At 73.5% G+C, this 54,998-nt stretch carries 53 protein-coding genes and 1 tRNA gene (2 of these 54 cut by a window edge); 29 read left to right on the top strand and 25 right to left on the bottom strand.

Features of this window, described 5'->3' with window-relative positions:
* On the bottom strand, nt 1-527 hold the 5' portion of the coding sequence (locus tag ACIGO8_RS19300) for an LLM class F420-dependent oxidoreductase (protein ID WP_399731704.1). The gene continues 523 nt to the left of window position 1, outside the view; the window shows 527 of its 1,050 coding nt (coding positions 1-527); the start codon lies at nt 525-527; its stop codon lies off the left edge, out of view.
* A gap of 256 nt (nt 528-783) precedes the next feature.
* Here ACIGO8_RS19300 and ACIGO8_RS19295 point away from each other — a divergent pair, with 256 nt between their 5' ends.
* A complete protein-coding gene (locus tag ACIGO8_RS19295; RefSeq protein WP_399731702.1) occupies nt 784-1,761 on the top strand; it encodes an aldo/keto reductase in 978 nt (325 codons plus the stop codon).
* Nucleotides 1,758-4,037, top strand: coding sequence for a helix-hairpin-helix domain-containing protein (locus ACIGO8_RS19290; protein ID WP_399731699.1), 2,280 nt, complete (start codon nt 1,758-1,760; stop codon nt 4,035-4,037). Before ACIGO8_RS19295 ends, ACIGO8_RS19290 begins: the two co-directional genes overlap by 4 nt.
* A 222-nt stretch (nt 4,038-4,259) precedes the next feature.
* Here ACIGO8_RS19290 and ACIGO8_RS19285 read toward each other — a convergent pair whose 3' ends face one another.
* Nucleotides 4,260-4,889: a hypothetical protein gene (locus ACIGO8_RS19285; protein WP_399731696.1), complete on the bottom strand. Its 630-nt coding sequence runs from the start codon at nt 4,887-4,889 to the stop codon at nt 4,260-4,262.
* A gap of 47 nt (nt 4,890-4,936) precedes the next feature.
* Here ACIGO8_RS19285 and ACIGO8_RS19280 point away from each other — a divergent pair, with 47 nt between their 5' ends.
* Nucleotides 4,937-5,125 (top strand): DUF5703 family protein, encoded by a 189-nt coding sequence (locus ACIGO8_RS19280; RefSeq protein WP_384153523.1) that lies wholly within the window; start codon nt 4,937-4,939, stop codon nt 5,123-5,125.
* Between the two features lie 63 nt (nt 5,126-5,188).
* On the opposite strand, the gene ACIGO8_RS19275 is transcribed toward ACIGO8_RS19280, so the two are convergent.
* From ACIGO8_RS19275 to ACIGO8_RS19265, 3 genes are all read right to left on the bottom strand, one after another.
* A complete protein-coding gene (locus ACIGO8_RS19275) occupies nt 5,189-6,022 on the bottom strand; it encodes a chaplin (protein WP_399731694.1) in 834 nt (277 codons plus the stop codon).
* 119 nt (nt 6,023-6,141) lie between these two features.
* Nucleotides 6,142-6,375, bottom strand: a complete 234-nt coding sequence (gene chpH, locus ACIGO8_RS19270) for a chaplin ChpH (protein WP_399731691.1) — start codon at nt 6,373-6,375, stop codon at nt 6,142-6,144.
* 147 nt (nt 6,376-6,522) lie between these two features.
* Complete coding sequence (locus ACIGO8_RS19265) at nt 6,523-7,848, bottom strand: M20/M25/M40 family metallo-hydrolase (protein ID WP_399731688.1); 1,326 nt, start codon at nt 7,846-7,848, stop codon at nt 6,523-6,525.
* A 208-nt stretch (nt 7,849-8,056) separates the two neighbouring features.
* Here ACIGO8_RS19265 and ACIGO8_RS19260 point away from each other — a divergent pair.
* The 5 genes from ACIGO8_RS19260 to ACIGO8_RS19240 all read left to right on the top strand — a co-directional run bounded on the left by ACIGO8_RS19260 (nt 8,057) and on the right by ACIGO8_RS19240 (nt 13,765).
* A tRNA-Leu gene (locus tag ACIGO8_RS19260) sits at nt 8,057-8,144 on the top strand.
* Between the two features lie 126 nt (nt 8,145-8,270).
* Nucleotides 8,271-10,790 (top strand): hypothetical protein, encoded by a 2,520-nt coding sequence (locus ACIGO8_RS19255; protein ID WP_399731686.1) that lies wholly within the window; start codon nt 8,271-8,273, stop codon nt 10,788-10,790.
* Nucleotides 10,787-11,794: a phosphotransferase family protein gene (locus tag ACIGO8_RS19250; RefSeq protein ID WP_399731683.1), complete on the top strand. Its 1,008-nt coding sequence runs from the start codon at nt 10,787-10,789 to the stop codon at nt 11,792-11,794. Before ACIGO8_RS19255 ends, ACIGO8_RS19250 begins: the two co-directional genes overlap by 4 nt.
* Nucleotides 11,782-12,789 carry an aminoglycoside phosphotransferase family protein gene (locus ACIGO8_RS19245; protein ID WP_399731680.1) on the top strand — a complete coding sequence of 336 codons (1,008 nt, stop codon included), beginning with the start codon at nt 11,782-11,784 and terminating at the stop codon, nt 12,787-12,789. Before ACIGO8_RS19250 ends, ACIGO8_RS19245 begins: the two co-directional genes overlap by 13 nt.
* A 55-nt stretch (nt 12,790-12,844) precedes the next feature.
* Nucleotides 12,845-13,765, top strand: a complete 921-nt coding sequence (locus ACIGO8_RS19240) for an RluA family pseudouridine synthase (protein WP_399731678.1) — start codon at nt 12,845-12,847, stop codon at nt 13,763-13,765.
* Here ACIGO8_RS19240 and ACIGO8_RS19235 read toward each other — a convergent pair.
* From ACIGO8_RS19235 to ACIGO8_RS19220, 4 genes are all read right to left on the bottom strand, one after another.
* On the bottom strand, nt 13,749-14,378 hold the full coding sequence (locus ACIGO8_RS19235; protein WP_399731675.1) for an MBL fold metallo-hydrolase: 630 nt from the start codon (nt 14,376-14,378) through the stop codon (nt 13,749-13,751). The genes ACIGO8_RS19240 and ACIGO8_RS19235 overlap by 17 nt on opposite strands.
* On the bottom strand, nt 14,378-15,463 hold the full coding sequence (locus tag ACIGO8_RS19230; protein WP_399731672.1) for an S-(hydroxymethyl)mycothiol dehydrogenase: 1,086 nt from the start codon (nt 15,461-15,463) through the stop codon (nt 14,378-14,380). Before ACIGO8_RS19230 ends, ACIGO8_RS19235 begins: the two co-directional genes overlap by 1 nt.
* A 168-nt stretch (nt 15,464-15,631) precedes the next feature.
* Nucleotides 15,632-17,098 carry an amino acid permease gene (locus ACIGO8_RS19225; RefSeq protein WP_399731669.1) on the bottom strand — a complete coding sequence of 489 codons (1,467 nt, stop codon included), beginning with the start codon at nt 17,096-17,098 and terminating at the stop codon, nt 15,632-15,634.
* A 178-nt stretch (nt 17,099-17,276) separates the two neighbouring features.
* Nucleotides 17,277-17,978 carry a FadR/GntR family transcriptional regulator gene (locus ACIGO8_RS19220; protein WP_399731667.1) on the bottom strand — a complete coding sequence of 234 codons (702 nt, stop codon included), beginning with the start codon at nt 17,976-17,978 and terminating at the stop codon, nt 17,277-17,279.
* 147 nt (nt 17,979-18,125) lie between these two features.
* On the opposite strand from ACIGO8_RS19220, the gene ACIGO8_RS19215 reads away from it, so the two are divergent.
* Nucleotides 18,126-18,638, top strand: a complete 513-nt coding sequence (locus tag ACIGO8_RS19215; RefSeq protein ID WP_399731664.1) for a gluconokinase — start codon at nt 18,126-18,128, stop codon at nt 18,636-18,638.
* 188 nt (nt 18,639-18,826) lie between these two features.
* On the top strand, nt 18,827-20,224 hold the full coding sequence (locus ACIGO8_RS19210; protein WP_399731662.1) for a gluconate:H+ symporter: 1,398 nt from the start codon (nt 18,827-18,829) through the stop codon (nt 20,222-20,224).
* A gap of 72 nt (nt 20,225-20,296) precedes the next feature.
* On the opposite strand, the gene ACIGO8_RS19205 is transcribed toward ACIGO8_RS19210, so the two are convergent.
* On the bottom strand, nt 20,297-21,961 hold the full coding sequence (locus ACIGO8_RS19205) for an FAD-binding dehydrogenase (RefSeq protein WP_399731659.1): 1,665 nt from the start codon (nt 21,959-21,961) through the stop codon (nt 20,297-20,299).
* 95 nt (nt 21,962-22,056) lie between these two features.
* On the opposite strand from ACIGO8_RS19205, the gene ACIGO8_RS19200 reads away from it, so the two are divergent.
* The 6 genes from ACIGO8_RS19200 to ACIGO8_RS19175 all read left to right on the top strand — a co-directional run bounded on the left by ACIGO8_RS19200 (nt 22,057) and on the right by ACIGO8_RS19175 (nt 25,982).
* Nucleotides 22,057-22,701 (top strand): TetR/AcrR family transcriptional regulator, encoded by a 645-nt coding sequence (locus ACIGO8_RS19200; RefSeq protein ID WP_399731657.1) that lies wholly within the window; start codon nt 22,057-22,059, stop codon nt 22,699-22,701.
* Between the two features lie 33 nt (nt 22,702-22,734).
* Nucleotides 22,735-23,508, top strand: a complete 774-nt coding sequence (locus tag ACIGO8_RS19195) for a glucose 1-dehydrogenase (RefSeq protein ID WP_399731654.1) — start codon at nt 22,735-22,737, stop codon at nt 23,506-23,508.
* 28 nt (nt 23,509-23,536) lie between these two features.
* Entirely contained in the window at nt 23,537-24,052 is a 516-nt protein-coding gene (locus ACIGO8_RS19190) for an NUDIX hydrolase (RefSeq protein WP_399731651.1), read from the top strand.
* A 226-nt stretch (nt 24,053-24,278) separates the two neighbouring features.
* Complete coding sequence (locus ACIGO8_RS19185) at nt 24,279-24,674, top strand: YidH family protein (protein ID WP_399731648.1); 396 nt, start codon at nt 24,279-24,281, stop codon at nt 24,672-24,674.
* Nucleotides 24,671-24,982, top strand: a complete 312-nt coding sequence (locus tag ACIGO8_RS19180; protein ID WP_399731645.1) for a DUF202 domain-containing protein — start codon at nt 24,671-24,673, stop codon at nt 24,980-24,982. The genes ACIGO8_RS19185 and ACIGO8_RS19180 overlap by 4 nt, the downstream gene beginning before the upstream one ends.
* Before the next feature lie 79 nt (nt 24,983-25,061).
* Nucleotides 25,062-25,982, top strand: a complete 921-nt coding sequence (locus tag ACIGO8_RS19175) for an MBL fold metallo-hydrolase (protein ID WP_399731642.1) — start codon at nt 25,062-25,064, stop codon at nt 25,980-25,982.
* A gap of 140 nt (nt 25,983-26,122) precedes the next feature.
* On the opposite strand, the gene ACIGO8_RS19170 is transcribed toward ACIGO8_RS19175, so the two are convergent.
* Nucleotides 26,123-27,388 (bottom strand): enolase C-terminal domain-like protein, encoded by a 1,266-nt coding sequence (locus tag ACIGO8_RS19170; protein ID WP_399731639.1) that lies wholly within the window; start codon nt 27,386-27,388, stop codon nt 26,123-26,125.
* A 130-nt stretch (nt 27,389-27,518) separates the two neighbouring features.
* On the opposite strand from ACIGO8_RS19170, the gene ACIGO8_RS19165 reads away from it, so the two are divergent.
* A complete protein-coding gene (locus ACIGO8_RS19165) occupies nt 27,519-28,541 on the top strand; it encodes a phosphotransferase (protein WP_399731636.1) in 1,023 nt (340 codons plus the stop codon).
* Nucleotides 28,542-28,546: 5 nt separating this feature from the next.
* On the top strand, nt 28,547-29,761 hold the full coding sequence (locus tag ACIGO8_RS19160; RefSeq protein ID WP_399731633.1) for an acyl-CoA dehydrogenase family protein: 1,215 nt from the start codon (nt 28,547-28,549) through the stop codon (nt 29,759-29,761).
* 43 nt (nt 29,762-29,804) lie between these two features.
* Here the strand turns inward: ACIGO8_RS19160 and ACIGO8_RS19155 are convergent, their stop codons facing one another.
* The 4 genes from ACIGO8_RS19155 to ACIGO8_RS19140 form a co-directional block, all read right to left on the bottom strand.
* On the bottom strand, nt 29,805-29,990 hold the full coding sequence (locus ACIGO8_RS19155) for a hypothetical protein (RefSeq protein WP_399731630.1): 186 nt from the start codon (nt 29,988-29,990) through the stop codon (nt 29,805-29,807).
* Nucleotides 29,991-30,115: 125 nt separating this feature from the next.
* Nucleotides 30,116-30,709: a TetR/AcrR family transcriptional regulator gene (locus tag ACIGO8_RS19150; RefSeq protein WP_399731627.1), complete on the bottom strand. Its 594-nt coding sequence runs from the start codon at nt 30,707-30,709 to the stop codon at nt 30,116-30,118.
* Nucleotides 30,710-30,801: 92 nt separating this feature from the next.
* The gene (locus tag ACIGO8_RS19145) at nt 30,802-32,478 is read right to left on the bottom strand and encodes a class I adenylate-forming enzyme family protein (protein WP_399731625.1); all 1,677 of its coding nucleotides are present in this window, start codon (nt 32,476-32,478) and stop codon (nt 30,802-30,804) included.
* Nucleotides 32,475-33,248: an SDR family oxidoreductase gene (locus ACIGO8_RS19140; RefSeq protein ID WP_399731622.1), complete on the bottom strand. Its 774-nt coding sequence runs from the start codon at nt 33,246-33,248 to the stop codon at nt 32,475-32,477. The genes ACIGO8_RS19145 and ACIGO8_RS19140 overlap by 4 nt, the downstream gene beginning before the upstream one ends.
* A 150-nt stretch (nt 33,249-33,398) precedes the next feature.
* On the opposite strand from ACIGO8_RS19140, the gene ACIGO8_RS19135 reads away from it, so the two are divergent.
* The 5 genes from ACIGO8_RS19135 (at nt 33,399) to ACIGO8_RS19115 (ending at nt 38,695) form a co-directional block, all read left to right on the top strand.
* Nucleotides 33,399-34,664, top strand: a complete 1,266-nt coding sequence (locus ACIGO8_RS19135) for an exo-beta-N-acetylmuramidase NamZ domain-containing protein (RefSeq protein WP_399731619.1) — start codon at nt 33,399-33,401, stop codon at nt 34,662-34,664.
* Nucleotides 34,665-34,816: 152 nt separating this feature from the next.
* Nucleotides 34,817-36,073, top strand: a complete 1,257-nt coding sequence (locus ACIGO8_RS19130; RefSeq protein WP_399731616.1) for a serine-threonine protein kinase — start codon at nt 34,817-34,819, stop codon at nt 36,071-36,073.
* A 126-nt stretch (nt 36,074-36,199) separates the two neighbouring features.
* A complete protein-coding gene (locus tag ACIGO8_RS19125) occupies nt 36,200-36,811 on the top strand; it encodes a hypothetical protein (RefSeq protein WP_399731614.1) in 612 nt (203 codons plus the stop codon).
* Nucleotides 36,811-37,518, top strand: coding sequence for a 3-keto-5-aminohexanoate cleavage protein (locus ACIGO8_RS19120; protein ID WP_399731611.1), 708 nt, complete (start codon nt 36,811-36,813; stop codon nt 37,516-37,518). The genes ACIGO8_RS19125 and ACIGO8_RS19120 overlap by 1 nt, the downstream gene beginning before the upstream one ends.
* 103 nt (nt 37,519-37,621) lie before the next feature.
* The gene (locus ACIGO8_RS19115) at nt 37,622-38,695 is read left to right on the top strand and encodes an RNA ligase (ATP) (RefSeq protein WP_399731608.1); all 1,074 of its coding nucleotides are present in this window, start codon (nt 37,622-37,624) and stop codon (nt 38,693-38,695) included.
* A gap of 156 nt (nt 38,696-38,851) precedes the next feature.
* On the opposite strand, the gene soxR is transcribed toward ACIGO8_RS19115, so the two are convergent.
* Nucleotides 38,852-39,316 carry a redox-sensitive transcriptional activator SoxR gene (soxR, locus tag ACIGO8_RS19110; RefSeq protein ID WP_399731605.1) on the bottom strand — a complete coding sequence of 155 codons (465 nt, stop codon included), beginning with the start codon at nt 39,314-39,316 and terminating at the stop codon, nt 38,852-38,854.
* 117 nt (nt 39,317-39,433) lie between these two features.
* Between soxR and ACIGO8_RS19105 the strand changes: the two genes are divergently transcribed.
* Nucleotides 39,434-39,895 (top strand): MaoC family dehydratase, encoded by a 462-nt coding sequence (locus ACIGO8_RS19105; RefSeq protein WP_399731602.1) that lies wholly within the window; start codon nt 39,434-39,436, stop codon nt 39,893-39,895.
* Here ACIGO8_RS19105 and ACIGO8_RS19100 read toward each other — a convergent pair.
* The 3 genes from ACIGO8_RS19100 to ACIGO8_RS19090 form a co-directional block, all read right to left on the bottom strand.
* Complete coding sequence (locus ACIGO8_RS19100; protein WP_399731599.1) at nt 39,886-40,512, bottom strand: TetR/AcrR family transcriptional regulator; 627 nt, start codon at nt 40,510-40,512, stop codon at nt 39,886-39,888. The genes ACIGO8_RS19105 and ACIGO8_RS19100 overlap by 10 nt on opposite strands.
* Before the next feature lie 79 nt (nt 40,513-40,591).
* The gene (locus ACIGO8_RS19095) at nt 40,592-40,822 is read right to left on the bottom strand and encodes a YiaA/YiaB family inner membrane protein (protein WP_399731596.1); all 231 of its coding nucleotides are present in this window, start codon (nt 40,820-40,822) and stop codon (nt 40,592-40,594) included.
* A gap of 70 nt (nt 40,823-40,892) precedes the next feature.
* Complete coding sequence (locus tag ACIGO8_RS19090) at nt 40,893-42,044, bottom strand: acyl-CoA dehydrogenase family protein (RefSeq protein WP_399731593.1); 1,152 nt, start codon at nt 42,042-42,044, stop codon at nt 40,893-40,895.
* A 90-nt stretch (nt 42,045-42,134) separates the two neighbouring features.
* On the opposite strand from ACIGO8_RS19090, the gene ACIGO8_RS19085 reads away from it, so the two are divergent.
* From ACIGO8_RS19085 to ACIGO8_RS19070, 4 genes are all read left to right on the top strand, one after another.
* Entirely contained in the window at nt 42,135-42,821 is a 687-nt protein-coding gene (locus ACIGO8_RS19085) for a TetR/AcrR family transcriptional regulator (protein ID WP_399732412.1), read from the top strand.
* Nucleotides 42,788-44,128, top strand: coding sequence for a HEAT repeat domain-containing protein (locus ACIGO8_RS19080; RefSeq protein WP_399731589.1), 1,341 nt, complete (start codon nt 42,788-42,790; stop codon nt 44,126-44,128). The genes ACIGO8_RS19085 and ACIGO8_RS19080 overlap by 34 nt, the downstream gene beginning before the upstream one ends.
* Nucleotides 44,129-44,146: 18 nt before the next feature.
* Complete coding sequence (locus ACIGO8_RS19075) at nt 44,147-44,842, top strand: ArsR/SmtB family transcription factor (protein ID WP_399731586.1); 696 nt, start codon at nt 44,147-44,149, stop codon at nt 44,840-44,842.
* Nucleotides 44,843-44,922: 80 nt separating this feature from the next.
* Nucleotides 44,923-45,837, top strand: a complete 915-nt coding sequence (locus tag ACIGO8_RS19070) for a DMT family transporter (protein WP_399731583.1) — start codon at nt 44,923-44,925, stop codon at nt 45,835-45,837.
* A gap of 50 nt (nt 45,838-45,887) precedes the next feature.
* Here the strand turns inward: ACIGO8_RS19070 and ACIGO8_RS19065 are convergent, their stop codons facing one another.
* Nucleotides 45,888-46,967 carry a Zn-dependent alcohol dehydrogenase gene (locus tag ACIGO8_RS19065; RefSeq protein WP_399731580.1) on the bottom strand — a complete coding sequence of 360 codons (1,080 nt, stop codon included), beginning with the start codon at nt 46,965-46,967 and terminating at the stop codon, nt 45,888-45,890.
* Between the two features lie 137 nt (nt 46,968-47,104).
* Nucleotides 47,105-48,496 carry an aldehyde dehydrogenase family protein gene (locus ACIGO8_RS19060; protein ID WP_399731577.1) on the bottom strand — a complete coding sequence of 464 codons (1,392 nt, stop codon included), beginning with the start codon at nt 48,494-48,496 and terminating at the stop codon, nt 47,105-47,107.
* Between the two features lie 563 nt (nt 48,497-49,059).
* Between ACIGO8_RS19060 and ACIGO8_RS19055 the strand changes: the two genes are divergently transcribed.
* Entirely contained in the window at nt 49,060-49,479 is a 420-nt protein-coding gene (locus tag ACIGO8_RS19055) for a hypothetical protein (protein ID WP_399731575.1), read from the top strand.
* Nucleotides 49,480-49,500: 21 nt separating this feature from the next.
* Here ACIGO8_RS19055 and ACIGO8_RS19050 read toward each other — a convergent pair whose 3' ends face one another.
* The 4 genes from ACIGO8_RS19050 to ACIGO8_RS19035 all read right to left on the bottom strand — a co-directional run.
* Nucleotides 49,501-50,184 carry a class F sortase gene (locus tag ACIGO8_RS19050; protein WP_399731572.1) on the bottom strand — a complete coding sequence of 228 codons (684 nt, stop codon included), beginning with the start codon at nt 50,182-50,184 and terminating at the stop codon, nt 49,501-49,503.
* Nucleotides 50,185-50,341: 157 nt separating this feature from the next.
* Nucleotides 50,342-51,028: a hypothetical protein gene (locus tag ACIGO8_RS19045; protein WP_399731569.1), complete on the bottom strand. Its 687-nt coding sequence runs from the start codon at nt 51,026-51,028 to the stop codon at nt 50,342-50,344.
* A gap of 190 nt (nt 51,029-51,218) precedes the next feature.
* Entirely contained in the window at nt 51,219-52,676 is a 1,458-nt protein-coding gene (locus ACIGO8_RS19040; protein ID WP_399731567.1) for a CitMHS family transporter, read from the bottom strand.
* 121 nt (nt 52,677-52,797) lie between these two features.
* Nucleotides 52,798-54,998: the 3' portion of a molybdopterin-dependent oxidoreductase gene (locus tag ACIGO8_RS19035; protein ID WP_399731564.1), read on the bottom strand. 112 nt of this gene lie beyond the right edge of the window; the window shows 2,201 of its 2,313 coding nt (coding positions 113-2,313); its start codon lies off the right edge, out of view — the gene reads right to left on this strand; it ends in the stop codon at nt 52,798-52,800.

Below are 54,998 nucleotides of genomic sequence, written 5' to 3'. Positions count from 1 at the left end.
TGCTCCAGGTTCTTGGGGCCGATGGCGGCGATGTAGAGCGGGATGTGCGGGCGGGTCGGGTGGACCGTGAGCTTGATCGGCTTGCCCGGGCCGTCCGGCAGCGGCAGCGTCCAGTGCTCGCCCTGGAAGGTGAGGCGCTCGCGGGACATGGCCTTGCGGACGATCTCGACGTACTCGCGGGTGCGGGCCAGCGGCTTGTCGAACTTGACGCCGTACCAGCCCTCGGAGACCTGCGGTCCCGAGACGCCGAGGCCGAGCCGGAAGCGGCCGCCGGAGAGCGAGTCGAGGGTGGCGGCGGTCATCGCCGTCATCGCGGGCTGGCGGGCCGGGATCTGCATGATGGCCGAGCCGACGTCGATCCGCTCGGTCTTGGCGGCGACCCAGGAGAGCACGGTCGGGGCGTCGGAGCCGTACGCCTCCGCCGCCCAGCAGACGTCGTAGCCGAGGCGGTCCGCCTCCTGCGCCACGGCGAGGTTGTCGCCGTCCATGCCCGCGCCCCAGTAGCCGAGGTTGATGCCGAGCCGCATGCCACGTACCCCTTACCCATCGGTAACGTCCCTGTGGTCGGGACTCTAGCGCGCGGTCCCGCGATTCGTCAGGAGCCGACGGGCAGCGCGGTCGCGGGAGCGGCCGGCGGAGCGCCGCGCCCGGCCGGCGGAGCGGCGGGAGCGCGGTCGTCGGAGCGGCCGGGAGGCCCGGCCGGGTGCGGGGCGGGCGCCGGCCTGTGGACAGGTTGTCCACAGGCTCTCTCCGCGTGGTGCCGTGGCCAGTAATCTCGCGCCCATGGAGCAGAGGCATCTCGGACGTACCGGCCTGCGCGTGTCCCGGCTCGGGCTCGGCACCCTCACCTGGGGCCGGGACACCGACGAGCACGACGCCGCCGAGCAGTTGAAGGCGTTCTGGGACGCCGGCGGCACACTCGTGGACACCGCGGACGTGTACGGAGGCGGCGAGGCGGAGTATCTGCTCGGGCGGCTCATGGACCGCCTGGTGCCGCGGCAGGACCTGGTGCTCTCGACCAAGGCGGGCAGCGTGCCCGACCCGGACCGGCGCACGGACGGCTCGCGCGGGCACCTGCTCGCCGCGCTCGACGACTCGCTCGCCCGCCTCGGCACGGACCACGTCGACCTCTGGCAGCTGCACGCCTTCGACCCGTACACGCCGTTGGAGGAGTCACTGCAGGCCCTCGACATCGCGGTCAGCAGCGGCCGGGCCCGCTACGTCGGCGTGTCGAACTTCTGCGGCTGGCAGCTGGCCAAGGCCGGCACCTGGCAGCTCGGCGGCGAGCGGACCCGGCTCGCCGGGACGCAGATGGAGTACTCGCTGCTCCAGCGGGGCGTCGAGCGGGAGGTGCTGCCGGCCGCGCTGGACCTCGGCATAGGACTGCTGCCCTCCTCGCCGCTCGGCCGCGGTGTCCTCACAGGCAAGTACCGGCACGGCACGCCGACGGACTCACGCGGCGGCTCGGAGGCGCTGGCGCCCTTCGTGGAGCCGTATCTGGACGAGACGGCGAGCCGGATCGTGGACGCGGTCAGCACGGCGGCGGACGGTCTCGCCACCACTCCGCTCCAGGTCGCCCTCGCGTGGGTGCGCGACCGCCCCGGCGTGACCGCCCCGATCATCGGCGCGCGCAACGCGCAGCAGCTCACGGCCGCGTTGTCAGTGGAGACCCTTAGTCTTCCTGACGAGATCTGCCGGGCCCTCGACGACGTGTCGGCGCCCGTCCACCGCTATCCGGATCACGACTGGAGCACCTTGTGACCGAGCCTTCCGGCCACCCCGCGACCCCGGCCACCCCGGCCGACGCCTCCGCCTCGGCGGGCGAGGACGCCGGGGCACCCACGGACGGCACCCCGGTCGGCGACGAGACCTCCGGAGACCACCGCCCGTCCGCAGAGGCCGAGGAGCCGGCCGAGGCCCCCGAGGCCCCGGCGGACGAGGCCGTGGCCCCGGCGGACGACGACGCGGCCGCCGCTTCCGACGGCGACGGTGACGGCGACGCGGCCGCCGGCACCGGCGGGTCCGAGACCGAGGGCGCGTCCGAGGACGAGGGCGGGTCCGAGGGCGAGGGTGCGGCGGGCGAGATGTCCGAGGCGCAGGCCGAGCTGGCCGCGCAGCGGGAGCTGCGGGATCGGATCGAGCGGCGGAAGGCCGAGCGCGGCGGACCCGTCTCCGCGGGCGGGAAGCTGAGCGGGACGGCCGCCGAACTGCTCGCGGCGGTACGCGCCGTGGAGAGCGGCGCCAAGCCGGTCACGGTCGCGGTCCCGCGCGAGGAGCCGCCCGCGCCGCGGCGACCGGCCCCGGAGACGACCGTGCGCCCACCGGCGCCCGCCGCACCCGTGGTGACGGCGGAGACGACGGCGTCCGTGCGGCAGGTCCTCGCCCGTGGCGGAGCCCCCGAGGCGCTCGCCGGGCAGGTGGCGGCCGTGCTCGGCGAGGGCGCCGCACGCGCCCTGGAGGACGACCCGTGGCAGCTGCTCGCGGTGCCCGGCGTGCGCGCCGAGCAGGGGGACGGCTTCGCGCGGGCACTGCTCGGCGCGCAGTGCGGACCCGCCGACCCGCGCCGGGCGGTCGCCCTGACCGCCTGGCTCCTGGAGCAGGCGGCGCTGAAGGGACACACGGCCCTGGAGGTCGGAGCCGTACGGGACGGGCTCGCCAAGCTGTCGGTGCCCGAGCCGGACAAGGCCGTCGACCTGGCGATCTCGGAAGCCGCCGTCCTCGTCTTCCAGGAGGACGAGGACGAGGCGGAAGAGCCCGAGGACGGGGACGAGGGCTCAGGCGACGGCGACACGGCGGCCGGGCCCCAGGCGCGGCAGCGTCCCGAGGTGCCGGTGATGCTGGGCCTCGAGCGGTACGCGCTCGCGGAGGAGAGCCTCGCCGACGGGCTCGCGCGCCTGATCCGTACCGTCGAGGCGGCCGAGTGGGACGGTCCCGAGCTCGCCCGCGCGGCCGGGACGCACGGCGTCGTCCTGCACACCGGCGGCGAGGCCGCCCGGGCCGAGCCGGCCGCGCTGGCCGAGGCCGCCCGCGCGCGGGGCCTGCGGGTCGCGCTCGCGGCGCACACCGCCCGCGACGGCGCGCTGCCGGTGGCCCGGCTGCTGTCCGGCGCGGCGGGACCGGGCCGGGACGCCGAGGGCGCCCTCGCCCTGGACCTGCTCGTGGTCCTGGACGCGCCGCAGCTCGACGTGGAGAGCGCCGCCGCCCTGGTCGAGGCGCTGCCCGACGGCTGCCGTCTGGTGCTCAGCGGCGACCCGTACGTGCTCGGCTCGGCCGGCCCCGGCCAGGTCTTCGCCGACCTGCTCGCGGCCCGGGTCGCTCCGCAGATCGCCTCCCGCACGCCCGACCCGGGCCCTATCGGCGAGCTGGTCTCGGGCATCGGCGCCGGCGAGCTGAACCAGGTGGAGGCTCCCGGCAAGGAGATCGTGATCGTCCCCGTCCGGGACGCCGGCGAGGCGGTGCACCGTACGGTGCAGCTCGTGGCCGACTCGATCCCGCGCGCGTTCGGTGTGCCGGCCGGGCACACCCAGGTGATCACGGTCGGCCACGGCGGCTCGGCCGGCACCCGCGCGCTCAACGCGGCCCTCAAGGAGCGCCTCAACCCGGGCCCGGGCCGCTTCGGCGGCTACGACCCGGGCGACCGCGTGGCCCACTCCCCCGCCCCTGGCCGTACGGTCACCGGCACGGTCGTCTCGGCCGACGGCGAAGGCCTGCACCTGGACTGCGGCGGCGAGCGGGTCGTCGTGGCGAAGGAGCGGGTCGAGTCCGCGCTGCGGCACGGCTGGGCGCTGACCGCGCACCAGGCGGCCGGGGCGCGCTGGCCGGCCGCGGTCGTGGTGCTGCCCGGGGACGCGGCCGGCGGTCTGAGCCGGGCGTGGGTGTACACGGCGTTCGGGCGGGCGGAGCGCCATCTCTCGGTCGTCCACGGCGTGGACCAGGCCCTGCCGCGCACCGTGGCCGAGGGCCGGGACAAGCCGCGCACGACTCGGCTGCGACCGCTCCTGGAGGCCCTGTTCTCCCAGGAGGAGGACGAGGCCTAGGCTCAAGGGCTCGGTCTGAGCCTCGTCCCCGGCCGGGTCCGGAAACCGGCGCCGGCTGCCCGATGGCCAGGCGGCACTTCCCGGACCCGGCAAGGACCCGGCCCAGCTTCGTACGCCTCCGTACGCGCACGAAGGGGCGCCTTTCCCGGTGTCACGTGGGAAGGGCGCCCCTGAGGCCCGGCGCGGCGCCGGACCTGGATCCTCGCGGGGCCGTCCGGCCCTTCAGGCCCGGCGGACCTGCTCCTCCAGCTCCTCCTCGGCCTCGTCGTCGAAGACGGCGCTGATGTCGAAGCGGCAGACGATCCGCTCCGGGTCGGCGTGGTCGAAGGGCGCGGGCAGCCACTCACCTGGTTCCGGCAGCTCGTCGGCGGCCTCGACCCAGAGCGTGGAGTCGCCCTCCTCCAGGCCGAATTCCTTGTGACGGGAAGCGATTTCGTCAGGTTCGTACTCGCCGAAGAGGACACCGAGTGCCGCGTGGGTCGTCCCGGCCTCGTCGTCGCGCTCCAGATCCGTGACGCGCCGGGCCTGGGCGATGAGTCGCTGCGGCTCCACCACGGCGTAGTCCCGGCGGATCAGCACGCTCACGGCGTGCGGCTCCTCCGGCCCCGCGTACGGTGGCAGGGAGTCGTCGGCGCCCGGGATCTCGAAGGGCGTGACCTCGTCGTACCGGTCGTAGAGGGCCTCGTCGTACGCCTCCGCCGCCGCGGCCAGCGCGTTGAAGGCCTCGTAGACGGCCGGGTCGTCGTCCCCGGTGCGGCGTTCGACCGCCGCGAGGTGACGGTCCAGTGCGGCTTTGACCGCCTCGGCGGCGGCACGTACCTCGGCAGCGGTGGGCTGCGCAGCATCAGACATAGGACAGACGCTATCCGTACCGGGGCCTTGGCCGCACAATAGATGCGATGCCGGAATACGAATTTGTCGACGTGTACGTGCCGCGAGGCGTCTCCCGCAAGGAGGCGACGCGGCTTCTGACCGACCATGCCGAGTACGGACACTGGGAGTTGGACCGACTGAGCCTGCGCCGGGACGGCAGCCGCAGGGTGCGGCTGCGCCGGCGCATCATCCGTCAGATCCGCGCCACCTGGTGAGACGAGGAAGGGGCCCCGCGCGTGCGGGGCCCCTTCGGTTTCCGGGCACGCAGTGCCGCGCGGTCAGGCGCTGCGGCGGGCCCGGCGGTAGATCACGGAGCCGGCGAGCAGCATGCCGGCGCCGACGGGAACGGCGATCCCGAGCGCGCCCGCGCCGGTGCTCGCGAGTTCCTCGCCGGGCCGGTTCTGCGTGACGGTGTGCGTACCGGGCGTGTTCGGGCCGTGCGGGGCACCGGGCGGCGTGCCCGGGTTCCCGCCGTCGTTGCCCGGGCCGCCGGGGTGGCCGGGCGTGCCGGGGTTACCGGGGTTGCCCGGAGTCCCAGGGTTTCCGGGATTCCCCGGATTGCCAGGGTTCCCTGGATTACCGGGATTGCCCGGGTTGCCCGGGTTTCCGGGGTTCCCCGGCTCTCCCGGGTGGCCCGGGTGCGTCGGCTCGACGCCGTTCGCGCAGTCGTTGTTGCCGACGGCGTTGCCGAGGCCGATGCCCGTGACGTTGTTGCCGCAGACGTTGACCGGCGCGTCGATCGGCACCTGCACGTTGTTGCCGGAGCCGACGCCCGGCGAGTCGGAGGTGTGGCCGCCGGCCGAGGAGCCGGAGCCGCCGTGGCCGCCCTCGTCGCCGTAACCGCCGGAACCGCCCTTGTTGACGCACGAGGTGCCCGACACCGGGTTCATCAGGCCGATGACGTTCACGGTGTTGCCGCAGACGTTGACCGGTGCGTGGACCGGGACCTGGACGTTGTTGCCGGACGCGACGCCCGGCGAGTGGGACGCCGTACCGCCGGCGCCCGCGTCGGCGTACGCGTAGCCGCCGCCGAGGGCGATGACGCCGCCCGCCGCGGCCACGGTGACGAGGCCCTTACGGGTGATACGGGTGATGCGTGTGACCTGTCGCATTGCTGTTGACCTGCTTCCCTGCCTGCTCGGCTCGCGAGAAATGACCACCGGCCCCGGAGTGCATGGCACGCACTCCGGGGCCGGCCTTGGCTCAGACCCTCAGGGGTCGAGGCACAACGTCAGGCGTTGACGCAGGTGTTGCCGAAGGCGGGGTTCAGCAGGCCGATCACGGAGACCGTGTTGCCGCAGGCGTTCACGGGGATGTGGATCGGCACCTGGACGACGTTGCCCGAGAGCACGCCGGGCGAGCCGATGGCGGCACCCTGGGCACCCGAGTCGGCAACGGCCATGCCCGCACCCGCGAGAACGAGACCGCCGGTGGCAGCCGCAGCAGCGACGACCTTCTTGATCATTATTCCTCCTTGTTGGCAATGCGGCCCCAGCCGCGGACCGCACCACCTGTAACGAGGAGGAACCTGGGGGGCTACGAGACCTTTAGCGCATTCACTCTTTCCGGTCATTCAGGGACGGGCGGTCGAATCCGGCGGCGCCCAGGAGACTCAGCAGGCGTCGATGAACCGGTCGAGGACCCGCACACCGAACTTCAGGCCGTCCACCGGCACCCGCTCGTCGACGCCGTGGAACATGCCGGCGAAGTCCAGCTCCGGCGGCAGCTGGAGCGGCGCGAAGCCGAAGCAGCGGATGCCGAGGTCGTCGAAGGACTTGGCGTCGGTGCCGCCGGAGAGCATGTACGGCACGGCCCGGGCGATCGGGTCCTCGGCGCGCAGGGCCAGCTGCATCGCGTCGACCAGGGCGCCGTCGAAGCTGGTCTCCAGGGCCTTGTCGCCGTGCACGTCCTCGCGCTTCACGCGCGGGCCGAGGATGCGGTCGAGGTCGGCCAGGAACTCCTCCTCGTAACCGGGCAGGAAGCGGCCGTCGACGTGCGCGGTGGCCTGACCGGGAATGACGTTCACCTTGTAGCCGGCGCCGAGCATGGTCGGGGCGGCGGAGTTGCGCAGGGTGGCGCCGACCATCTTGGCGATGCCGCCGAGCTTGGCGAGCGTGGCCTCCATGTCCTCCGGGTCGAGCGGCGTGCCCAGCGCGTCCGAGAGTTCGTCGAGGAAGGACCGTACGGTCTTGGTGACGCGCACCGGCCACTGGTGGCGGCCGAGCCGGCCGACCGCCTCGCACAGCTCGGTGATGGCGTTGTCGTCGTTGGTCATCGAGCCGTGCCCGGCCGTACCCTCGACGGTCAGCCGCATCCAGTGCATGCCCTTCTGGGCCGTCTCGACCAGATAGAGCCGCAGGTTCTCGTTGACGGTGAAGGAGAAGCCGCCGACCTCGCCGATCGCCTCCGTGACGCCCTCGAAGAGGTCGCGGTGGTGGTCGACGAGGTGCCGGGCGCCGTAGGTGCCGCCGGCCTCCTCGTCGGCGAGGAAGGCGAGGACGATGTCGCGCGGCGGCTTGCGGCCGCTGCGCAGCCGGTCGCGGACGACCGCGAGGGTCATCGCGTCCATGTCCTTCATGTCGACGGCGCCGCGGCCCCAGACGCACCCGTCGGCGACCTCGCCGGAGAAGGGGTGGTGGGTCCAGTCCTCGGCGTTGGCCGGCACCACGTCGGTGTGGCCGTGGATGAGCAGGGCGGGCCGCGACGGGTCCTCGCCCTCGATCCGGGCGACGGTGGAGGCCCGCCCCTTGTGCGACTCGATGATCTTCGGCTCGAGCCCGACCTCCGCGAGCTTCTCCGCCACGTACTCCGCCGCGGCCCGCTCGCCCGGGCCGGAGTGGTCGCCGTAGTTGCTGGTGTCGATGCGGATGAGGTCACGACACAGGTCGACGACCTCGTCCTCGCCCGTGACGCCCCGGCCGGTGTTCGACTCGCTCACGCTGCTTCCTCCCACTACGTGCCCCACATGTCTGCTGCTGATCTCCCCCATCCTCCCGCGCGCCCCGCCCGCCGCCCAAGGGCGTCCGTCGACCGACACGCTGCTGTCACATGCCGAGACCGGGAAGGGGGTGGTGATCGACCACCTCGAATGTTTGCTATGGTTTTCCTCGTCGGAACGGCCCAGCGGCCAGGAAGACAGACACCTTGTCCGGGTGGCGGAATGGCAGACGCGCTAGCTTGAGGTGCTAGTGCCCTTTATCGGGCGTGGGGGTTCAAGTCCCCCCTCGGACACCAGCGAAAGACCCCACTTCACGTGGGGTCTTTCCGTATGTCCGGGTGCCGGCGGGGAAGCCTTTCAGCGGTTCGAGGATCCGGCTAGCCTGCCCCTCGCACGTGGACGGCGACGTGGGGGAGGTCACCATGCCCATCAGGCCGCAGTACCGACGGGTTTCGGCTCTGCAGCGGCAGTTCTTCAACCGGGAGGGAATCCTCGAGGCCTACGACGAGGAGCTGGAGGCCGTCGGGGACCGCCCGCGGATCCTGAACGTCGTAGGAGTCGGCGGTATCGGCAAGTCCCGGCTGCTCCAGGAGTTACGCAACCGCACGCCCGACACGTACCGGACGGCGCGCCTGGACCTTCAGCTGCCGACCATGCGGCAGCAGGAGGACGCGCTCGCGGTGCTCCGCGTGGAGTTCGGCGCCCAGGGCGTGCAGTTCGACCGCTTCGACATCGCCTACGCGGTGTTGTGGCAACGGGTCCATCCCCAGCTGCAGCTGAACCCGAAGACGACGCCGTTCGCCGAGGAGAGCGAGATCCTCTCCAAGATCCTCGACGACGCGATGGGGCTGCCGGTCTTCGGCACCGCGGCCGGCCTAGTCCGGCTGACGGGGCGCGCGATCAAGAACCGCAAGCGGCGGCAGCGGATCGAGGCCGATCCCACGCTGCACGAGCTCGACAGCCTGAGCAACGCCGATCTCGGGCACGCGGTGTCGTACCTGTTCGCGGAGGAGCTGCGGGCGTCGGCGGCGGAGCGGCCGTACGTCGTGTACGTGGACGCGTACGAGGCCCTGGTGCCGACGCCGCTGCCCGGTGGGCGGGCCTACGGCTCGGACGCGTGGCTGCGCGACCTGCTCGGCCAGCTGCACGGCGGGCTCACGGTGCTCGCCAGCCGCGAGGCGCTGCGCTGGGCGGCGTACGACCCGGAATGGGCGTCGGTGATCCGGCGCTCGGACATCGACGGGCTGCCCATGGCGGCGCGGCTCGACCTGCTCGCCCAGGCCGGGATCACGGAGATCCCGCGGCAGCGTTCGATCGCCGAGGCCAGCGCGGGAGTGCCGTTCTATCTGCACCTGGCGGTCGACACCCATCTGCAGAACGCGTCCCGGCCCGGCCACACCGGGACCTCGGAGGAGATCGTCCAGCGGTTCCTGCAGCACGTCGCGCCCGACGAGGTGCGGATCCTGGAGCTGCTGAGCGTGGCGCGGACCTTCGACTTCGGCGTCTTCCAGGCGGTCGGCCGGACCTTCGACCTGCCGGCCAACCTGCTGACCTGGGAGTCGCTCACGGCCTACTCGTTCGCCTATCCGCTGCCCGAGGGCTGGTTCCGGCTGCACCAGCTGATGATCGGGGCGCTGCAGCGGCACCTCTCCCCCGCCGTCAAGCGGCACGTCCACGCCGCCCTGCGGACGCACTGGGAGGAGCTGGCCGACCGGATGGAGCGCGGACCGGCGAGGAGTACCGGCCTGGCGCGGCTCTCGCCGCTGCGCGAGGCGGTGTACCACGGGCTGCACGCCGCGGACATCACGCCGGAGCAGATCCACCGGCACGCGGACCGGGCGGTCGTGCTGCACGGCCGGCAGTCGGTCGACGGCATCGTGAAGGACCTGCGGGACCATCTCGCGGCGGCCGGCGCGGACGGGGACGAGCCCACCGGAGAAGGCCGGGACGGGGCGGCCGACCTGCGCGACGCCGCGGACTGCCTGGAGGCGGAGGCGCGGCTCGACCAGGGCGACGCGGCGGGCGCGATCGAGCTCACGCCGTGCCTCGACCGGCCGGTGCGCTCGCCGGTCTCCGCCCGGCTGGCGCTCGCGGGCGCCAATGCCCGGCGCATCGCGGGAGAGAGCACCCTGGCGGCCTCGATCTTCGAGCGGGTCTGGGAGGAGCACGACGGGGCGGCACGGGCGGCGGCCGGTTTCTGCGTGGCGGACATCCGCATGTGGCAGGGCGACTTCCGCAGCGCCTTCGCGCTCGCGGAGGAGGTGTACGGGATCTGCGCGCCGGACGACGCGGTGATCCGCGGCGATCTCAAGCGGCTGATGCACCTCGGGCACCGGTTCCTGATGGACTTCGACAGCGCGGCGCGGCTCCTCGCCGAGGCGGAGGCCGAGTACCGGACGGCGCAGGCGGTCATCGGCCTGGCGAACGTCCGGACCAACCAGGCCGAGCTGTACGCGTTCACGGACCCGGCGGCCGCCGTGGAGGCGGCGGCCTCGGCTCTGGAGGTGCAGCGCGACATCGGCGCGCAGCACGAGATCGGCAAGGCCTTCACGGCCATGGCCATGGCGCAGACCCGGCTCGGGCAGTACGAACGGGCCACCTCCTCGTATCTCAGCGCCAACGCGGCCCTGGACCGGGCGGGCTACCGGTCGGGGCGGGCGCGGGCCGACATGTTCCGGGCCTTCCTTCTGTACCGGCAGGGCGAGCGGGCAGAGGCGAGTGGGCTGCTGCTGCACGCGGCCCGCGAGTTCGAGGCGTGCGAGGTCTATCCGTCGCTGATCCTGGCGATCCGGAACGCGGCCGAGCGCCTCGGCCTCGGCGGCGAGGAGCTGACGGCCCTCGCGGACCGGGCGCGCCCCACCGTCCGGCCGCTCGGTTCGCCGGCCGAGCTGCAGGACCGGATGGACGCGGTCCTGTCGATGTTCCTCGAGGAGAACGCATGAACTGGCTGGCTCTGTACGAGCGGGCGCTGGGATCCGGCGAGTCGGCGGCCGGCTACTACAACCGCAACGTGGGAGTGCTCACCGGTGAGGGGAGGGTCAACGTCCGCATCCCGCTGGAGGCGGCGGACACCATGGATGTGCGGGTGTGGCGCGAGGAGGAGGTGCTGTCCTGCGTCGCCGCGTACGTCGGCCGGGCACCCGGACTGCGCCACGTGTCGGCCGATCCCCGCTTCCAGGTGCACCACTTCGTCGAAGGGCGGGTGCTGGACGGCTTCTCGCCCCGGGGCAGCGCCGTTCCGGCGCATGTGATCGGCGACGTGGTGACGCTGATGGAGCAGCTGGCACGCATTCCGCGGGAGAAGACCCCGCCGCTGCCCGCCGACTGGCCGGAGTCCGGTGACGGCGCGGGGTTCGGCCGGCGTCTCGCGGCGCTGACGCAGCTGGTGTACGACACCCACCGGTGCGAGTACGCGGCGGTGTTCGAGGCCTTCGGGATTCCGGCCGAGCCGCTCGCGGTCGTGGAGCCGCGCTGGGACACGCTCGTGTCGCGTCCCTTCGTGGTGCTGCATTCGGACCTGCACCGCAAGAACATGATCGTCGCGGACGGGGTGACCTGGTTCCTCGACTGGGAACTGGCCCTGTGGGGCGATCCGGTCTACGAACTCGCCATCCACTTCAACAAGATGGACTATCCGGAGGAGCAGCGGGCCGAGGTGCTGCGGCGGTGGCGGGAGCGCCTTCCGGCCGCTTGCACGGCGGGCCCCGCGGCGGACCTCGAGCTGTATCTCGCCCATGAGCGGATCAAGTCGGCGATCGTCGACACGGTCCGCTACTCCAAGCAGCTCGCCGGCGCCGGTCCCGCGGAGCGTGACCATCTGATGGACCGGCTCGCTCGCAAGCTCAACGTGGCCCGGGCCGTTTGGGGTGAATCGCCGGAGATGACCCGGGATCGGGTCGCACGGATTCTGGCGCCGTGGGTAGAGAGAGAGTCATGGACGCCCTAGCTCTGTACGAGAAGGCCCGCGCGCACGAGGGATCCCTGGCCGGCTTCTACCACCACAACGTCCGGGTCGACACGGACGCGGGCCCTGTGCTCGTGCGCACGCCCGGGCCCGGTGCCGAGCCCATGGACCTCACGCTCTGGGCGGAGACGGCCGTCCTCGAGGCGATCCGGCCGTACGTCTCCAGCGCGCCGCGGCTGCTGCACGCGCACGCCGATCCACCGTTCCAGATACATGAGTTCGTCGAGGGCCGCCTGGTCGACGACCTCGCGCCGGGCATCGGGACTCGGGTGCCGGCGGCGGTCGTCGGCGCCGTGGAGCGGCTGTTCGGCGAGATGCTGAGCGTCCCGGACACCGCCCTTCCCGCCGTGCCCTCCCACTGGCCGGCGAACGGGGACACGGCGGCGTTCGCGCTGCGGCTGCTCGACGGAGTACGCGAGATCCGCGGGCGGGCGGACGCGGCGCTGGAGGGGCTGTACCAGGAGCTGGGAGTGCCGGCCGACCCGTGCCGGCAGCTGGCCGAGCGGGCGGCGGAGCTCTCCGCGCGGCCCTTCCGGCTGCTGCACGCGGACATCCACCGCAAGAACATGATCCTGACCGAGGCGGCGGAGGTCGTCTTCCTCGACTGGGAGCTCGCCCTGTGGGGCGATCCGGTGTACGACCTGGCCGATCACCTCCACAAGACCGCGTACTCCATGGCGGACCGCGACCGGGTCCTGGCGGGCTGGCAGCGGGTGGCGCCGCAGGACTGCCGGGTGGGCTGGTGGGAGGGCGTCGAGTACTACTCCGCCTATGAGCGGATGAAGTCCGCGGTGGTGGACACCGTCCGCTGGGGACGCCGTATCGCCCGGGCTTCGACGGGCACCGAGCGCACGCGGCTGGCGGACGAGCTCCGGGACAAGCTCCTGCGCGGCGCCCCGCACTGGGGTGGCGGGGCACCGCCCGCCGTCGAGGAGATCGAGCGCGCCGCGGTCCGGTGGCTGGGTTCCGAGGGGTAGGGGCTGGGCGGGGGCGGAGGCCGGAGCGGGCGGGTCGGCTCGTTACGGTGGTGAGGTGAGACGCAGAACCAAGGCCCCCGTATCTCCGCTGCCGCAGCGGGACGGGATCGATGCCGTGCGGGTGCGGTTGCCCGAGGGGGTGGGCGGGACCGTGCGGGAGTATCTGGTGGGGCGGTACGGCGGGGCCGTCGGGGTGGGGCGGGTCGAGGAGATGGTGCGGGAGGGGCGGTTCGTCGGGGCGGATGGGCGGGCCCTGGAGTGGGACGAGCCGTACGAGGCGGGGCGGGATCTGTGGTTCCACCGGGACTTTCCGGTGGAGGAGCGGGTGCCGTTCGAGGTGCGGGTGGTGTACCGGGACGAGCGGGTGGTGGTGGCGGACAAGCCGCACTTCCTGGCGACGATGCCGCGGGGCCGGCATGTGACGGAGACGGCGCTCGCGCGGTTGCGGCGGGAGCTGGAGCTGCCCACGTTGCAGCCGGCGCACCGGCTGGACCGGCTGACGGCGGGGCTGGTGCTGTTCGTGGTGCGGCCGGAGGACCGGGGCGCGTATCAGACGCTGTTCCGGGACCGGCGGGTGAGCAAGGCGTACGAGGCGGTGGCGCCGTACGACCCGGGCGTGGCGCTGCCGGTGACGGTGCGGAGCCGGATCGAGAAGGAGCGGGGCGTGCTGGCGGCCCGGGAGGTGCCGGGCGAGCCGAACGCCGAGAGCCGGGTCGAGCTGCTCGCCCACGCGGGCGGGCTCGCCCGGTACCGGCTGGTGCCGGTGACCGGGCGGACCCATCAGCTGCGGGTGCACATGAACGCGCTCGGGCTGCCGATCCTGAACGATCCGCTCTACCCGGCGGTCCGGGAGGACGGGCCGGAGGACTACGGGCGGCCGCTGCAACTGCTCGCGCGGTCGCTGGAGTTCACCGACCCGCTCACGGGCGAGCCGCGCAGCTTCCTGAGCCGGCGGCCGCTCACCGGCCTCGGCTGATCCACTCCTGAAGGTGCGGGGCCTCCGCGCCGATCGTGGTGGTCGGGCCGTGGCCGGTGCGGACGACGGTGTCCGGCGGGAGGGTGAGGAGCCTGTCCCGGATGGAGTCGATGATGGTCGGGAAGTCGGAGTAGGACCGGCCCGTCGCGCCGGGGCCGCCCTGGAAGAGGGTGTCGCCGGTGAAGACGGTGCCGAGGTCGGGCGCGTACAGGCTGACCGCGCCGGGTGCGTGGCCGGGCGTGTGCAGGACGCGCAGGTCGGTGCCCGCGATGGTGAGGACCTGGCCGTCGGCGAGGTCCCCGTCGGGCGTGTGGTCGGGGTGGGTGAGCTTCCACAGCGGCTGGTCGGCGGGGTGGAGCAGGATCCGGGCGCCGGTGGCGGCGGCGAGGGCCGGGGCCGCGTCGATGTGGTCGTCGTGGGCGTGGGTGCAGACGATGGCGCGCAGGGTGCGGCCGTCGAGCGCGGCGAGGATCGCGTCGGCGTCGTGGGCGGCGTCGATGACCAGGGCCTCGCTGTCGTCGCCGACGATCCAGACGTTGTTGTCGACGTCCCAGGTGCCGCCGTCGAGGCTGAAGGTGCCGGAGGTGACGAGGTGGTCGATGCGGGCGGCCATCAGAGGATCACCACCGAGCGCAGGACGTCGCCCTCGTGCATGCGGGCGAAGGCCTTCTCGACGTCGCCGAGGCCGATGGTCTCGGTGACGAAGGCGCCGAGGTCGATCCGGCCCTGCTGGTGCAGGTCGATGAGCATGGGGAAGTCCCGGGAGGGCAGGCAGTCGCCGTACCAGGAGGACTTGAGCGCTCCGCCGCGGCCGAAGACGTCGAGGAGCGGGAGTTCGAGCTTCATCTCGGGTGTGGGCACGCCGACGAGGACGACGGTGCCGGCCAGGTCGCGGGCGTAGAAGGCCTGCCGGTAGGTCTCGGGGTGGCCGACGGCCTCGATGACGACGTCGGCGCCGTGGCCGCCGGTGAGTTCCCGGATCGCCTCGACGGGGTCGGTGGTGCGGGAGTTGACGGTGTGGGTGGCGCCCATGGCGCGTGCCTTGTCGAGCTTGCGGTCGTCGATGTCGACGGCGATGATCCGGGCGGCTCCGGCGAGGCGGGAGCCGACGATTGCCGCGTCGCCGACGCCGCCGCAGCCGATGACGGCGACGGAGTCGCCGCGGCCGACGTTGCCGGTGTTGATGGCGGCGCCGATGCCGGCCATCACGCCGCAGCCGAGCAGGCCCGCGATCTCGGGGGCGACGGCCGGGTCGACCTTGGTGCACTGGCCGGCGGCGACGAGGGTCTTCTCGGCGAAGGCGCCGATGCCGAGGGCCGGCGAGAGCTCCGTACCGTCGGTCAGCGTCATCTTCTGCCGGGCGTTGTGGGTGGCGAAGCAGTACCAGGGGCGGCCGCGCAGGCAGGCCCGGCACTGGCCGCAGACGGCGCGCCAGTTGAGGACGACGAAGTCGCCGGGCGTCACGTCGGTGACGCCCGGGCCGACGGACTCGACGATGCCGGCGGCCTCGTGACCGAGGAGGAAGGGGAAGTCGTCGTTGATCCCGCCCTGTTTGTAGTGGAGGTCGGTGTGGCACACCCCGCAGGCCTGGATCTTCACCACGGCCTCGCCGGGGCCGGGATCGGGGATCACGATCGTCTCGACCCGTACGGGCTCGTTCCTGCCGGGGGCGACGACCCCCTGGACCTGCTGCGGCATCGCGAACTTCCCTTCTCCGACAGCATCTGCGCTGTATCTGCGCCGTGTTCCTGCTGTAAGGATCTTGCGTACCACTCTCTCCTGACAAAACGCGAGACCCCCGCGGATCGTGCCCGCGGGGGTCTCGCTCTTCCCGTGGGGGGAAGTCAGGGGAGCCGGTCCTGGAGGTCAGTCCCGGGCGGCGTCGGCGGTGGCGCGGACCCGGCCGCGGACCAGGAACCAGCCGCCGACCAGGGCGGCCGCGATCAGCGGCAGGCAGGCGACCGTGGTGCGGCCGACGCCGCCGTCCAGCCACATGAGGACCAGGACGGAGCCGAGGAACAGCAGGGTCACGATCTGGGTGTACGGAGCCCAGGGCAGGCGGTAGGCGGGCCGGACGAGCTTGCCCTCCTTGGCGCGGCGGACGAAGAGCAGCGAGCAGACCATGATCATCGCCCAGGTGCCGATGATGCCGATGGAGGCGAAGTTCAGGACCAGCTCGAAGGCCTCGCCCGGCATCAGGTAGTTGAGGACGACACCGGCGACGCCGAAGCCCGCGGTGAGCAGGATGCCGCCGTAGGGCACGCCGCCCTTGTTCATGACGCCGGTGAACTTGGGCGCGGAGCCGGCCAGGGACATCGAGCGCAGGATGCGGCCGGTGGAGTAGAGGCCCGAGTTGAGGCTGGAGAGGGCGGCGGTGAGCACGACGAGGTTCATCACGCCGGCGGCGCCGGGGATGCCCAGCTTGTCGAAGACGGTGACGAAGGGGCTCTGGTCGCCGGAGTACGCCGTGTACGGGAGGATCAGCGCGAGCAGGATCACGGAGCCGACGTAGAAGAGGCCGACGCGCCACATGATCGAGTTGATCGCCTTGGGCATGATCTTCTCGGGGTTCTCGGTCTCGCCGGCGGCGACACCGCACAGCTCGACGGAGGCGTAGGCGAAGACGACGCCCTGGACGAGCAGGAGCATCGGCATGACGCCGTTCGGGAAGATGCCGCCGTTTTCGGTGATGTTGGCGAGGCCGGGCGTGTGGCCGCCGACGTCGTGCGAGGTCACGACCAGGAAGATGCCGACGAGCATGAAGGCGACCAGGGCGGCGACCTTGATGATCGCGAACCAGAACTCCATCTCGCCGAAGTACTTCACCGAGATGAGGTTGGCGGCGAGCACGACCGCGAGGGCGATCAGGGCGAGGATCCACTGCGGGATGTCGCTGAACATCGACCAGAAGTGGGCGTAGGTGGCCGCGGCGGTGATGTCGGCGACGGCGGTGGTCGACCAGTTGAGGAAGTAGAGCCAGCCGGCCGTGTAGGCGCCCTTCTCGCCCATGAACTCACGGGCGTAGGAGACGAAGGCGCCCGAGGAGGGGCGGTAGAGCACAAGCTCGCCGAGGGCCCTCACCACGAAGAAGGCGAAGACGCCGCAGACCGCGTACGCGATGAAGAGCGAAGGACCGGCGTTGGCCATGCGGCCGCCGGCGCCGAGGAACAGGCCGGTGCCGATGGCGCCGCCGATGGCGATCATGTTGATGTGGCGGGACTTGAGGTCCTTGCGGTATCCGGCGTCGCCGGCGTCGATGTGGGGGGACGCCGTGGCGCCGGAGGCCGCCGGGTTGGCGGACAGCGGGTCGGCCGCAGTGATGCGGTCACTCATGGAGTTGTTCGCCTTCGTGAGGGGGAGGGTCTGTGCGGTACCCGGCCGCGCCCTTGTGAGGCTTCCCGGCACGGCCAGCGCACATCCTCACGGCAACACCCGGCCGCTGACTGTGACGGGTGTCACTGAACGCCCGTATTTGAGCTAGTTCAGAGGTTACGCACGGGTGTACTCCGCATTACGGAGCGAGGACGTCCAGTTCCTTGAGCGCGCCGACCGCGATCTGCCGGGTCAGCTCCTCGGCGCGGGCCGCGTCGCGCTCCCGTACGGCCTCGGCGACCTGGACGTGCAGGGTGACGGCGGCCGGATCCGGGTCCTCGAACATCACCTGGTGCTCGGTGCGGCCGGTGAGCACCTCGGCGACGACGTCACCGAGCCGGGCGAACATCTCGTTCCCGGAGGCGTTGAGCACGACCCGGTGGAAGGCGATGTCGTGGACCAGGTACTCCTCGAGCCGGCGGCCGCGCGAGGTGGCGACCATGCCGAGGGCCTGCTCGGTCAGCTCGCGGCACTGCTCGGGCGTGGCGTGGAGGGCGGCGAGGCCGGCGGCGACCGGTTCGACGGCGGAGCGCAGCACGGTGAGCGAGCGGAGCTGGCGCGGGCGGTCGGCGCCCGCGAGGCGCCAGCGGATGACCTGGGGGTCGTACACGTTCCAGCGCTCGGTCGGCAGCACGATGACGCCGACCCGGCGGCGGGACTCGACCAGGTGCATGGACTCGAGGACGCGGACCACCTCGCGGACGACGGTCCGGGACACGTCGAAGCGTTCGGCGAGCTCGTCGGTGCGCAGCACGCCGCCGGGCGGGTACTCCCCCGCGGTGATCGCGAGACCCAGGGTGGTCAGGACGTGCGGATGGAGCCCCTGGGCCGGTGTCGTCATGGTGGCCAGCCTAGGCGTGATCACACGAATGATCACCTCGGGAAGAAAAAGTACGACTTATTTGTCACAGGGTCTTGAATACGTCGTACCCAATAGGTTTCATGAGCGCGACGGATCGATGTCGAAGAAGACAGCGAGGCACCACCCATGAGCACCACCTCCCACGTCGTCGTCGTGATGGGAGTCGCCGGGACCGGCAAGACGACCATCGGCCCGCTGGTGGCCCAGGCCCTCGGCGTCCCGTACGCGGAGGGCGACGACTTCCACCCGGCGACGAACGTGGCCAAGATGTCGGCCGGCGTGCCGCTCGACGACACGGACCGCGAGCCGTGGCTCGACGCCATCGGACGGTGGGCGCACGGCCGGGCCGGGCTCGGCGGCGTGGTGAGCAGCTCGGCGCTGAAGCGGAGCTACCGGGACCGGCTGCGGGCGGCCGCGCCCGGCGTGGTCTTCCTCCATCTGACCGGCGACCGGGAGCTCATCGAAGGGCGCATGGCCGCGCGGCAGGGCCACTTCATGCCGGCCGCGCTCCTCGACTCGCAGTTCGCCACCCTGCAGCCGCTGCAGGAGGACGAGGCCGGCGTCGCCGTCGACGTCTCCGGCACTCCCGAGGAGATCACCACCCGCGCCGTCGCCGCGCTCCGCCGGCTCGACGACTAGGACCCGATCCGGGCCGGGGTCGGCTCCCACCGGAGCCGTCCCCGACCAGAGCCGTCCCTGCCCAGGACCCGTTCCGGACCGGCACCGCCCCCGGCGCACCCGCGAACGGCCCCGCTCCACCGGAGAACCCGCACCGCGAACCCCCCGCACCCCCCGTCCCCATCCCTCTGACCCCCAAGGGACCCACCGTGACCAGTCTCAGCGTCGAGATCCTGGCAGCGGACGCCGCCGAGCCCATCACCTCGGCCGGCAACGCCCAGCTCGGCATCGCCGTCCTCGCCGGCATCGCCGTCATCGTCCTGCTCATCACCACGTTCAAGCTGCACGCGTTCCTGGCGCTGACCATCGGCTCGCTGGCGCTCGGCGCCTTCGCCGGCGCGCCGCTCGCGGACGCGATCAAGTCCTTCACCACCGGACTCGGCAGCACCGTCGCCGGAGTGGGCGTGCTCATCGCGCTCGGCGCGATCCTGGGCAAGCTGCTGGCCGACTCCGGCGGCGCCGACCAGATCGTCGACACGATCCTCGCCAGGGCGGGCGGCCGGGCCATGCCGTGGGCGATGGTCCTCATCGCGTCCGTGATCGGCCTGCCGCTGTTCTTCGAGGTCGGCATCGTCCTGCTGATCCCGGTGGTGCTGCTCGTCGCCAAGCGCGGCAACTACTCCCTGATGCGGATCGGCATCCCGGCCCTCGCCGGCCTGTCGGTGATGCACGGTCTCATCCCGCCGCACCCCGGCCCGCTCGTCGCGATCGACGCGGTCGGCGCCAACCTGGGCGTCACCCTCGCCCTCGGCCTGCTGGTCGCGATCCCGACCGTGATCATCGCCGGTCCGCTCTTCTCCCGTTACGCCGCGCGCTGGGTCGACATCCCGGCCCCGGAGCGGATGATCCCCACCCGCCCTTCGGAGGAGCTGGAGAAGCGCCCCGGCTTCGGCGTCACCGTGGCCACCGTGCTGCTGCCCGTCGCCTTGATGCTGGTGAAGGCGCTGGTCGACATCGTGGTCGACGACCCGGACAACGGCGTGCAGAAGGTCACCGACGTCATCGGCTCTCCGCTGATCGCCCTGCTCACGGCCGTCATAGTCGCGATGTTCACGCTGGGCCGGGCGGCCGGCTTCACCAAGGAGCGGCTGTCCTCCACCGTCGAGAAGTCGCTCGCGCCGATCGCGGGCGTGCTGCTGATCGTCGGCGCGGGCGGCGGCTTCAAGCAGACCCTGATCGACATCGGCGTCGGCCAGATGATCCTCGACTTCTCCAAGGACTGGTCGATCCCGGCGCTGCTCCTCGCCTGGCTGATCGCGGTCGCGATCCGGCTCGCGACCGGCTCGGCGACGGTGGCCACGATCTCGGCGGCCGGCCTGGTGGCCCCGCTGGCGGAGGGCATGTCGACCAGTGAGGTGTCGCTGCTCGTCCTCGCGATCGGCGCCGGTTCGCTCTTCTTCAGCCATGTCAACGACGCCGGTTTCTGGCTGGTGAAGGAGTACTTCGGCATGAGCGTCGGCCAGACCGTCAAGACCTGGTCGGTGATGGAGACGATCATCTCGGTGGTCGGCATCGGGTTCGTGCTGCTGCTGTCGCTGGTGTTGTAGCGCGCACGCGAGATTCCGCCCGAGATCCCGCGGGCCGGTCGTCCCCTTGGACGACCGGCCCGCGTCGTCGTGTCAGCCGACGGCCTGCGCCGCCGCCCGGCCCGCCGCCCGGCCGGAGAAGAGGCAGCCGCCGAGGAAGGTGCCTTCGAGCGAGCGGTAGCCGTGGACGCCGCCGCCGCCGAAACCGGCCGCCTCGCCCGCCGCGTAGACGCCGGGCAGCGGTGTGCCGGCGGCGGTCAGGACGCGGGAGGAGAGGTCGGTCCGGAGGCCGCCGAGCGACTTGCGGGTGAGGATGCTCAGGCGTACGGCGATCAGCGGGCCGGCCTTCGGGTCGAGGATGCGGTGCGGCGGCGCGGTGCGGATCAGCTTGTCGCCCAGATAGCGGCGGGCGCCGCGGATCGCCGTGACCTGGAGGTCCTTGGTGAAGGGGTTGGCGATCTCGCGGTCACGGGCGGTGATCTCGCGGCGCAGCGCGGCCTCGTCGATCAGGTCCTCGCCGGTGATCCGGTTCATGCCGCGGACGAGGGCGGCGAGGTCGTGCTCGACGACGAAGTCGGCTCCCTTGTCCATGAAGGCCTTCACCGGGCCGGGCACGTCGGCGCGGGCGCGGCCGATGACGTCGCGGACGGACTTGCCGGTGAGGTCCGGGTTCTGTTCGGAGCCGGAGAGCGCGAACTCCTTGCCGATGATCTTCCGGTCGAGCACGAACCAGGTGTGGTCGTGGCCGGTGCGCATGATGTGTTCGAGGGTGCCGAGGGTGTCGAAGCCGGGGAAGAGAGGTACGGGCAGCCGCCGGCCGGTCGCGTCGAGCCACAGCGAGGACGGGCCGGGCAGGATGCGGATGCCGTGGCGGGCCCAGATGGGGTTCCAGTTCTCGATGCCCTCGGTGTAGTGCCACATCCTGTCGCGGTTGACGTGGTGGGCGCCGGCGTCCTCGGCGATGCCGAGCATCAGGCCGTCGACGTGGGCGGGCACGCCGGAGAGCAGCCGGGCGGGCGGTGTGCCGAGCCGCTCGGGCCACTGCTCGCGGACCAGGTCATGGTTGCCGCCGATGCCGCCGGAGGCGATGATCACCGCCTGGGCGCGGAAGGAGAAGGTGCCGGTGACCTCGCGGCTGCTGGCGGTGCCGCGTGGGACGTCGGAGCGGGCCAGGACCTCGCCGGTGACGGTGTCGACGGCGCCGGCGGTGCTGCCGAGCCCGGTGACGCGGTGGCGGAAGCGGAAGCGGACCAGGCCGCGGGCGGCGCCGTCGCGGACCCGGCGCTCGAACGGTGCGACGAGGCCGGGTCCGGTGCCCCAGGTGATGTGGAAGCGGGGCACGGAGTTGCCGTGGCCGGTGGCGTCGTAGCCGCCGCGCTCGGCCCAGCCGACGACCGGGAAGAAGCGCACGCCGAGCCCGCGCAGCCAGGCGCGCTTCTCGCCGGCCGCGAAGTCCACGTACGCCTCCGCCCACCGGCGCGGCCAGTCGTCCTCGGGCCGGTCGAAGCCGGCGGTGCCGAGCCAGTCCTGGAGGGCCAGGGCGTGGCTGTCGCGGATGCGCATCCGGCGCTGCTCGGGCGAGTCGACGAGGAAGAGGCCGCCGAAGGACCAGTGGGCCTGGCCGCCGATGGACTGCTCGGGTTCCTGGTCGAGCAGGATCACCGAACGGCCGGCGTCGACCAGTTCGGCGGTGGCGGCGAGACCGGCCAGGCCGGCCCCGATGACGATGACGTCGGCGTCGTACGGCTCATGAGGCATGCACCGCATCTTGGATACACCGATGTATCGAGTCAACGGTCCGGCCCTCTTCGAGGCCCTCCCGTTTTCTAATGTCGAGCATTAATATGACTGGCATGGCAAGGACGTCAGGACCCGAGACCCGGGAGAAACTGATCCGCGCGGCCGAGGAGGTCTTCGCGGCCAAGGGCGTCGACGGCGCCCAGCTGCGGGACGTCGTGCGCCTGGCGGGACAGGGAAATCCCTCCGCCGTGCAGTACCACTTCGGCTCCCGCGCCGGACTGCTCGACGCCGTCATGGCCGGCCGGCAGCAGCGCACCGAGCAGGTGCTCGCCCCGCTCCTCGACGCCGCTCCCGACGGCACCTCGCCCGACGACGCCCACGCGCTGATCGGCGCGCTCGTGACGGCCGAGGCGACCGAGCTGCGCACCGAGCGCGGCCGGCGCTGCCTGCGGATCTCCGCCCAGCTCAGCCATGAGAGCGGCGTGCGCACCCGCACTCCGCACCCGACCCTGGCCGGCACCTGCTACTGGCGCCTCATCGAGCGGCTCGAGGCCTGCCTCGCCGCGAGCGGACTGCCCGGGCCGCTGCGCCTGGAGCGGCTCGACCTGGCGCTGACCGTCGTGGGCGCGGCGATGGCGGACCGGGCCCGGCAGTACCTCGACGGCGCCGAGCCGCTCACGGGCGAGGCGCTCTTCCTCGCCGACCTCGTCGAGACCACCACCGCGCTTCTCCGGGCCGCACAGCCCCGGAGCGTCTGAGACACCCCGAGACGATCCCCGAAGGGACCCCACATGAACGACGCGTACGACCTCACCGGCAAGACCGTGATCGTCACGGGCGGCGCCCGTGGCCTGGGCGCCGAGGCGGCCCGTCAGGCCGTCGCCGCCGGCGCGAACGTCGTCATCACCGACGTCCTCGAGGAGGAGGGCAAGGCGACCGCCGCCGCACTCGGCGACAAGGCCCGCTTCCTGCGGCACGACGTGACCTCCGAGGAGGAGTGGGCGGCGGCCGTCGCGTACGCCGTGGAGGAGTTCGGCGGGCTGCACGGCCTGGTGAACAACGCCGGCATCTCCACCGGCGCCTTCCTGGAGACCGAGTCCGTCGAGCACTTCCGGAAGGTCCTCGACATCAATCTGACCGGCGTCTTCATCGGCATGAAGGCCGCGATACCCGCCCTGAAGGAGGCCGGCGGCGGCTCGATCGTCAACATCTCCTCCGCCGCGGGCCTGATGGGCCTCGCCCTCACCGCCGGCTACGGCGCCTCCAAGTGGGGCGTGCGCGGCCTGACGAAGATCGGCGCGGTCGAGCTCGGCACCTCCCGGATCCGCGTCAACTCGGTCCACCCGGGCATGACGTACACGCCGATGACCGCGTCCGTCGGCATCGAGAAGGGCGAGGGCAAGTACCCGAACACGCCGATGGGCCGGGTCGGCGAGGCGCACGAGATCGCGGGCGCGGTCGTCTTCCTGCTGTCCGACGCCGCCTCGTACGTGACGGGCGCGGAGCTCGCGGTGGACGGCGGCTGGACCACCGGCCCGACGGTCAAGTACGTCATGGGGCAGTGAGACCGCCCGGGACTGCTTGGATGGCGGCATGAACGCTGCCGATGAGGTACTCGACGTCGTCGACGAGAACGACCGGGTGATCGGACAGGCTCCGCGCGGCGAGGTGTACGCGCGGGGCCTGATCCACCGCTGCACCTTCATCCAGGTGCGGGACGCCCGGAACCGGATCTTCGTCCACCGCAGGACCCCGACGAAGCTGGTCTTCCCCTCCCTCTACGACATGTTCGTCGGCGGTGTCGTCGGCGCCGGCGAGTCCTACGACGACGCGGCGCTGCGCGAGGCTCAGGAGGAGCTGGGCGTGTCCGGGCTGGCCCGGCCCAAGCAGGTGACGAAGTTCCTGTACGACTCCGAGGGCGTGGCCGGCAAGTGGTGGTCGGCGGTCTACGAGGTGCGGTGCGACCAGCCGGTGCGTCCGCAGGCCGAGGAGGTGGCCTGGCACGCCTTCCTGACGGAGGAGGAGCTGATGGCCCGGCTCTCCGAGTGGGAGTGGGTGCCGGACGGGCGGGCCGCGTACGAGCGGCTGCTCGCGCACCGGACGGGCTGAGCCGGCCCCGGGCCGGGCTGATCCGGCTCCGGGCGGCTTCGACGGCGGGGCGCGTCCGGAGGGCGGGCGTCTTGGGGAGGCGGGCGCGTCCGGACGGCGGGCGCCTTGCGGAGGCGGGCGCTTCCGGGCGGCGGCCACCTTCGACGGCGGGGCGCGTCCGGAGGGCGGGCCTCCGGTGGGTGGTCCTCGCCGGGCGGTGTGATCATCCGGCGGATAGGGTGCCCGCGTGAGCGACTTCGTACAGAGCCTGCGGCTGTGGTTCGCGCCGCAGCGCCTCCGGGAGGAGGGCGAGACCCCGGACTACCGCTTCTCCCTGGCCAACGAGCGGACGTTCCTCGCCTGGATCCGGACCGCGCTCGCGCTCATCGGCGGCGGTTTCGCCGTCGACCAGTTCCTGCCCGACCTGCGCTGGGGCGTCCGGGTCGGGCTCGCCCTCGCGCTGCTCGGAGCCGGCGTGCTGTGCGCGCTGCGCGCCGTGAACCACTGGATGCGCTGCGAGCGCGCCATGCGGCGCGGCGAGGACCTGCCGGTCTCCCGCTTCCCCACGGTGCTCAGCCTGTCCGTCGCGGTCGTCGCGGTCGCGATGGTGGTGGTCGTCGTCTTCGGCTGGGCCGGACGATGACCGGCGCGGACCGGGACCCGGGGCTCCAGCCCGAGCGGACCCGGCTGGCGTGGCGGCGTACGACGCTGTCGTGCACGGTGGTCGCGGTGCTGGCCGGCAAGCAGGCGATCCACGACGACATCACGGCCGCCGGAGTGGTCGCGGCGGGCCTCTCGGCGCTCGTGTGCATCGGCTTCCTCGCGGTCGCGCACCGCAGGATCCAGTCCCTCGGCACGGCCCGGCCGCGCCCGTTGTCGCACCGGGGCGCGCTGCTCGCGGCGGTGTGCACGGTGGCGTTCGCCGGCTTCGCCGTGGCGGTCGTGGTCTGAGCCGGTCCCGGCTTCCCCGGTGGCCGGGCCGACTGGCACTCTTCCCCTGTTCCGCTGTTTCTCGTCCGGGGGGATCTCCTTGCCTGCCACCGATCCGTACGTGGTCGCGCTCGCGCCGAACGTCCACGCCTTCGTCCAGCCCGACGGCGGCTGGTGCCTCAACAACGCCGGCTTCATCGGCTCGGGCGGCCCGGGCGGCGAGACGCTGCTCGTCGACACCGCCGCGACCGAGCGCCGGGCCCTGCTGCTGCGCCAGGCCGTGCTCGACGCCGGGCTCGCGCTGCCCCGCACCGTCGTCTCCACGCACCACCACGGCGACCACACCTACGGCAACGGCGTGTTCCAGCCGGAGGCGCGGATCGTCGGGCACGAGAACTGCCGCGCCGAGCAGCTCGCCGCCGGTCACCAGCTCCATCTGATCTGGCCGCAGACCGACTTCGGGCGGGTCGACATCCTGCCGCCGCAGCTGACCTACCGGGACCGGCTGACGCTGTACGTCGGGGACGTCGAGGTACGGGTGATCCACCCCGGTCCCGCGCACACCACCGGCGACTCGATCGTCCATCTGCCCGAGCAGGGCGTGGTGTTCACCGGCGACCTGGTCTTCCACGGCGGCACGCCGTTCCTGCCGATGGGCTCGCTGGCCGGTTCGCTGCGGGCGCTCGAGCTGCTGCGCTCGCTGGACGCACCCACGGTCGTGCCGGGCCACGGCCGGGTGACCGACCCTTCCGCGTACGACGCCACCGAGCGCTATCTGCGCTGGGTGGCCGAGCTGGCGGCGGAGGGCCGGGCCAAGGGCGCGACGCCGCTGGAGACGGCGCGGCAGGCGGACCTGGGCGAGTTCGGGGCGTGGCGGGAGAGCGAGCGGCTGGTCGCGAATCTGCACCGGGCGTACGCGGAGCTGGAGGGGCTGCCGGAGGGTCATCCGCTGGATCCGGTGGCGGTGTTCGGGGACATGGCGGCGATGAACGGCGGGGTGCCGGTGGCCTGCCACGCGTAGCGCGGAGGCGGTGTCGCTGCGGGCGGCGGAAGCGGCGGGCGCCGGCAGCGGCGGGCGGCAGCGGCGGCCGGTCTGGGCGCGATCAGCCCGCCGCGGCCGGTCTGGGCGCGATCAGCCCGCCGCGGTCGGCCTGGGCGGGATCAGCCCGCCGCCGCCCGCCTCATCGCCGCCGCGTCGTCGCGGTCGCGCAGCGTGCCGTCGTCCCGCCGCCACCGCTGGTGGAGGTCGGCGAGGCGGTCGCGGTCGAGTTCGACGCCCAGGCCCGGGGCGTCGGACACCGTGACGCGGCCGGCGTGGAAGCGGGGCGGGGCGGTGACGACGTCCTCGGTCTGCCACGGGTAATGGGTGTCGCAGGCGTGGTCGAGGCGGGGCAGGGTCGCGGCGACCTGGGTCATCGCGGCGAGGCTGATGCCCAGGTGGGTGTTGGAGTGCATGGACAGCCCGATGCCGTAGGTGCGGCAGAGCGCGGCGAGTTCGCGGGTGCGGTGCAGCCCGCCCCAGTAGTGGTGGTCGCACAGCACGATCCGTACGGCGCCGCGCGCGAAGGCCTCGGGCGCCTCCTCGAAGGTGGTGACGCACATGTTGGTGGCGAGCGGCACATCCGTACGGGCGGCGATCTCGGCCATCGCGTCCGTGCCGGCCGCCGGGTCCTCCAGGTACTCGAGGACGTCGCCCAGCTCACGGGCGACGGCGAGCGAGGTCTCCACGGACCAGGCGCCGTTGGGGTCGAGCCGCAGCGGCCGTCCGGGGAACTCCTCGGCGAGGGCGCGGATCGCGGCGGCCTCCTGGTCGGGCGGGAAGACGCCGCCCTTGAGCTTGAACGAGCCGAAGCCGTAGAGCCGGTCGAAGCGGCGGGCCTGTTCGACGACACCGGCCGGGTCGAGGGCCTCGCCCCACGCGTCGGGCGTACCGCCGGGATGGGCGGCCCACTTGTGGAAGAGGTAGGCGCTGTAGTCGACCTCGTCGCGGAGCTTGCCGCCGAGGAGGGCGTGGACGGGCAGGCCGAGGGTCTTGCCGAGGGCGTCCAGGCAGGCGGTCTCGACGGCGGAGACGACGGAGAGGCGCAGCTTGTCGGCGGTGCGGGCGCCGCGCAGTCCGCCGGCGTCGACGCGTTCGTCGGTGTCGCCGGCCGCGGCCGGGCCGCACACCTCGGCGGCCAGCGCGAACAGACCGTTCACGTCCGTGACCGGGCGGCCGGGCAGCGCGTCGGCCAGCCGGCGGGCGGGGCCGAGGTAGACGGTGTCGCCGTAGGTCTCGCCGAGGCCGGTGACGCCGCCCGCCGTGACGACTTCCACGACGAGGCGCGGGGTGAAGGGCTGGTGGACGCCCTGGGTGTTGAGGAGCGGCGGGTCGGCGATGAGGATCGGGGTCAGCCGGACATGGTCGATGCGCAGCGCTGAATCCATATGTGAACCCTATTCACGCAGAGGGACGGAGCACCAGGCTCGCGCAGGCCTTTTCCCGGGCCCCTCTGGACGACATACCGACTGGTCGGTCATCATGGCGGCGACGCCGACCCACCGGAGGTACGCCTTCATGAGTTCCGACCCGACGCCCGGTCTCGACCCCGAGCGGCTGCGCCGCTTCCTCGACCGCGAGCGGCCCGGCCTCGTCGCCGGCCCCCTGCAGGCCCGGCTGATCGAGGGCGGCCGCTCGAACCTCACGTACGTCGTGACCGACGGCACCCGGCGTTGGGTCGTGCGCCGCCCGCCGCTCGGCCACGTCCTCGCCACCGCGCACGACATGAAGCGCGAGCACCGGGTCATCAGCGCGCTGCGCGAGACCGCCGTGCCCGTGCCGGAGACGGTCGTGCTGTGCGAGGACGAGTCGGTGCTCGGAGCGCCGTTCTACGTCATGGAGTTCGTCGACGGCACGCCGTACCGCTCCGCCGCCGAACTCGCCCCGCTCGGCGCCGAGCGCACCCGCGCCGCCGTCCTCGGCCTCGTCGACACCCTCGTCGGCCTGCACGCCGTCGAGCCGGCCGCCGTCGGGCTCGACGACTTCGGCCGGCCCGAGGGCTTCCTCGACCGGCAGCTGCGCCGCTGGGGCAAGCAGCTCGCCGCCTCCCGGGGCCGCGAACTGGCCGGCATCGACGAGCTGCACGCGGCCCTCGGCCGCGGTCTGCCCAGCTCTCCCGCGCCCACCGTCGTCCACGGTGACTACCGGCTCGACAACGTCCTGATCGGCGCGGACGACACCATCAAGGCCGTGCTCGACTGGGAGATGTCGACGCTCGGCGACCCGCTCACCGACCTCGGGCTGCTGGTCATGTACAGCACGCCGCTGGACCTGCCGGACTCGCCCGTCTCCACCACCGCCACCGCCGCCGGCCACCCGAGCGCCGCCGAGCTGGTCGAGCGCTACGCCGCCCGCTCCGGCCGGGACACCGGAGCCATCTCCTGGTACACGGCCTTCGCCTGGTTCAAGCTCGCCGTGATCCTGGAGGGCATCCACTACCGCTACACCCTCGGCCAGACCGTCGGCGCCGGCTTCGACCGCATCGGCGGACTCGTGCCCGTCTTCATTGAGCACGGCCTCACCACCCTCCAGGAAGGCTGATCCGCATGGACTTCGCGTTCGACGCCCGCACCGAGGAACTGCGGGCGAAACTCCTCGCCTTCATGGACGAGCACGTTTATCCGGCCGAGGCCGTGGCCCACGAGCAGCGGGCGCTCCTCGCCTCGCCCTGGGACACTCCCGCCGTCGTCGAGGACCTGAAGGCCGAGGCCCGCCGCCAGGGCCTGTGGAACCTCTTCCTGCCCGACGAGGAGTACGGCGCCGGGCTCACCAACCTCCAGTACGCGCCGCTCGCCGAGATCACCGGCCGCAGCCCGCAGCTCGCGCCCACCGCCCTCAACTGCGCCGCGCCCGACACCGGGAACATGGAGGTGCTCGCCCTCTTCGGCGACGAGGCGCAGCGCAAGCAGTGGCTGGAGCCGCTCCTTGCGGGCGAGATCCGGTCCGCGTTCGCCATGACCGAGCCCGAGGTGGCATCGTCCGACGCGACCAACATCGAGACCCGGATCCGCCGGGACGGCGACGAGTACGTCGTCGACGGGCGCAAGTGGTACATCTCCGGGGCGATGAACCCGGACTGCAAGATCTTCATCGTGATGGGCAAGACGGATCCGGACGGCTCCGACATCCGCCGCCAGCAGTCGATGATCCTCGTGCCCCGCGACACGCCCGGCGTCGAGGTGCGGCGCGCGATGCAGGTCTACGGCTACGAGGACCACTACCACGGCGGTCACGCCGAGGTGGTCTTCCACGGCGCCCGGGTCCCGGCCGCGAATCTGATCGGCGAGGAGGGCGGCGGCTTCGCCATCGCCCAGGCCCGCCTCGGACCGGGCCGCATCCACCACTGCATGCGGCTGATCGGCATGGCCGAGCGGGCCGTGGAGCTGATGTGCCGGCGCGCGGTCTCCCGTACCGCCTTCGGCAAGGCCCTCGCCCAGCAGGGCGTCGTGCAGAACTGGATCGCGGACGCCCGGGTGACCATCGAGCAGCTGCGGCTGCTCGTGCTCAAGACGGCCTGGCTGATGGACACCGTCGGCAACCGGGGCGCCCACACCGAGATCCAGGCGATCAAGATCGCGACTCCGCGGGCGGTCGTCGACATCATCGACAAGGCGGTGCAGGTGCACGGCGCCGGCGGTGTCTCCCAGGACTTCCCGCTCGCCGAACTGTGGGCCGGGGCGCGGACCCTGAAGCTGGCGGACGGCCCGGACGAGGTGCACCAGCGGTCGCTGGCCCGCCGGGAACTGAAGAAGTACCTCTGACGGACCGGGACGCCCGCTTCCGGGACGCCCCCTTGGAGGGTGTCTAGGCGAGCCGGTCGCGCGGGGCGGAGCCGCCCGGCGCGGCCGGCGGCGGCGTGCCCTGGAGCGAGGAGGCGGCGAGGACGGGCTCGGGGGCGGGCGCGGGCTCGGGCGCCGCGACGGCGACCGGGGCCGCGACGGCGGCGACGAGGGCGAGGACGGCGGCGGCGCGCAGGGTGTGCTTCAGCACGGCGGGGCTCCGTTCGGGGCGGGACGCGGGTGGTGCGGACGCGTCGATCCTCCCGGGCGCCGCCGCACCCGCGCCTCCGCCCGTGGTCCCGGTCCCCTCCCCCGTACGGGCGAGACGCGGTCCCGCTACGGGCGCAGGGCCCGCAGCAGGAGGTCCGCCAGGTGGTCGGCGACCTGCTGCGGGGCGAGCGGGCCGTCGGGGCGGTACCAGGTCGACAGGTGGTGGACCGAGCCGAAGTGGTAGTCGACGACCAGGTCGGCGGGCGTCGCCGTGGAGAACTCGCCGGCCTGCTGGCCCTCCTCGATCAGGGCGCGGAACCGCTCGTGGTAGCGCCGCCGCTCGGCGCGTACCTGCTTGTTCTTCTCCGGGCTGAGGTGGTGCATCGAGCGGAAGAAGATCGCCGCGTCGTCCAGGTTCTCGATGGTGGTGACCACGACGTCGGCGGCGGCGGCCCGCAGCCGCTCGCCGACCGGCGCGTCGGCGCCCGCGAGGGCGTCCAGGCGCTCCTGCTGGAGGCGCAGCACCCGCGCGTACACCTCCTGGAGCAGGTCCTCCTTGGAGCCGAAGTAGTGGTAGAGCGCGCCCTTGGTGACGCCCGCCGCCTCCACGATCTCCTGGACCGAGGTCCGGTCGTAGCCCTGCTCGGCGAAGAGCCGGGTGGCGGCGGCGAGGAGTCTTTGGGGAACGGGCGTGCCGTTCCCGTCCGTCGTCCTGGCCATGCCGTGCCGCCTTTCGTTCGTGCTCGTACTCGTACGCGTACCCGTGCCCGGGCCCGAACCCGTGTGCGTGTCCGGGCCCGCGCTCGTCGTGCTCATGTCCGGGACCGCAGGTCCCGCCTGAGGATCTTCCCACTTGTCGTCTTGGGCAGCTCCGGCAGGATCTCCACCTCGCGCGGGTACTTGTACGCGGCGAGCCGCTGCTCGCAGTAGGCGGAGAGCTCGGCGGGCTCGGCCGTCGCGCCCGGGCGCAGGCTCACGTACGCCTTGACGCTCTCGCCGCGGTAGGCGTCCGGGACGCCGACGACGGCGGCCTCGCGGACGGCCGGGTGGGTGTAGAGGACGTCCTCGACCTCCCGCGGCCAGACCTTGAACCCGGAGGCGTTGATCATGTCCTTCTTGCGGTCGACGACGTAGAGCCAGCCGTCCTCGTCCATGAAGCCGATGTCGCCGGTGCGCAGCTCGCCGTCGGGGAAGGCGGCGGCGGTGGCCTCGGGCAGCCGCCAGTAGCCGGGCACGACCTGGGGCCCGCGGACGGCGATCTCGCCCTGCTCGCCGAAGGGCACGTCGGCGCCGTTCTCGTCGACGATGCGGACGACGGTGTCGGGGCCGGGCACGCCGACGGACAGGGTGCCGGAGACCGGGTCGACGGGCGCCTCGTGCTGCGGCGGTACGGAGGCGCAGGGCGCGGTGCACTCGGTGAGGCCGTAGCCGTTGCGCAGGTACGGGCCGAAGCCGGCGCGGAACTTCTCGACGAGCGCGGGCGGGACGGGCGCGCCGCCGGAGGACATGACCAGGAAGGAGGAGAAGTGGTCGGGGGTCGCGGCCGGGTGGGCGGCGAGCGCCATGTAGGCCGTGGACGGGCCGACGGTGTACGCGGGCCGGTGCTCCAGGAAGGCGTCGAGGACCACGCCGGCCTCGAAGCGGTAGGCGAGGGCGAGGGTGCCGCGGTTGGCGAAGCAGACGGCGAGTTCGCAGACGAGTCCGGTGATGTGGAAGAGCGGGGCGAGGACGAAGTAGACGGCGCCGGGCGGCACGGGGTGGCCGGTGCGCTGCCGTTCGGCGTTGTGGACGATGCCGCGGTGGAGGTTGAGCGCGCCCTTGGGCGTGCCGCTAGTGCCGGAGGTGTAGCTGATCAGGGCGATGTCGTCGGTGGTGAGCTCGCGGCCGGCCGGGGCCGGGTGTCCGGCGCGGGCGACGGCGAGGAGGTCGTCGGCGAGGTCGCCGGGCTCCGCCGGGACGGGCTCGAAGCCGAGGACGCGCGGGTCGTCACGGGTCTGGAGCCCGCGCTCGTCCGCGGTGAGGGCGATCCGGACGACCGCCTCGGCGGCGGTGTCGCGGAGGTAGCCGGCCCAGGCGCGGTCGGAGCAGATCAGGGCGGTGGCCCCGGAGTCGCGCAGCGCGTGGCCGACCTCGCCCGCCTTGTACATCGGGTTGAGCGGGACGACCGTGGCGCCGGCCTTCCAGGCGCCGAGCAGCGCGAGGACGAAGTGCGGGCTGTTCTGGAGCTGGAGCGCGACCCGGTCGCCGCGGCCGACGCCGCGGGCGGCGAGGTGTCCGGCGACGGAGTCGGACAGGGCGTCGGCCTCGCGGTAGGAGATCCGGCCGTCGAAGTAGGCGAGGGCCGGGTGTTCGGGAGTGCGGGCGGCGGCGGCCCGGAAGGCGTGCAGGACGGTGGGCGGCGGGCTGACGGGCGCCCGCTGGGCTTCGCTGAGCCGCCCGAGCCACGGCTTCGCCGCGTAGATGCCCGTCGTACCGGTGTCGTCGCTCATGCGCCCGTCCCTTCCCACTTCCGCTGGATGTGGTTCATGTTGCCGAGCCACCGTTCGGGGTCACCTGCCCGGGCCCGGTAGTAGTCGGCGACCTCGGGGTGCGGCAGGACGAGGAAGCGGTCGTCGGCCATGGCGGTGAAGAGGGCGTCGGCGACGTCCTCGGGCTCGACGGCGGTGGGCGCGAGGACGAGTTCGCCGGCCGATCCGGCAGCGGTGAGCATGTCCGTACGCACGCCCTGCGGGCAGATGGCGTGGACCTTGAGGCCGCGGTGGCGGTAGGTCAGCGAGAGCCATTCGGCGAAGGCGTACGCGCCGTGCTTGGAGACGCTGTACGGGGCGGCGCCGATCATCGTGAGCAGTCCGGCGGCCGAGACCGTGGAGACGAAGCGGCCGGCGCCGCGCTCCAGCCAGTCGGGCAACAGGGCGCGGGCGGCCCGGACGTGCGCCATCACGTTGACGTCCCAGGCGGCGGCCCAGACCTCCTCGTCGGCGAAGGCGTCGCCGGGCGAGGCGAGTCCGGCGTTGGCGCACCAGACGTCGATCGCGGCGCCGCGGGCGGCGAGCGCGGCGCGGGCCTCCTCGACGACGGCGGAGGCGTCGCCGGGCACGGCGAGGGCGCCGATCTCGTCGGCGACGGCCTTGGTGCGGCCGGGGTCGATGTCGTTGACGACGACGTGCGCGCCCTCGGCGGCGAACCGCCGGGCGAGCGCGGCGCCGATGCCGCCTCCCGCACCCGTGACGACCACTCCCGCGCCCTGCACCGTACTCATCCGGCCCACCTCTCCGTTGCGGCTGTCCCGGCAGACTAACCAGTCGGTATGTGCGGACGGAAGTCCCTGGGGCACGCCTCGTTCCGCGCGGGCCGATCGGGCGCTAGCGTGCGTGCCCATGTCACGGAAGGCGATCAAGGAGGTTTTTCCATGAGCCTGTCCAGACGAGACCTGCTGGCGGCGGGCGGTGCGGTGGCGGCCGGGACGGCGGCCGCGAGCGCCGTGACGGCCGCTCCGGCGGCCGCCGACGCGCCGGCCGGCCGCGGCCGCCGCGTCCGCACCGGCTTCGAGCGGCTCGCCGCCGACGGATACGCGCCGCTCGCCGGGCAGCGGGTCGGCGTGGTCACCAACCCGACCGGCATCACCGCCGACGCCCGGCACGTCGTGGACGTGATGCACGCCGACGAGCGCGTGGACCTGGTCGCGGTCTTCGGACCCGAGCACGGCTTCCGCGGCACCGCGCAGGCCGGCGGTTCGGAGGGCCGCCACGACGACCCGGCGACCGGCCTGCCGGTCTACGACACGTATCTGAAGAGCGGTCAGGCGCTCGCCGACGTGTTCGCGGCCTCGGGCGTGGACACGGTGGTGTTCGACATCCAGGACGTGGGCGCCCGCTTCTACACGTACATCTGGACGCTCTACGACTGCATGGCGGCGGCCGCGCTGGCGGGCAAGCGCTTCGTCGTCCTCGACCGGCCGAATCCGGTGACCGGGCGGGCCGCGCTCGGACCGGTCCTGGACCGGGCGTTCGCGACCTTCGTGGGCCGCGAGCCGATCGCGCAGGCCCATGGCATGACGGTGGCGGAGCTGGCCCGGCTGTTCAACGGGGAGTTCCTGGCGAGGCCGGTGCCGCTGGAGACGGTGGCGGTGAGCGGCTGGCGGCGCGGCGACTTCTTCGACGCGACCGGCCTGCCGTGGGTGCCGCCGAGCCCGAACATGCCGACCGCCGACACCGCGCTCGTCTATTCGGGCACCTGCCTCTTCGAGGGCACCAACCTGTCCGAAGGCCGCGGCACCACCCGCCCGTTCGAGCTGCTCGGTGCGGAGGGCGTCGACGGCCGGTGGGCGGAGGCGGCGAACGCGCTCGGTCTGCCGGGCGTCCGCTTCCGCGAGGCGTACTTCGCGCCCACCTTCTCCAAGTTCCAGGGCAGGACGGTCGGCGGGGTGCAGCTGATGGTGTCCGACCGCGAGGCCTTCGACCCGGTACGGACCGGGATCGCGCTCCTCGTCACCGCGCGGCGCGTCTGGAGCGGCTTCGCCTGGCGGCCGGACAACTGGATCGACAAGCTGACCGGTTCGAGCCGGGTGCGCACGATGATCGACGCGGGCGCGGCGGCGGACGAGGTGGCCGCGGCCTGGGAGGCGGACCTGGCGGCGTTCCGCGCGGTGCGGCGGGAGTACCTGATGTACCACTGACGGGTGCGGACCAGGCGCGGATCCCGGCGGCGCGCCCGCGCGGCCGACGACTGGCCGTCGCTCCGGGCGGGAAGAATGGCCGGGCAGGCCGGTGCGGCGGCTCGCGCGGCGGCCGGGCGCAGCGGCGCTCCTCGACGCGGAGGGACGGGGCCATGACGGTGACGAGTGTCGAGCCGTACCGCGAGGTCGTCTTCGACAAGGACGGCCACGGGCCGGCCGGCCAGGCGGCGGCGCTGGCGGAGCTGGCCCGGCGGGGATGCGCGGACCTGGTGCTGTTCACGCACGGCTGGAACAACTCGCCGTCGGTCGCGACGGGTCTCTTCGACCGTTTCTTCCAGCCGTTTCCCGGCGTGGCCGGGCCGGGCGCGCGGCTCGGCTACGCGGGTCTCGTCTGGCCCTCGATGATGTTCTCCGACGAGCCGGTGCCCGACTACTCGGCACTGGCCGCCACCGTGCCCGGGCGGACGGCGGTGGTGGCGCGGCTCGCGCGGCTGCTGGAGGAGGAGCCGGCCGAGGAGGCCGCGTTCGCGGAGTTCGCGGCGCTGCTGCGGGAGCTGACGGGCCTCGAGGAGGAGGGCCTGGTGGCGGCCGAGGCGCCCGCGTTCCTGGTCGGGGACCCGCTGACGGTGTACGCGATGTTCGCCGACGCGCGGGAGAGCGAGGAGGGCGCGGAAGGCGGGGCGGGCGCGGCGGGTGCGGCGGGCCCGGCCGGCGGCGCGGGCCCGGCCAGTGGGGCGGGCGCGGAGTCGTTGTTCGGCGGCGACCGGGTCAAGCGGCTGTGGAAGGGCGCCAAGGAGGCCCTGCGTCAGGCCACGTACTACACGATGAAGCGCCGCGCGGGTGTCGTCGGCGAGCACGGCCTCGGCCCGCTGCTCGGCGAACTCGCGCGCACGGCATCGTCGTTGCGCGTCCACCTGGTGGGCCACAGCTTCGGAGGCCGGCTCGTCGCCCACGCCCTGCGCGGTCTGCCCGCCGGCGCCCGGAACGTGAAGTCGGTGACCGTCCTCCAGGGCGCCTTCTCCCACTACGCCTTCGCCGCCCGCCTCCCGCACGCGCCGGACCGCGGCGGCTCCCTGCGCGACCTCCAGACCCGCGTCGACGGCCCGCTGGTCGCCTGCCACTCCCGCCACGACACGGCGCTGCGGGTCTTCTATCCGCTCGCCTCCCGTCTCGCCCGCGACGACGAGTCGGTCCTTGGCCTCGCGGACCCGCGCTGGTGGGCCGTCGGCTACGACGGCGTCCAGTCCGTCCCGCACACCTCCGCCCGCACGCTTTCGGCCGTTCTCCGCGAGGGCCTGCCCGGCGCCGGCTGCGTGAGCGTGGACACCGCCGAGGTGGTCTCGGAGCACAGCGACATCTGCCATGCCGAGCTCGCGGCGGTGGTGGCGCGGGCGGGCCGTTTCGGCTGACGAGGCGTGTCCCACCGGCCACTTCCGGCCCTGTGATGGCTGCCATCGGATATTCGATGGAACAGGACGGGCCGCTCGTTCGTCCCTCTCATATCGCCGAAGTACCAGCGACGGAGGTGGCGGCTCATGGCCGGGTTCCGGAGTCTCGCGAGACAGGTCCGCGATCCGAGGAGTGACAGGGCGCTGCGAAGGTATTCGCTGCGCAAATGCCTGGAGCGGTTCGCTCCTTACGGGCACCGCGCGACCTGGGACCATCTGTGCCGCAGGCACGGGTTCGGTCCCGAGGACCGGGAGGCGGATCCGGGGCGGCTGGTGGCCGCGCTGGAGGAGCTGGAGGCGGCGCGGGCGGTCTGGCTCGCGTACGAGAGGGAGTTCGCGGACCGGCGGCGGCGCGAGAAACACGGCGGGCTGCGCCGGCCGGCCGGGCTCGACGAGTGGCACCGCCGGATCTGGGGAGGCAACGGCGTGGCGTGGTGCGACGATCCGGCGCGGCATCCGACGGAGCCGCTGCCCCAGGTGGTGGGCCGGCTGGTGGAGGCCCTGCGGAGCGCGCCGGGCGAGCACTGCCCGGTGTGCGAGGGGCCGCGCATCGAGTGGCGGTCGGAGCTGCGTGAGGAGCCGTGGTTCGGCCCGGTGTGCGAGGACTGCGGTGTGCTGATACCGCGGGCCGTGCTGACGCCGCGTGCGCTGGCCCGGACGCGGGGCGGACAGCCGCGCCGGCTGGCGTCGGTGGCCTGATGCTCCAGGTCTGTCTCAACGGGGGCCGCGGGCCCGGGGACGCGGCCGGAGTGCCGGTGTCCCCGGTCGCGATGGCCGAGGCAGCGGCGGCGGCCGTCGCCGCCGGAGCGGACGAGGTGCACGTCCGCCCCAGGACGCCCTGCGGCAGCGGCACGCTCTCGCCGCGCGTCCTCGCCGAGACTCTCACCGCGATCCGCGCGGCCGTCTCCGTGCCGGTCGGCGTGACGACCGACGCGCGCTCGGAGCCCGATCCGGTGCGCCGGCTCGCCCGGGTCCGCTCCTGGACGGTTCTGCCCGACCACGCGGCGGTGCACTGGCACGAACCGGGCGCCGAGGCCCTCGCGTCGGCCCTGCTGGACCGGGGCGTGGCCGTCGAGGCGGTGCTGCGCGCGGACAGCGACGGACCGGCCCGTTTCCTGCGCTCCCCGCTCGCCGGGTACGTGCCGCGGCTGCGCGTCGAGGCGGCCTCCGCGGGCGAGGCGCACGCGCTGCTTGCCGCCCTGGCGCGCTCTCCGCACGCCTGCGCCCGTCCGGTCCTGCTCCACGGGCGCGACGCCGCCGCCTGGCCGCTGCTCCGACTCGCCCGGCGCCTCGGCCTGTCCGCCCGTATCGGCTTGGCGGACACGCTGTTGCTGCCCGACGGCAGTCCGGCGGGCGACAACGCCCGGCTGGTCGCGGCGGCGCTGGCGACGACGGTCGCGGCCTGACGGCCGTCCCGCCGAAAAACCGTTCGCCCGGCGGAACTCGGCCCGGCACAGTGTCCGGTGATGACCACGTCACCGAAACACCACGAGCGACCGGAGTTCTGACATGTCGACGCTGCGCGTCACCGCCGAGACCCTGACCGTCCACGACCATCCGAACGCCGACGCGCTCGAGCTCGCGCAGGTCGGCCTGTATCGCGCGGTGGTCGCCAAGGGCAGCTATCGGACCGGGGACGTGGCGCTCTACATTCCGGAGCAGTCGGTGCTTCCCGCGGCCCTCGTCGACGAGCTCGGCCTCACCGGGCGGCTCGCCGGCAAGGCGAGCGACCGGGTCAAGGCGGTGCGGCTGCGCGGGGAGTTGTCGCAGGGCCTGGTGTGCCGGCCGAAGGCGCTGGACGGCGTCGACCTGAAGCGGGCCGCGGCCGAGGGAACGGACTTCGCGGAGCTGCTCGGCATCACCAAGTGGGCGCCGCCGATCCCGCCGACGATGAGCGGCGACGTGGCGGCGGAGCCGGATCTGCTGCCGTGGGTGGAGATCGAGAACCTGCACCGTTTCCCGGACGTGTTCGAGCCGGGCGAGCCGGTGGTCCTCACCGAGAAGCTGCACGGCACGGCCTGTCTGGTCACCTACCTCGCCGCGGAGGACCGGGTCCTGGTCTCCTCCAAGGGCTTCGGGTCGAAGGGCCTGGCCCTGAAGGAGGATCCGCGCAACCTGTACTGGCGGGCCGTCCACGGCCACGGCGTGCCCGCCGTCGCGGCCCGGCTCGCCGCACGCCTCGGCGCGACCCGCGTCGGGCTGTTCGGCGAGGTGTACGGGGCGGGAGTGCAGGACCTGGCCTACGGGGCGAACGCCCGCGCGGAGGACGGCCTCGGTTACGCGCTGTTCGACGTGTCGGCCGAGATCGACGGCCAGATCCGCTGGCTGGACCCGGCCGAGGTCCTGGAGCCGGGCGAACTGCCGCTCGTACCGCGGCTGCACACCGGCCCGTACGAGCTGGACACCGTGCTCGCGCTGGCGAGCGGCCGGGAGACGGTCTCCGGCCGCGCGCTGCATCTGCGCGAAGGCGTGGTGATCCGGCCGGTGACCGAGCGCTACAGCCCGGTGGTCGGCGGGCGGGCGATCGCGAAGGCGGTCAGCCCGGCGTATCTGACCCGCAAGGGCGGCACCGAGTACGAGTGAGGCCGCCCTCCCGGAACGAGCAGGGGCCCGTCCACGGGGGTGGTGGGCCCCTGCTCCTTTTGCCCGGCCCCTCGCCCGCCGGCCGGTGCCGTGCGGTGGGTCCGGTCCGGCCCTCCGCCTGCCGGCGGGCAAGCAGGCAGGCGCAGTGCGGTCCGGTCAGCCGTCCTTGCGTTCCGGCATCAGGCGCGAGCCGGTCAGCCGCTCGCCGAAGACGTCGTCCGGGTTGGACAGCACGCAGTTCTGCAGCGACAGACAGCCACAGCCGATGCAGTCGCTCAGATGGTCCCGCAGCCGTCCCAGTTGCTTGATCCGCTCGTCGAGCTCGGTCCGCCAGGCCGCCGAGAGCCGCGCCCAGTCCTCGTGGGTGGGCGTGCGCTCCTCCGGCAGCTGGGCGAGCGCGTCACGGACGGTCGCGAGCGGGATCCCGACCCGCTGGGCGGCCCGGATGAAGGCCACCCGGCGGAGCGTGTCGCGGCTGTAGCGGCGCTGGTTTCCGGAGGTGCGGCGGCTGCCGATCAGGCCCTTGGCCTCGTAGAAGTGCAGGGCGGAGACGGCCGCTCCGCTGCGCGCGGACAGCTGGCCGACGGTGAGTTCGTGGATCTTCTCGGGAATCTGCGGCACCCGCCCGAGCCTACGTCAGGCCGCCGGGAGCCCCCGGTCCGTTGACAGGAAGCCGATCCGCCCCACAACATGCTGAGCAGTCGCTTAGAAGCGTTCGCGTGAGAAGGAGCGGGACACATGGCCGAGCCGAGGATCTTCACCTCCGCCGAGGAACTGCGCGCCGGAGTCGGTGAGCAGCTGGGACACAGCGACTGGCTGGAGATCGAGCAGAAGCGGATCGACCAGTTCGCCGAGGCCACCGGTGACCACCAGTGGATCCATGTCGACCCGGAGCGCGCGGCCGCCGGCCCGTTCGGCCGGACGATCGCGCACGGCTATCTCACGCTCTCGCTGCTGCCGACCCTGGTACCGCAGATCATGCGGGTCGAGGGCATGAAGATGGGCCTCAACTACGGCACCAACAAGGTCCGTTTCCCGGCGCCCGTGCCGGTCGGCTCGCGGCTGCGCGCCTCGGCCGTGCTGACCGAGGTGACGGAGGCCGGCGGCGGCGTGCAGGTGACGGCGACGGTGACCGTGGAGCGCGAGGGCGGCGACAAGCCGGTCTGCGTCGCCGAGTCGGTCTCGCGCTACTACTTCTGAACGCCGACCATGCGCAGCACGAGGTCGGCGTAGAGCGCGCCGACCTCGTCGGGTGTGTGGCGGCCCTGGGTGTTGAACCAGCGGGAGACGTCGATGCACAGGGACAGCACCGCCACCGCCGTGCCGGCCACGTCCGGCACGTCGAACTCGCCCGCCGCGACGCCCTCGTTGATGATCCGCCGCACGGTGGCGTCCGTCTCGCGGCGCAGCGCCACGATCTCGGTGCGGTGCTCGGGTCCGAGCGCGTCGAGTTCGTACTGCACGACCCGGGCGGTGGTGTGCCGCTCGGCGTGCCAGCGGACGAAGGACCGTACGGCGTCGGCGAGCCGCTCGGCGGCCGTGCCCTCGGCGTCGGCGGCGGCCCGCAGGATCTCCAGGGCCTTGTCGTGACCGATCCGGCTGATCCGGTGGAGCAGCTCTTCCTTGGTCTTGTAGTGGATGTAGAGCGCGGCCGGGCTCATGCCGGCCCGGCCCGCGATGTCACGGGTCGTGGTGGCGTGGTAGCCGCGCTCGGCGAACGCCTCGACGGCCGCGACCAGCAGGCGCCGGGCGGCCTCGGGCGTGACCTCGCCCCACGGCACGTCCTCGCCGTCGGGCGTCTCCTCCGCCGCGCTCATCGCACACTCCTTCTCGGGCCGTCAGGGACGAACACCATACAACGACGGTGAGCAAGCGCTTAGAGATCGCGGCGCGCGCTCAGGACTCCTGCCGGTCGCGGACGACCTTGGCGAGGGTGAAGGCGGAGGTGGTGAGGTAGAGGACCGCGACCGCGAGGAAGGCGCGGACCCAGGGGCTGGCGTCCAACTTGTAGATCCCGACGGTCACCGCGAGGAGGGCGATGCCGAAGGAGACGACCGCCTGGACGTAGTAGGCGGCGGTGTTCTGCTGCTTGGCCTGGTGCTGCGGCCTGACCGGATAGTCGCTCATGCCCGACAGCATCGGGCGGATGTGGCCCGCGCCACATCCGCCCGGATACTCACGTCGGCGCCGGAGGTACTCAGAACGCCGACACGCCGGTCAGCGCCCGCCCGATGATGAGCTTCTGGATCTGACTGGTGCCCTCGTACAGGGTCATCACGCGGGCGTCCCGCAGCAGCTTGCCGACCGGGTACTCGTCGATGTAGCCGTAGCCGCCGAAGACCTGCAGGGCGTTGTTCGCGGAGCGGACGGCGGCCTCGGAGGCGAACAGCTTGGCCTTGGAGGCGGCCGTGGCGAAGTCCTCGCCGCGGTCGACGAGGTCGGCGACCCGCCAGGTCAGCAGCCGGGCCGCGTCCACGTCGACCGCGATGTCGCTGATCAGCTCCTGGACGAGCTGGTAGGAGGCGATGGGCTTGCCGAACTGCTCGCGCTCGCCCGCGTAGCGCACCGCCGCGTCGAGGGCGGCCTGGGCGATGCCGACGCATCCGGCGGCCACCGACATCCGGCCCTTGGCGAGGGCCGACATGGCGACGGAGAAGCCCTTGCCCTCCGGCCCGAGCAGGGCGCTCGCCGGGACGCGGACGTCCTTCAGGACCAGTTCGGCGGTGGCCTGGCCGCGCAGGCCGAGCTTGCCGTGGATGGCGGTGCGGTCGAGTCCGGGAGTGTCGGTGGGCACGAGGAAGGCGGAGACGCCCTTGGGCCCGGGGACGTCGCCGGTGCGGGCGAAGAGCAGCACGACGTCGGCCCAGGTGCCGTTGGTGATGAACATCTTGCTGCCGTTGATCACATAGGCGTCGCCGTCGCGTACGGCGCGGGTGGCGAGGTTCCCGGCGTCGGAGCCGGTGCCCGGTTCGGTCAGGCCGAAGCAGCCGACGGCGTCGCCCGCGGTGAGCCGGGGCAGCCAGTTCCGCTTCTGCTCCTCGTCGCCCCAGGCGGCGACGGTCTTGGCGACCAGACCCAGGGAGACGGAGACGATGCCGCGGACGGAGGAGTCGCCGCGGCCCAGCTCCTCGGTGACCAGGCAGTACGACAGGTGGTCGCCGCCCGAGCCGCCGTACTCCTCGGGGATCGTCAGGCCGAGGAAGCCGACGGCGCCGAGCTTCTTCACGATCGCCCTGTCGACGTTCTCGGCGCGGTCCCACGCGACGGCGTGCGGAGCGACCTCGCGGGCGACGAAGTCCCGCGCGAGCTGCCGTACGGCCTCCTGCTCCTCGCTGAGCTCCAGGTTCATGGCGTCACCCCATCGGTCCGGGCCCGGGCCCGCCGGCTGCGGCCGCCCGAGATTTAATTACCACTGCTAGTTTTCTTGGCCCCGCCTACTATGTGCGCCATGGCCCGACCGCGCAAGCCCCTCCTCAGCCGAGACCGCATCGTCGCGACGGCGGGCGCGCTCGTGGACGCCGAAGGTCTGGAGGCCCTCTCCACCCGGCGGCTCGCGGCCGAACTGGGCGTCAGCGGCCCTTCCCTCTACAACCACTTCGGCACCAAGGACGAGATCCTGGACGCCGTCGCCGACGCGGTCAGCGCCAAGGTCGACCTGTCGATGTTCGCGCCCGACGACCCGCGGGACTGGCGCACCGCGCTGCACGACTGGGCCGTCTCCTATCGCGCGGCGCTGGCCGACCATCCGAACCTGGTGCCGCTGCTCGCCCAGGGCCCGGGCCGCCGCCCGGCCGGTCTCAAGGTCGCGGACGCCGTCTTCGGCGCGATGGTGCGGGCGGGCTGGCCGCCCGCGCAGGCCACCCGGATCGGCGCCCTCATGCGCTACTTCATCACCGGCTCCGCCCTCGGCTCCTTCGCCCGCGGCTTCGTCGACGACGAGGGCGCCTACGACCCGGCCGACTACCCTCACCTGGGACAGGCCCACCTGCTCGCCGAGCACCGCGAGCAGGTCGACCGGGGGGCGTTCGACACGGGGCTGCGGGCGCTGCTCGACGGGCTGACGACGCAGTACGAGGCGGGGGTACGGGGACAGTGGACCAGGCAGGACACAGCGAGCGGCTCGTAGCGGCGGTGGGGGCGGGGGACGCGGAGGAGATCGGCCGGCTGCTGTACGAGGGCGCCGGGCCCGACACGCCGGGGACGGACGGACTGCCCGTGCTGTGCGCGGCGGTCGCCGCGCACGACGCCAGGGCCGCCGACGCCCTGATGCAGGGCGGGGCCGATCCGGACCACCCGCTCCCGGACGGTTCGACCCCGCTGCTGCGGGCGATCGCGGGAGGTTCCTACGCGGTCTTCATGGAGGTGCGCGGAAAGGACCCCGCGCTGCGGCTGCGCGGGCCCGCCGGCGAACGCGCCCTGGCCACCGCCCGCGAGGCGGACCGGCGTTGCCGCACCGCGCCGCCCGGTCCACGGACCGTGGTGCAGGACGGCACCTGGGGACAGGTGGAGGAACTGGTCCTGGACGGGCGGACGGTCCGGGCCGGGCACCCGGCGATCCTGACCGAGCTCGAACGGGCGCTGGGCGTCCGCACTCCGTTCGGGGAACTGGCCGACCGGGCCGCGGCGCGGCACGACCCGGACCACGTCGACTGGTGGAGCGCCCTGCACGTGGTCATCGGGCGGCACGACCGGAGCACCCGCGACGCCGTCGCCGCACTGACGCACCATCCCGACCCGTACCACCGGCGGTTCGCCGCCGAGGTGCTGCGCTGCCAGACCCTGTTCGAGGACGAGGCGGACACTCCGTACGCGGAGGAGAACAGCGCACTCCTCGCGCGCTGGGCGGCCGAGGAGGCCCACCCCGGCGTCCTCGCGGACGTGCTGTTCGCCTGGGCGAGCGAGCACGAGCACCCGGACCTGGTGGCGACCGGCCTGCGGTACGCGGACCACCCGGACCCGGCGGTCCGCGCGGCCGTACCGGGCTGCCTCGCGGAGGCGGCGCTCACGCCCGTGCCCCGGGGCGCGCTGCTGGGCCTCTCCCGCGACCCGAGCGCCGAGGTGCGCAGGACCGTGGCCGCGGTCCTCGGGCGCGCGCACGACGGATCGCCCGACGTCCGCGCCGCCCTGGTGGCACTGGCCCGCGACCCCGACGCCGAGGTGCGCCGGAGTGCGGCGGAGTGCCTGGCCGAGTCCGCGGACCACGCTCCCGAGATCGCCGACGCGCTCGCCGACCTGCGCGACCCCGAGCACCAGACCGCGCGCCTCGTCGCCGCCTACGGCCTGATGCTGCGGGAGGATCCGCGCACGCCGGAGGCGGTCGGCCGGATCGGCGACGACAGGACCGACATCTGGTGGGACCACCGCTGGGACCGGGTGTGGGAGTGGGACCGGAACCGCAGGCAGCGAGAGAGTTCGGCCTCGGCCGAACAGTGACTGCGGCATCCTGAGGTCATGGCCGCCAAAGACCTCGCCTCGCTCGCCGCGCTGTTCGCCGACGAGACCCGCGCCGCCTTCGTGCTCGCCCTGCTCGACGGGCGGGCCTGGACCGCCGGCGAGCTGGCCCGGCACGCCCGGGTGGCGCCGTCCACGGCCAGCGAGCACCTCGGCAAGCTCGTGGCGGGCGGAGTCCTCGCGGAGGAACGCCAGGGCCGGCACCGTTACGTACGCCTCGCCGATCCCGCCGTCGCGCATCTCGTCGAGGATTTGGCCGCCCGCTCGGAGCCGGCCGTGCCCGAGGCGCCGCGCGGGCTGCGGGCCGCGAACGCCGGGCAGGCGATGGCGCGCGGGCGGACCTGCTACGACCACCTCGCCGGCCGGCTCGGCATCGCCGTCACCGAGGCGATGACCGCCCGGGGACTGCTGCGCCAGGACACCGGCTTCGCGCTCACCGACGCCGGTCTCGCCTGGTTCGAGGGGCTCGGGATCCCGCTCGCGGCCAAGGGCCGGCGGCCCGTCGCGCGCGGCTGCCTGGACTGGACCGAGCGCAAACCGCATCTCGCCGGGCTCGCGGGCGCGGCGCTGTGCCGGCACGCCATGGACGCCGGGTGGTGCGTACGGATCGGGTCCGAGCGGGCGGTGAAGGTGACCGCGGACGGGGAGCGCGCGCTGCACGCGGCCCTGGGCATCGAGCCGGCGGCCCTGCGTTGACCCGGCCCGCGCCGCCGGCGCCCGGTCGCGCCCGCGATATTGCGGTGCCCGCCGAACGGTCCGCGCCCTACGGTCGTCCCATGCCGAACCGAACCTCCCGTCTCGCGCTCGCCGCCGCCGGTGTCACCGTCGTCCTGTGGGCCTCCGCCTTCGTCTCGATCCGCAGCGCCGGGGCCGCCTACTCCCCCGGCGCCCTCGCCCTCGGGCGGCTCCTCGCCGGCTCCCTCGTCCTCGGCGCCGTCCTGCTGATACGGCGCGAAGGGCTGCCGCCGCGCGCGGCCTGGCCCGGGATCGCCGTTTCCGGACTGCTGTGGTTCGGCGCCTACATGGTGGTGCTCAACTGGGGCGAGCAGGAGGTCGACGCGGGCACGGCCGCCATGGTCGTGAACATCGGCCCGATCCTGATCGCCCTGCTCGGCGCGCGGTTCCTGAAGGAGTCGCTGCCGCCACGGCTGCTCGCCGGCATGGCGGTGTCCTTCGCGGGCGCCGTCGCCGTCGGACTGTCCATGTCGGGCGGCTCGGGCGAGGGCCACGCCTCGGTGCTCGGCGTGGTGCTCTGTCTGCTCGCGGCGATCGCGTACGCGGGCGGCGTCGTCGCCCAGAAGCCGGCCCTGGCACACGGCAGCGCGCTGCAGGTGACGACCTTCGGCTGCCTGGTGGGCGCGGTGGCCTGTCTGCCGTTCGCCTGGCAGCTCGTGGAGGAGGCCGGCCGGGCCCCGCTGTCGGCGACCCTCAACATGGTCTACCTCGGCGTGTTCCCGACCGCCCTCGCCTTCACCACCTGGGCCTACGCCCTGGCCCGTACGACCGCCGGGCGGATGGGCGCGACGACGTACGCCGTGCCCGCCCTGGTGGTGCTGATGGCGTGGGTGCTCCTCGGCGAGCTGCCGGGGCTGCTCACCCTCGGCGGCGGCGCGCTGTGCCTGGCGGGCGTGGCCGTGTCGCGGTCCCGGCCGCGGGCGGTGGCGAAGCCCGTGGCCGTACCGGAGCCGTGACGGAGCGGGCGTGACGGCTCAAGACCGCGACGGCTCACGACCGTGACGGGCTAGAAGACGACCAGGGCTCGGCCGCCCTTGCCCGCGAGCATGTTGTCGAAGGCGCCCGGGATGCCGTCCAGGGTGATGCGTTCGGTGACGAGGGCGCCGAGGTCGAGGCGGCCGGCGCGGATGTGACCGGCGAGGACCGGGAGGTCCTCGGCCGGGTTCGAGTTGCCGTAGACGCAGCCGGACAAGGTGCGGCCCCAGTGGAAGATCTCCAGGGCGTTGAAGGTGACCTGCTGGTCCTTGCCGCCGATGCCGACGACCGTGGTGCGCCCGCCGCGGCGGGTGGAGTCCCAGGCGGCACGGATGGTGGCGGCGCGGCCGACGCACTCGACGGCCACGTCGGCGCCGTGACCGCCGGTCAGCTTCCGTATCTCCTTGGCGGTGGTGTCGGAGGCGACGACGTACTCCGTGGCACCGGCCGCCCGCGCCAGGGCCTCCTTCTCGGGCGAGACGTCGACGGCGACGATCGTCGAGGCCCCGGCGATCCGGGCGGCCTGGAGCGTGGCGAGGCCGACGCCGCCCACGCCGAACACGGCGACCGACTCGCCGGCCCGGACCCGGGCCGAGTGGTGGACGGCGCCCCAGCCGGTGAGGACGGCGCAGCCGAGCAGCGCGGCGTCGGTGAGCGGCACTCCGTCGGGCACGGGCAGCACGCAGTTGGCCGCGACGACGGTCTCCTCGGCGAACGCGGCCACGTTGAGCCCGGGGTGGAGCTCGGTGCCGTCCTCGGTGCGGGCGTACACGTTCGCCGCGCCGGTCAGCGCGTCGGCGCAGAGCCACACCTCGCCGAGCGAGCAGGCGTGGCAGGTGCCGCAGGACGGCGCCCAGTTGAGGACGACGCCGTCGCCGGGAGCGACATGGGTGACGCCCTCGCCGACGGAGACGACCGTGCCCGCGCCCTCGTGGCCGAGGACGGCCGGGACGGGCACCCGCATGGTGCCGTTGGACAGCGACAGGTCGGAGTGGCAGACGCCGGCGGCGGCCAGGCGGACCCGGACCTGGCCGGGGCCGGGCTCGGGCAGTTCGATGCCGGTGATCTCCAGAGGAGAGCCGACGGCGGGCAGGACGGCGGCGCGGATCACGCGGGGGACTCCTTCGGTACGGACGACGCGGGTACGGCGCGGGGCTCGGGGCGGGAACGCTCGCGGGCTCGGGGCGGGGCGCCCGCAAGGCCCGCGGCGGGACGTTCAGGGCGCGGGAGCGCTCGCGGGCGCGGGGCTCAGAACTGCAGGGACTTGGTCTGGAGGTACTCGGCGAGGCCGTGCGCGCCGAGCTCGCGGCCCACGCCGGACTGCTTCCAGCCGCCGAACGGCGCCAGCGGGTTGAAGCGGCCGCCGTTGATGTCGACCTGGCCGGTGTCCATGCGGCGGGCGAAGGCGACGGCCTCCTCCGGCTCGCCCCAGACGGCGCCGGCGAGCCCGTACACGGTGCCGTTGGCGATGGCGAGGGCGTCGGCCTCGTCCTCGTAACGGATGATCGAGACGACCGGGCCGAAGATCTCCTCCTGGGCGATGGTCATGTCCGGCGTGACGTCGGCGAAGACGGTGGGCGCGACGTAGTAGCCGGTCGGCCGCGGGGCCTCGGGGCCGCCGGCGACGAGCCGGGCGCCCTCGGCGAGGCCCTGCTCGATGTAGCCGCGGACCCGGTCGCGCTGCCGGGCGTTGACGAGCGGGCCGACGCGCTCGCCGGGGACGTACTTGGCGACGGCCTCGGCGGCGAGGGCGACCGCCTCCTCGTACCGCTCGGTGTGGACCAGCATCCGGGTCCAGGCGCTGCACGTCTGCCCGGAGTTGGACATGACGTTGGCGATGCCGACGGCGACGGCCTTGCCGAGGTCGGCGCTCGGCAGGATGACGTTGGCGGACTTGCCGCCGAGTTCGAGGGCGACGCGCTTGACGGCGCCGCCGGCGAGCGCGCCGATCTTCCGGCCGACGGCGGTGGAGCCGGTGAAGGAGACGAGGTCGACGCCGGGGTGCTCGGCGAGGGCCTGCCCGGCGACCGCGCCGAGGCCGGTGACCAGGTTGAACACGCCGGCCGGTATGCCGGCCTCGTGGACCGCCTCGGCGAACAGCTGGGCGGTGAGCGGGGTGTCCTCGGCGGGCTTGAGGACGATCGCGCAGCCGGCGGCGAGGGCCGGGGCGACCTTGGCGACGATCTGGTGGAGCGGGTAGTTCCAGGGAGTGATGGCGGCGACGACGCCGACCGGCTCGGAGTAGACGGTCGAGTTGCCGACCTTCTCCTCGAAGGGGTGGGTCGCGGCGAGTTCGGCGTACGAGCCGGCGACGGCGATCGGCAGTCCGGTGTGCACGGCGGCGGCCAGCTGCGGCGGGGCGCCGAGCTCGGTGGTGACCGTGGCGGCGATCTCCTCGGCGCGGGCGGCGAGCGCGTCGCGCAGGGCGGCGATCCGGGCGGCGCGTGCGGCGGGCGGGGTGGCGGCCCAGCCGGGGAAGGCGGCGCGCGCGGCGCGTACGGCGGCGTCGACGTCCTCGGCGGTGCCGGCCGGGACGTGGGCGACGACCTGCTCGGTGGCGGGGTCGATCACGGCGATCGTGTCGCGGGAGGCGGCGGCGCGCCACTCTCCGCCGATGTACATCGCGTCGTGGGCCTTCATCCGCTGTCTCTCCTCGCCGGTCGGGGCGCGCCCGGGCGGGGCGGCCTCAGCTCCTCGTGAGCACCCCAAACTAGCGCTGTTAGTTTTCGGGCGCCAGGCCTCTTCTCCGTGATACGGACCGATCCTCGCCGTCCCCGCCCCGCCCTGTCCACGGCCCGCCCGGACAGCCCTGCCGCCGCCGAACTGGCGGGATCCGCCTTGCCCGTCCGTGCGAAGGCGGTCATTCCCCGGTAAGGGCCCGGCCCTGGGCCGCGTCCGGGAGTAGCGCCGTCTGCCCGGAGGGCAGGGCATCGGCAACCGCAGCCCGGACGACGGCCGAGGTCGGTCCGGGACTCTCGGCGACCGTCGAAGCCGGCCGCGAGGCGACCTTCTTCGTCGTCTTCTACGCGACCGCGCCGGCGTCTCGCGGGCCCGCGGACAGCGCGACCACGCCCACGAGGTGCGGCGGCAAGGCGGATGGGGCCGCGTGCGCCCGGAGGTGGGCCGCAGTCCCGAGGAGGAGCGGGACCGGCTGTTCCGGGCGACGGCGGGGCTGCTCGGTGAACTGGAGGGCGGAGCGGCCCGTGGTGCTGGTGCTCGACGATCTCCACGCCGTGGACGCGGGATCTTTCCAGCTCCTCAGCCATCGTGCCCGCCGGGCCGCGAGGCCGGAAGCGCTTGGCGAGTTGTCGCCACGGTGCGCGGTGCGGAACTGCCCTGAGCGGATCCGTGCCGGCGGGCCCTGGAGTTGCCCTGCGTGGCCCGTACTGCCGCAAGACAACCTGCTGTTCGCGCTCGGACCGGCGCGGGCAGGCGAGGACGGCGCGGACGGGTCCGGCACGTGGGCGTACGGCAGCTGGTCGCCGAGCGGCTCGGGCGGCTCGGGCCTGCGGCCCGGCGGCGAGGCCCGTGCGGTGCACGCGGCGGCGCTGCGGGCGCGGGGCCGGACGCGGGCGGCGGAGCTCGCCGCGGAAGTGCCGTATCCGGCGGGCGCACGCAGGTGACGTGGGCCCGCCGGGGCGGGTTCAGATCTCCCGTTCGACGCTCGTGAGGTGGGCGAAGACCACGATGTTCGAGGCGTAGCCCGCCTTGTGGTCGAAGGCTCCGCCGCAGGTCAGCAGGCGCAGTTCGGGCCGCTTCGACGCGCCGTAGACCTCGGCGTCGGGGAAGGCGGTCTTGGCGTACGTGCGGACCTTGTCGACCGTGAAGACGGCGACGCGGCCGTCGGCGCGGGCGACGCGGACGGTGTTGCCCGGGTCGAGCGAGTTGAGGTTGAGGAAGATCGCCGGCCCGGTGCGGGTGTCACGGTGGCCCACAACGACGGCGGTGCCGCGCTCTCCGGGGCTGACGCCGTTCGCGTACCAGCCGACGACCCGCGGGTTGTCGACGGGCGGTGTGGCCAGCCGGCCGGCGGCGTCGACGTCGAGGCCGAGCACGGGGGCCTCGATGGTGATCGCGGGCACGGCGAGGGTGGTCGGGCGGGAGCGGCCGAGCGGTGCGGGCGGCGGCTGGGGTTTCGCCGCCGCCCGGGCCACGGGCCGGGGCGTCGGCCGGGGTGTGGCCGTGGGCCGGGCCCCGGTCCCGGCCGGGGCCGGGACCGGGGCAGGTGCGGCGACCCCGTGAGCGGCGGGTCCCGCGGCGAGCGCGGGCCCCGTCGGTTCCTCGCCCTGGGCCCACCAGACGCCGCCGACGACCAGGGACACGGTCACGGCGACGGTTCTGGCGAGCCTGAGGAGCCGGCGCTGCCGGCGGTTGAGGCGTCCGCGCGGGGCGGGCCCGCGCAGGTGGGGCCGGCGCGGGCTCCGCTCGTACGGGGACGAGGCCGGAGCCCGGCCGGCAGGGGCCGTCCTGCGCGGAGGGACGGACCTACGCGGCGCCATTGTGGCGGCGGCGCGACCGGCGGATGAGGATCAGACCCGCGGTGCCCGCGAGACCCGCGGCGAGGGCCGATCCGACGCCGAAGGCGGAGCCGTCGTCAGTGGTGCCGGTGGTGTCGGCGGCACCGCCGCCGCCCGCGCCGACCGGTCCGTGCGGCGGCTTGTGGTGGCCGCCGCCGTGACCGCCGCCGTGGTGGGTGGGCGGCGGGGTGGTGGGCGGGTACGTGGTGGGCGGCGGGGTCGTGGGCGGGGTGGTGGGCGTGCCGTCGCAGTCGACCCGGAAGACCTTGCTCTTCTTGGCGCCGGACTGGCCGGTCCAGGTCACCTCGACCTTGTACATGCCGTTGGGGAGCGACATGTCCTGGCTGTAGCCGTTGAAGGAGTCGTCGAGGGTGATGTCGCCCGAGCGGACCGCCGGTGGGGTTCCCGGCGGCTGGTTGTAGATGTCCCAGTGGATCTCCGTGAGGTCGTTGAAGTTGAAGGCGGCGAAGTGGAACCGGCAGACCTGGGGGTGGTTGCTCTGGTCGGGTTCGACCGTGCCCTCCCGGTGGACCTTGATGTCGCCGTCGTCCCCGGGCGCGGCGAAGGCGGCGGGAGCGCCGGCCAGGGTGATGGCACCCGCGGCGAGGCCGGCTACGGCGGCGGAGAGCAGGGGGCGGAGAGCCTGAGCGGGCATGCGGTTTCCTCCAGTCGTACACGGACAGTGGATCAATGAGGCCGATAATCCGACTATTGGTCATCGCACGACTACAGAGGGTGGCGCCGTGCCGCGCCACCCTCCAGATCCACCCGTCCGGCCGCGTACCGGCTCCCGACGCCGCCGCGGCGCCGCGCCCCCGCGCCGCCGCGCCGCCGCGCCGCCGCGCCTAGATGATCCCGAAGAGGATCCCGGCGGCCAGGACCACCAGCGAGGTCAGCGCCGCCCACTTCACGACGAAGCGGGTGTGGTCGCCGAACTCGACCTTCGCCAGGCCGACGAGGACGTACGCGGCCGGGACCAGCGGGCTCGACATGTGCAGCGCCTGACCGACCAGGGAGGCGCGGGCGATCTCCAGCGACGACACGCCGTGGGCCGCGCCCGCCTCGGCCAGCACCGGCAGGACACCGAAGTAGAAGCCGTCGTTCGACATGAAGTACGTGAGCGGGAGGCTCAGCACGCCGGTGACGAGCGCCATGTGCGGACCCATGGCGTCCGGGATGGCGCCGACCAGCCAGTCCGCCATGTGCTTGACCATGCCGGTGCCGGTGAGGACGCCCGTGAAGACGGCGGCGGCGAAGACCATGCCGGCGACGTTGAGGACGTTGTCGGCGTGGGCGGCGATCCGGGCCTTCTGGTCGGCCATGTCCGGGAAGTTGACGGTGAGCGCGAGCGCGGCGCCGATCAGGAAGAGCACCGGGATGGGCAGCAGCTCCATGATCATCGCGGTGAGCAGGGCGACGGTGACCGCGGCGTTGAACCAGTACAGCCGGGGCCGCAGCGTCGCCCGCCGCGGGTCGAGTCCCTGGAAGCCGTCGCCGGACGCCTCGTGGCCGCCTTCCGGCAGGTCCGCGCCGCCGGAGCCCGCGCCCTTCGCTCCCCCGCGGCCCGCTTCCTCTCCGCGGCCCGCCCGCTCTCCGGCGGCGCCGCCGTCCGCGCCGCCGTCCGCGCCGCCGCCGGACTTCACCAGCGCGGTCTCGGTGTGCGGGGTGAGCGCCTCGTCCAGGCTCAGATAGCCGATGCGCCGGCGCTCGCGGCGGCCGAGGACGTAGGCGAGGACGAAGACGAAGAGCAGGCCGACGCCGAGCGCCGGAATCATCGGCACGAAGACGTCGGCCGCGTCCAGCTTGAGCGCGGTGGCGGCGCGGGCCGTGGGTCCGCCCCACGGCAGGGTGTTCATGACGCCGTTCGCCATCGCGGCGACACCGGTCATGACGACCAGGCTCATGCCCAGCCGCTTGTAGAGCGGGTACATCGCCGAGACCGTGATCATGAAGGTCGTCGAGCCGTCGCCGTCGAGCGAGACGACGGCGGCGAGCACCGCCGTACCGACCACGACGCGCACCGGGTCGGCCTTGCAGAAGCGCAGGATGCCGCGGACGACCGGGTCGAAGAGGCCGACGTCGATCATCACGCCGAAGTAGACGATCGCGAACATCAGCATCGCGGCGGTGGGCGCCAGCTTGCCCACGCCCTCGATGACGTAGTCGCCCAGCTGGGCCCCTTGCCCGACGGCGACGCAGAACAACGCCGGAATGAGCACGAGCGCCGCGATCGGCGACATCTTCTTCATCATGATCAGGACCAGGAAGGTCGCGATCATGGCGAAGCCGAGGATGGTCAGCATGGGAGGACACCTCACGTTCACCCTTGAACTCCCGCCAGAGCGGCGGTCCGGATGACCGTAGGTGGGCCGTTCACGCGTTAACAAGACGTTGACGCGTGAGCAATACGAGCAAAACCCCAGGTCACAGGGAGGGTGATACGTCCACGGGGAATCCGTTGAGCACGGCGGTGCCCGACAGCGGGTCGAGCCGCGAGCCGTCGAGCAGCTGGTTGACGTTGACTCCGGGCCGCCCGGCCGCGACGGTGAGCCGGGTGCCGGGGCGGTCGTGGCCCCAGCCGTGCGGGAGGCTCACCACGCCGCGGCGCACCGTGTCGGTGATCTCCACTTCCGCCTCCAGTTCGCCGCCCTCCGCCTTGATCCGGGCGGCGCCGCCGGCCACCAGACCGAGCCGGGCCGCGTCCTCCGGGTGGACCTGGAGGGTGCAGCGGTTGGAGCCGCCGGCGAGGGCGGGGATGTTGTGCAGCCAGCTGTTGTTGGAACGCAGATGGCGCCGCCCGACGAGCTGGAGCGTGCCGGGCTCGAGCGCGGCGTCGAGGGCCGCGCGCAGCCGGGGCAGATCGGCGGCGATGGGCTCGGGCAGCAGCTCGATCCGGCCGCTGCGGGTCTTGAGGAGACCGGGCAGGCGCGGTTCGAGCGGACCGAGGTCGATGCCGTGCGGGGCGGCGCGCAGCACGTCGAGGGTGAGGCCGTGGGAGCGGGCGTACGGGCCGAGCCGCAGCATCAGGTCGAGGCGCCGCTCGGGCCCGGTGGCGCCGGTCAGGCGGGCGGCGACGGCCTTCGGGTCCTCGCCGAAGACGGGCGAGTGCTCCTGGGTGACGGCCTTGGCGAGGGTGGTGTCGATGGCGAGGTCGTCGACGGCCGAGGGCGGGGCGCCGTGCATGCCGGAGACGGCGAGGATGAGCCGGGCGTGGATCTCGCACTCGTCCATGAGGCCGGGCGCGAGGGGCAGGGCGGGCGGCGTGTGGCGGACCTGGTTGCGGACCGCGAACTGGTTGAAGGCGAAGTCGAAGTGCGCGCTCTGCGAGGGCGGCGGCGGAGGCAGGACGACGTCGGCGTGCCGGGTGGTCTCGTTGAGGTACGGGTCGACCGAGACCATGAAGTCGAGGGTGGCCAGGGCCGCGTCGAGGCGCCGGCCGTCCGGGGCGGACAGGACGGGATTGGCGGCGACGGTGACGACCGCCCGGACACGTCCCTCGCCCGCGGGGCCGCCGGAGGTGTGGCTCGAGGTGCCGCTCGGGGTGCCGCTCGGGGTGTCGCTCGAGGCGCTGCTCGGGGTGTCGATCTCCTCGGCGAGGGCGGCGAGCGGGAGTTCGCCCTTGGCCTCGGGGTGGCCCGAGACCCGGCTGGTCCAGCGGCCGAGGGCGAAGCCCTTGCCGGGGCCGGCCGGGCGGGGTGCCGGGGCGGTGGCGGAGAGCGGGAAGAGGGCGCCGCCGGGGCGGTCGAGGTTACCGGTGAGGATGTTGAGGACGTCGACGAGCCAGTTGCCGAGGGTGCCGTGCGCGACGGTGGAGGAGCCCATCCGTCCGTAGACGGCGGCGGTGGGCGCGGCGGCCAGTTCGCGCGCGGTGGTACGGATGGTCTCGGCGTCCAGGTCGCAGGCGGCGGCGACCGCTTCCGGGCTGAAGTCCCGTATCGCCTCGCGCACTCCCTCGACGCTTCCGTCGGCCGTGTGCGCCTCGAGGGCGCCGAGGCGCGTGAGGTCCTCGGCGAAGAGGGTGTGGACGAGCGCGGCGAGGAAGAGGGCGTCGGTGCCGGGGCGGATGGCCAGGTGCCGGTCGGCGAGGCCGGCGGTGCGGGTACGGCGCGGGTCGACGACGGTGAGGGTGCCGCCGCGCCGGCGCAGGGCCTTGAGGCGGCCGGGGAAGTCGGGAGCGGTGCACAGACTGCCGTTGGAGTCCAGCGGGTTGGCGCCGAGCATGAGGAGGTGGTCGGTGCGGTCCAGGTCGGGCACGGGGATGGCGAAGGCGTCGCCGAAGAGCAGTCCGCTGGAGACGTGCTTGGGCATCTGGTCGAGCGTGGAGGCGGTGAAGAGGTTGCGGGTGCGCAGGGCGCCGAGGAGGAGCGGCGGGTAGAGGGCGCCGGCGACGGTGTGGACGTTGGGGTTGCCGAGGACGACGGCCACCGCGTTCGGGCCGTACTCCTCGATCAACGGGCGGATGCCGGCGGCGACGCGGTCGAAGGCCTCCTCCCAGGTGGCCTCGCGCAGCACGCCGTCGGTGCGGACGAGAGGGCTGGTGAGCCGGTCGGGGTCGGCGTCGACCTCGGGGAAGGCGGCGCCCTTGGGGCAGATGAAGCCCCGGCTGAAGACGTCGTCCTTGTCGC

This window comes from Streptomyces sp. NPDC053493 (assembly GCF_044544825.1).
Taxonomy (GTDB): Bacteria; Actinomycetota; Actinomycetes; order Streptomycetales; family Streptomycetaceae; genus Streptomyces.
This window is presented reverse-complemented; position numbering and strand designations above follow the sequence as displayed.

Bases quoted from the DNA above. Each gene is read 5' to 3' on its own strand.
- ACIGO8_RS19165 (WP_399731636.1), top strand. From the start codon at position 27,519: ATGAGTTCCGACCCGACGCCCGGTCTCGACCCCGAGCGGCTGCGCCGC.
- ACIGO8_RS19115 (WP_399731608.1), top strand. From the start codon at position 37,622: ATGTCGACGCTGCGCGTCACCGCCGAGACCCTGACCGTCCACGACCAT.
- ACIGO8_RS19120 (WP_399731611.1), top strand. From the start codon at position 36,811: ATGCTCCAGGTCTGTCTCAACGGGGGCCGCGGGCCCGGGGACGCGGCC.
- ACIGO8_RS19285 (WP_399731696.1), bottom strand. From the start codon at position 4,889: ATGTCTGATGCTGCGCAGCCCACCGCTGCCGAGGTACGTGCCGCCGCC.
- ACIGO8_RS19195 (WP_399731654.1), top strand. From the start codon at position 22,735: ATGAACGACGCGTACGACCTCACCGGCAAGACCGTGATCGTCACGGGC.
- ACIGO8_RS19245 (WP_399731680.1), top strand. From the start codon at position 11,782: ATGGACGCCCTAGCTCTGTACGAGAAGGCCCGCGCGCACGAGGGATCC.
- ACIGO8_RS19040 (WP_399731567.1), bottom strand. From the start codon at position 52,676: ATGCTGACCATCCTCGGCTTCGCCATGATCGCGACCTTCCTGGTCCTG.
- ACIGO8_RS19125 (WP_399731614.1), top strand. From the start codon at position 36,200: ATGGCCGGGTTCCGGAGTCTCGCGAGACAGGTCCGCGATCCGAGGAGT.
- ACIGO8_RS19085 (WP_399732412.1), top strand. From the start codon at position 42,135: ATGTGCGCCATGGCCCGACCGCGCAAGCCCCTCCTCAGCCGAGACCGC.
- ACIGO8_RS19145 (WP_399731625.1), bottom strand. From the start codon at position 32,478: ATGAGCGACGACACCGGTACGACGGGCATCTACGCGGCGAAGCCGTGG.
- ACIGO8_RS19275 (WP_399731694.1), bottom strand. From the start codon at position 6,022: ATGCGACAGGTCACACGCATCACCCGTATCACCCGTAAGGGCCTCGTC.
- ACIGO8_RS19170 (WP_399731639.1), bottom strand. From the start codon at position 27,388: ATGGATTCAGCGCTGCGCATCGACCATGTCCGGCTGACCCCGATCCTC.
- ACIGO8_RS19280 (WP_384153523.1), top strand. From the start codon at position 4,937: ATGCCGGAATACGAATTTGTCGACGTGTACGTGCCGCGAGGCGTCTCC.
- ACIGO8_RS19075 (WP_399731586.1), top strand. From the start codon at position 44,147: ATGGCCGCCAAAGACCTCGCCTCGCTCGCCGCGCTGTTCGCCGACGAG.
- ACIGO8_RS19205 (WP_399731659.1), bottom strand. From the start codon at position 21,961: ATGCCTCATGAGCCGTACGACGCCGACGTCATCGTCATCGGGGCCGGC.
- ACIGO8_RS19140 (WP_399731622.1), bottom strand. From the start codon at position 33,248: ATGAGTACGGTGCAGGGCGCGGGAGTGGTCGTCACGGGTGCGGGAGGC.
- ACIGO8_RS19220 (WP_399731667.1), bottom strand. From the start codon at position 17,978: ATGACGACACCGGCCCAGGGGCTCCATCCGCACGTCCTGACCACCCTG.
- ACIGO8_RS19070 (WP_399731583.1), top strand. From the start codon at position 44,923: ATGCCGAACCGAACCTCCCGTCTCGCGCTCGCCGCCGCCGGTGTCACC.
- ACIGO8_RS19060 (WP_399731577.1), bottom strand. From the start codon at position 48,496: ATGAAGGCCCACGACGCGATGTACATCGGCGGAGAGTGGCGCGCCGCC.
- ACIGO8_RS19090 (WP_399731593.1), bottom strand. From the start codon at position 42,044: ATGAACCTGGAGCTCAGCGAGGAGCAGGAGGCCGTACGGCAGCTCGCG.
- ACIGO8_RS19190 (WP_399731651.1), top strand. From the start codon at position 23,537: ATGAACGCTGCCGATGAGGTACTCGACGTCGTCGACGAGAACGACCGG.
- ACIGO8_RS19105 (WP_399731602.1), top strand. From the start codon at position 39,434: ATGGCCGAGCCGAGGATCTTCACCTCCGCCGAGGAACTGCGCGCCGGA.
- ACIGO8_RS19100 (WP_399731599.1), bottom strand. From the start codon at position 40,512: ATGAGCGCGGCGGAGGAGACGCCCGACGGCGAGGACGTGCCGTGGGGC.
- ACIGO8_RS19130 (WP_399731616.1), top strand. From the start codon at position 34,817: ATGACGGTGACGAGTGTCGAGCCGTACCGCGAGGTCGTCTTCGACAAG.
- ACIGO8_RS19235 (WP_399731675.1), bottom strand. From the start codon at position 14,378: ATGGCCGCCCGCATCGACCACCTCGTCACCTCCGGCACCTTCAGCCTC.
- ACIGO8_RS19180 (WP_399731645.1), top strand. From the start codon at position 24,671: ATGACCGGCGCGGACCGGGACCCGGGGCTCCAGCCCGAGCGGACCCGG.
- ACIGO8_RS19160 (WP_399731633.1), top strand. From the start codon at position 28,547: ATGGACTTCGCGTTCGACGCCCGCACCGAGGAACTGCGGGCGAAACTC.
- ACIGO8_RS19135 (WP_399731619.1), top strand. From the start codon at position 33,399: ATGAGCCTGTCCAGACGAGACCTGCTGGCGGCGGGCGGTGCGGTGGCG.
- ACIGO8_RS19255 (WP_399731686.1), top strand. From the start codon at position 8,271: ATGCCCATCAGGCCGCAGTACCGACGGGTTTCGGCTCTGCAGCGGCAG.
- chpH (WP_399731691.1), bottom strand. From the start codon at position 6,375: ATGATCAAGAAGGTCGTCGCTGCTGCGGCTGCCACCGGCGGTCTCGTT.
- ACIGO8_RS19095 (WP_399731596.1), bottom strand. From the start codon at position 40,822: ATGAGCGACTATCCGGTCAGGCCGCAGCACCAGGCCAAGCAGCAGAAC.
- ACIGO8_RS19200 (WP_399731657.1), top strand. From the start codon at position 22,057: ATGGCAAGGACGTCAGGACCCGAGACCCGGGAGAAACTGATCCGCGCG.
- ACIGO8_RS19045 (WP_399731569.1), bottom strand. From the start codon at position 51,028: ATGCCCGCTCAGGCTCTCCGCCCCCTGCTCTCCGCCGCCGTAGCCGGC.
- ACIGO8_RS19215 (WP_399731664.1), top strand. From the start codon at position 18,126: ATGAGCACCACCTCCCACGTCGTCGTCGTGATGGGAGTCGCCGGGACC.
- ACIGO8_RS19250 (WP_399731683.1), top strand. From the start codon at position 10,787: ATGAACTGGCTGGCTCTGTACGAGCGGGCGCTGGGATCCGGCGAGTCG.
- ACIGO8_RS19225 (WP_399731669.1), bottom strand. From the start codon at position 17,098: ATGAGTGACCGCATCACTGCGGCCGACCCGCTGTCCGCCAACCCGGCG.
- ACIGO8_RS19230 (WP_399731672.1), bottom strand. From the start codon at position 15,463: ATGCCGCAGCAGGTCCAGGGGGTCGTCGCCCCCGGCAGGAACGAGCCC.
- ACIGO8_RS19295 (WP_399731702.1), top strand. From the start codon at position 784: ATGGAGCAGAGGCATCTCGGACGTACCGGCCTGCGCGTGTCCCGGCTC.
- ACIGO8_RS19150 (WP_399731627.1), bottom strand. From the start codon at position 30,709: ATGGCCAGGACGACGGACGGGAACGGCACGCCCGTTCCCCAAAGACTC.